53 protein-coding genes, 1 tRNA gene, 2 pseudogenes and 1 riboswitch (1 of these 57 cut by a window edge) are annotated in these 54,524 nt (G+C 64.3%); of the genes and pseudogenes, 31 read left to right on the top strand and 25 right to left on the bottom strand.

What is annotated here, in order from left to right; all coding sequences use genetic code 11:
- The 4 genes in view from ACNFCI_RS12345 to ACNFCI_RS12330 are tightly spaced (at most 27 nt apart) and all read left to right on the top strand, a layout consistent with a single transcriptional unit that may run on beyond the window.
- Nucleotides 1-938 carry the final stretch of an FUSC family protein gene (locus tag ACNFCI_RS12345; RefSeq protein WP_084858598.1) on the top strand. The gene continues 1,219 nt to the left of window position 1, outside the view, so the window shows 938 of its 2,157 coding nt (coding positions 1,220-2,157); its start codon lies beyond the left edge, outside the window; its stop codon occupies nt 936-938.
- Nucleotides 928-1,134, top strand: a complete 207-nt coding sequence (locus tag ACNFCI_RS12340) for a DUF1656 domain-containing protein (RefSeq protein ID WP_084858597.1) — start codon at nt 928-930, stop codon at nt 1,132-1,134. Before ACNFCI_RS12345 ends, ACNFCI_RS12340 begins: the two co-directional genes overlap by 11 nt.
- Before the next feature lies 1 nt (nt 1,135).
- Nucleotides 1,136-2,083: an HlyD family efflux transporter periplasmic adaptor subunit gene (locus ACNFCI_RS12335; protein WP_416768003.1), complete on the top strand. Its 948-nt coding sequence runs from the start codon at nt 1,136-1,138 to the stop codon at nt 2,081-2,083.
- A gap of 27 nt (nt 2,084-2,110) precedes the next feature.
- Complete coding sequence (locus ACNFCI_RS12330) at nt 2,111-3,019, top strand: LysR substrate-binding domain-containing protein (protein WP_084858634.1); 909 nt, start codon at nt 2,111-2,113, stop codon at nt 3,017-3,019.
- Nucleotides 3,020-3,092: 73 nt separating this feature from the next.
- On the opposite strand, the gene ychF is transcribed toward ACNFCI_RS12330, so the two are convergent.
- From ychF to ACNFCI_RS12290, 8 genes are all read right to left on the bottom strand, one after another.
- The gene (gene ychF, locus ACNFCI_RS12325; RefSeq protein ID WP_084858596.1) at nt 3,093-4,193 is read right to left on the bottom strand and encodes a redox-regulated ATPase YchF; all 1,101 of its coding nucleotides are present in this window, start codon (nt 4,191-4,193) and stop codon (nt 3,093-3,095) included.
- Nucleotides 4,194-4,215: 22 nt separating this feature from the next.
- The gene (gene pth, locus ACNFCI_RS12320) at nt 4,216-4,800 is read right to left on the bottom strand and encodes an aminoacyl-tRNA hydrolase (RefSeq protein ID WP_084858595.1); all 585 of its coding nucleotides are present in this window, start codon (nt 4,798-4,800) and stop codon (nt 4,216-4,218) included.
- Between the two features lie 79 nt (nt 4,801-4,879).
- Entirely contained in the window at nt 4,880-5,476 is a 597-nt protein-coding gene (locus ACNFCI_RS12315; RefSeq protein ID WP_084858594.1) for a 50S ribosomal protein L25/general stress protein Ctc, read from the bottom strand.
- Nucleotides 5,477-5,597: 121 nt separating this feature from the next.
- Nucleotides 5,598-6,539, bottom strand: a complete 942-nt coding sequence (locus ACNFCI_RS12310; RefSeq protein WP_016391678.1) for a ribose-phosphate pyrophosphokinase — start codon at nt 6,537-6,539, stop codon at nt 5,598-5,600.
- 47 nt (nt 6,540-6,586) lie between these two features.
- Nucleotides 6,587-6,661 (bottom strand) — tRNA-Gln (locus tag ACNFCI_RS12305).
- Between the two features lie 19 nt (nt 6,662-6,680).
- Entirely contained in the window at nt 6,681-7,541 is an 861-nt protein-coding gene (gene ispE, locus ACNFCI_RS12300; RefSeq protein WP_084858593.1) for a 4-(cytidine 5'-diphospho)-2-C-methyl-D-erythritol kinase, read from the bottom strand.
- A gap of 3 nt (nt 7,542-7,544) precedes the next feature.
- A complete protein-coding gene (gene lolB, locus ACNFCI_RS12295; protein WP_084858592.1) occupies nt 7,545-8,162 on the bottom strand; it encodes a lipoprotein insertase outer membrane protein LolB in 618 nt (205 codons plus the stop codon).
- 2 nt (nt 8,163-8,164) lie between these two features.
- Complete coding sequence (locus ACNFCI_RS12290; protein WP_084858591.1) at nt 8,165-9,892, bottom strand: tetratricopeptide repeat protein; 1,728 nt, start codon at nt 9,890-9,892, stop codon at nt 8,165-8,167.
- Nucleotides 9,893-10,131: 239 nt separating this feature from the next.
- Here ACNFCI_RS12290 and hemA point away from each other — a divergent pair, with 239 nt between their 5' ends.
- The 5 genes from hemA to murI are packed head-to-tail and all read left to right on the top strand — an operon-like array spanning nt 10,132 to nt 14,858.
- A complete protein-coding gene (gene hemA / locus ACNFCI_RS12285; protein ID WP_368829219.1) occupies nt 10,132-11,409 on the top strand; it encodes a glutamyl-tRNA reductase in 1,278 nt (425 codons plus the stop codon).
- Nucleotides 11,406-12,488 (top strand): peptide chain release factor 1, encoded by a 1,083-nt coding sequence (gene prfA, locus ACNFCI_RS12280; RefSeq protein WP_084858589.1) that lies wholly within the window; start codon nt 11,406-11,408, stop codon nt 12,486-12,488. Before hemA ends, prfA begins: the two co-directional genes overlap by 4 nt.
- The gene (gene prmC / locus ACNFCI_RS12275) at nt 12,489-13,319 is read left to right on the top strand and encodes a peptide chain release factor N(5)-glutamine methyltransferase (RefSeq protein WP_084858588.1); all 831 of its coding nucleotides are present in this window, start codon (nt 12,489-12,491) and stop codon (nt 13,317-13,319) included.
- Nucleotides 13,313-14,068: a molybdopterin-synthase adenylyltransferase MoeB gene (locus ACNFCI_RS12270; protein WP_084858587.1), complete on the top strand. Its 756-nt coding sequence runs from the start codon at nt 13,313-13,315 to the stop codon at nt 14,066-14,068. Before prmC ends, ACNFCI_RS12270 begins: the two co-directional genes overlap by 7 nt.
- On the top strand, nt 14,061-14,858 hold the full coding sequence (gene murI / locus ACNFCI_RS12265; protein ID WP_368829218.1) for a glutamate racemase: 798 nt from the start codon (nt 14,061-14,063) through the stop codon (nt 14,856-14,858). The genes ACNFCI_RS12270 and murI overlap by 8 nt, the downstream gene beginning before the upstream one ends.
- 28 nt (nt 14,859-14,886) lie before the next feature.
- On the opposite strand, the gene phrB is transcribed toward murI, so the two are convergent.
- The 3 genes and pseudogenes from phrB to ACNFCI_RS12250 all read right to left on the bottom strand — a co-directional run bounded on the left by phrB (nt 14,887) and on the right by ACNFCI_RS12250 (nt 17,967).
- A complete protein-coding gene (gene phrB / locus ACNFCI_RS12260; protein WP_368829217.1) occupies nt 14,887-16,302 on the bottom strand; it encodes a deoxyribodipyrimidine photo-lyase in 1,416 nt (471 codons plus the stop codon).
- A 19-nt stretch (nt 16,303-16,321) separates the two neighbouring features.
- Nucleotides 16,322-16,771 (bottom strand): annotated as a pseudogene (locus tag ACNFCI_RS12255) (YbgA family protein); the annotation flags it as partial.
- 209 nt (nt 16,772-16,980) lie between these two features.
- On the bottom strand, nt 16,981-17,967 hold the full coding sequence (locus ACNFCI_RS12250; protein WP_324814017.1) for an NAD(P)/FAD-dependent oxidoreductase: 987 nt from the start codon (nt 17,965-17,967) through the stop codon (nt 16,981-16,983).
- 189 nt (nt 17,968-18,156) lie between these two features.
- Here ACNFCI_RS12250 and ACNFCI_RS12245 point away from each other — a divergent pair, with 189 nt between their 5' ends.
- Nucleotides 18,157-19,062, top strand: a complete 906-nt coding sequence (locus ACNFCI_RS12245; protein ID WP_368829216.1) for a TIGR01777 family oxidoreductase — start codon at nt 18,157-18,159, stop codon at nt 19,060-19,062.
- A gap of 13 nt (nt 19,063-19,075) precedes the next feature.
- Nucleotides 19,076-20,089 (top strand): ferrochelatase, encoded by a 1,014-nt coding sequence (gene hemH / locus ACNFCI_RS12240; protein ID WP_368829215.1) that lies wholly within the window; start codon nt 19,076-19,078, stop codon nt 20,087-20,089.
- A gap of 98 nt (nt 20,090-20,187) precedes the next feature.
- Here hemH and ACNFCI_RS12235 read toward each other — a convergent pair whose 3' ends face one another.
- On the bottom strand, nt 20,188-21,453 hold the full coding sequence (locus tag ACNFCI_RS12235) for a uracil-xanthine permease family protein (protein ID WP_084858580.1): 1,266 nt from the start codon (nt 21,451-21,453) through the stop codon (nt 20,188-20,190).
- Between the two features lie 2 nt (nt 21,454-21,455).
- The gene (upp, locus tag ACNFCI_RS12230) at nt 21,456-22,094 is read right to left on the bottom strand and encodes a uracil phosphoribosyltransferase (protein WP_028691132.1); all 639 of its coding nucleotides are present in this window, start codon (nt 22,092-22,094) and stop codon (nt 21,456-21,458) included.
- Between the two features lie 165 nt (nt 22,095-22,259).
- Here upp and ACNFCI_RS12225 point away from each other — a divergent pair, with 165 nt between their 5' ends.
- The 4 genes from ACNFCI_RS12225 (at nt 22,260) to ACNFCI_RS12210 (ending at nt 24,223) form a co-directional block, all read left to right on the top strand.
- A complete protein-coding gene (locus ACNFCI_RS12225; RefSeq protein WP_084858579.1) occupies nt 22,260-22,817 on the top strand; it encodes a hypoxanthine-guanine phosphoribosyltransferase in 558 nt (185 codons plus the stop codon).
- A gap of 2 nt (nt 22,818-22,819) precedes the next feature.
- Nucleotides 22,820-23,293 carry a WbuC family cupin fold metalloprotein gene (locus ACNFCI_RS12220; RefSeq protein WP_084858578.1) on the top strand — a complete coding sequence of 158 codons (474 nt, stop codon included), beginning with the start codon at nt 22,820-22,822 and terminating at the stop codon, nt 23,291-23,293.
- 99 nt (nt 23,294-23,392) lie between these two features.
- A complete protein-coding gene (locus ACNFCI_RS12215; RefSeq protein WP_084858577.1) occupies nt 23,393-23,863 on the top strand; it encodes a hypothetical protein in 471 nt (156 codons plus the stop codon).
- A gap of 69 nt (nt 23,864-23,932) precedes the next feature.
- On the top strand, nt 23,933-24,223 hold the full coding sequence (locus ACNFCI_RS12210; protein ID WP_084858576.1) for a PA4642 family protein: 291 nt from the start codon (nt 23,933-23,935) through the stop codon (nt 24,221-24,223).
- Between the two features lie 153 nt (nt 24,224-24,376).
- Here the strand turns inward: ACNFCI_RS12210 and mqo are convergent, their stop codons facing one another.
- Both mqo and ACNFCI_RS12200 read right to left on the bottom strand, forming a co-directional pair.
- Nucleotides 24,377-25,885 carry a malate dehydrogenase (quinone) gene (mqo, locus tag ACNFCI_RS12205; RefSeq protein ID WP_084858575.1) on the bottom strand — a complete coding sequence of 503 codons (1,509 nt, stop codon included), beginning with the start codon at nt 25,883-25,885 and terminating at the stop codon, nt 24,377-24,379.
- A gap of 601 nt (nt 25,886-26,486) precedes the next feature.
- Nucleotides 26,487-26,720 carry a hypothetical protein gene (locus ACNFCI_RS12200; protein WP_084858574.1) on the bottom strand — a complete coding sequence of 78 codons (234 nt, stop codon included), beginning with the start codon at nt 26,718-26,720 and terminating at the stop codon, nt 26,487-26,489.
- Nucleotides 26,721-26,863: 143 nt separating this feature from the next.
- Here ACNFCI_RS12200 and ACNFCI_RS12195 point away from each other — a divergent pair, with 143 nt between their 5' ends.
- Nucleotides 26,864-27,448 (top strand): YajG family lipoprotein, encoded by a 585-nt coding sequence (locus tag ACNFCI_RS12195; protein ID WP_084858573.1) that lies wholly within the window; start codon nt 26,864-26,866, stop codon nt 27,446-27,448.
- A gap of 112 nt (nt 27,449-27,560) precedes the next feature.
- On the opposite strand, the gene ACNFCI_RS12190 is transcribed toward ACNFCI_RS12195, so the two are convergent.
- Nucleotides 27,561-27,767: a hypothetical protein gene (locus ACNFCI_RS12190; RefSeq protein WP_084858572.1), complete on the bottom strand. Its 207-nt coding sequence runs from the start codon at nt 27,765-27,767 to the stop codon at nt 27,561-27,563.
- Nucleotides 27,768-27,933: 166 nt separating this feature from the next.
- Here ACNFCI_RS12190 and ACNFCI_RS12185 point away from each other — a divergent pair, with 166 nt between their 5' ends.
- The gene (locus ACNFCI_RS12185; protein ID WP_084858571.1) at nt 27,934-28,194 is read left to right on the top strand and encodes a hypothetical protein; all 261 of its coding nucleotides are present in this window, start codon (nt 27,934-27,936) and stop codon (nt 28,192-28,194) included.
- Nucleotides 28,195-28,244: 50 nt separating this feature from the next.
- Here ACNFCI_RS12185 and ACNFCI_RS12180 read toward each other — a convergent pair whose 3' ends face one another.
- Entirely contained in the window at nt 28,245-29,414 is a 1,170-nt protein-coding gene (locus ACNFCI_RS12180) for a 1-acyl-sn-glycerol-3-phosphate acyltransferase (RefSeq protein ID WP_172403055.1), read from the bottom strand.
- 121 nt (nt 29,415-29,535) lie between these two features.
- Here ACNFCI_RS12180 and ACNFCI_RS12175 point away from each other — a divergent pair, with 121 nt between their 5' ends.
- Genes ACNFCI_RS12175 through ACNFCI_RS12165 form a run of 3 tightly spaced genes read left to right on the top strand, consistent with a single transcriptional unit; the run spans nt 29,536 to nt 30,614 of the window.
- Entirely contained in the window at nt 29,536-29,721 is a 186-nt protein-coding gene (locus tag ACNFCI_RS12175) for a CPXCG motif-containing cysteine-rich protein (protein ID WP_084858569.1), read from the top strand.
- The gene (locus ACNFCI_RS12170; RefSeq protein ID WP_368829213.1) at nt 29,721-29,981 is read left to right on the top strand and encodes a putative signal transducing protein; all 261 of its coding nucleotides are present in this window, start codon (nt 29,721-29,723) and stop codon (nt 29,979-29,981) included. The genes ACNFCI_RS12175 and ACNFCI_RS12170 overlap by 1 nt, the downstream gene beginning before the upstream one ends.
- A 12-nt stretch (nt 29,982-29,993) precedes the next feature.
- Nucleotides 29,994-30,614, top strand: coding sequence for an SOS response-associated peptidase (locus tag ACNFCI_RS12165; RefSeq protein ID WP_084858567.1), 621 nt, complete (start codon nt 29,994-29,996; stop codon nt 30,612-30,614).
- A gap of 54 nt (nt 30,615-30,668) precedes the next feature.
- Here ACNFCI_RS12165 and ACNFCI_RS12160 read toward each other — a convergent pair whose 3' ends face one another.
- The 3 genes and pseudogenes from ACNFCI_RS12160 to ACNFCI_RS12150 all read right to left on the bottom strand — a co-directional run.
- The gene (locus ACNFCI_RS12160) at nt 30,669-31,730 is read right to left on the bottom strand and encodes a hypothetical protein (RefSeq protein WP_368829212.1); all 1,062 of its coding nucleotides are present in this window, start codon (nt 31,728-31,730) and stop codon (nt 30,669-30,671) included.
- A 476-nt stretch (nt 31,731-32,206) separates the two neighbouring features.
- Entirely contained in the window at nt 32,207-32,950 is a 744-nt protein-coding gene (locus ACNFCI_RS12155) for a methyl-accepting chemotaxis protein (RefSeq protein WP_416768005.1), read from the bottom strand.
- Between the two features lie 111 nt (nt 32,951-33,061).
- Nucleotides 33,062-33,265 (bottom strand): annotated as a pseudogene (locus ACNFCI_RS12150) (HAMP domain-containing protein); the annotation flags it as partial.
- 1,234 nt (nt 33,266-34,499) lie between these two features.
- Here ACNFCI_RS12150 and ACNFCI_RS12145 point away from each other — a divergent pair.
- On the top strand, nt 34,500-35,315 hold the full coding sequence (locus ACNFCI_RS12145; protein WP_084858564.1) for a M48 family metallopeptidase: 816 nt from the start codon (nt 34,500-34,502) through the stop codon (nt 35,313-35,315).
- A 105-nt stretch (nt 35,316-35,420) separates the two neighbouring features.
- Here the strand turns inward: ACNFCI_RS12145 and ACNFCI_RS12140 are convergent, their stop codons facing one another.
- The 3 genes from ACNFCI_RS12140 to ACNFCI_RS12130 all read right to left on the bottom strand — a co-directional run bounded on the left by ACNFCI_RS12140 (nt 35,421) and on the right by ACNFCI_RS12130 (nt 38,282).
- Complete coding sequence (locus tag ACNFCI_RS12140) at nt 35,421-36,005, bottom strand: TMEM165/GDT1 family protein (RefSeq protein ID WP_172403059.1); 585 nt, start codon at nt 36,003-36,005, stop codon at nt 35,421-35,423.
- Nucleotides 36,006-36,012: 7 nt separating this feature from the next.
- A riboswitch (yybP-ykoY riboswitch) is annotated at nt 36,013-36,230 on the bottom strand.
- 39 nt (nt 36,231-36,269) lie between these two features.
- Nucleotides 36,270-37,268: a methyltransferase gene (locus tag ACNFCI_RS12135; RefSeq protein WP_368829211.1), complete on the bottom strand. Its 999-nt coding sequence runs from the start codon at nt 37,266-37,268 to the stop codon at nt 36,270-36,272.
- Between the two features lie 48 nt (nt 37,269-37,316).
- The gene (locus ACNFCI_RS12130) at nt 37,317-38,282 is read right to left on the bottom strand and encodes a 2-hydroxyacid dehydrogenase (RefSeq protein WP_368829210.1); all 966 of its coding nucleotides are present in this window, start codon (nt 38,280-38,282) and stop codon (nt 37,317-37,319) included.
- 225 nt (nt 38,283-38,507) lie between these two features.
- Here ACNFCI_RS12130 and ACNFCI_RS12125 point away from each other — a divergent pair, with 225 nt between their 5' ends.
- The 8 genes from ACNFCI_RS12125 (at nt 38,508) to ACNFCI_RS12090 (ending at nt 50,869) form a co-directional block, all read left to right on the top strand.
- On the top strand, nt 38,508-40,190 hold the full coding sequence (locus ACNFCI_RS12125) for a fatty acid--CoA ligase (protein ID WP_368829209.1): 1,683 nt from the start codon (nt 38,508-38,510) through the stop codon (nt 40,188-40,190).
- A 310-nt stretch (nt 40,191-40,500) separates the two neighbouring features.
- Nucleotides 40,501-42,390: a DUF1302 domain-containing protein gene (locus ACNFCI_RS12120; protein ID WP_416768002.1), complete on the top strand. Its 1,890-nt coding sequence runs from the start codon at nt 40,501-40,503 to the stop codon at nt 42,388-42,390.
- Between the two features lie 24 nt (nt 42,391-42,414).
- A complete protein-coding gene (locus ACNFCI_RS12115; RefSeq protein WP_084858558.1) occupies nt 42,415-43,779 on the top strand; it encodes a DUF1329 domain-containing protein in 1,365 nt (454 codons plus the stop codon).
- A 319-nt stretch (nt 43,780-44,098) separates the two neighbouring features.
- Nucleotides 44,099-46,813 carry a LuxR C-terminal-related transcriptional regulator gene (locus ACNFCI_RS12110; protein ID WP_368829207.1) on the top strand — a complete coding sequence of 905 codons (2,715 nt, stop codon included), beginning with the start codon at nt 44,099-44,101 and terminating at the stop codon, nt 46,811-46,813.
- Nucleotides 46,814-46,995: 182 nt separating this feature from the next.
- The gene (locus tag ACNFCI_RS12105; RefSeq protein ID WP_368829206.1) at nt 46,996-48,603 is read left to right on the top strand and encodes a tetratricopeptide repeat protein; all 1,608 of its coding nucleotides are present in this window, start codon (nt 46,996-46,998) and stop codon (nt 48,601-48,603) included.
- Nucleotides 48,600-49,292 carry a sensor histidine kinase gene (locus tag ACNFCI_RS12100; protein ID WP_084858555.1) on the top strand — a complete coding sequence of 231 codons (693 nt, stop codon included), beginning with the start codon at nt 48,600-48,602 and terminating at the stop codon, nt 49,290-49,292. Before ACNFCI_RS12105 ends, ACNFCI_RS12100 begins: the two co-directional genes overlap by 4 nt.
- Before the next feature lie 117 nt (nt 49,293-49,409).
- Entirely contained in the window at nt 49,410-50,054 is a 645-nt protein-coding gene (locus tag ACNFCI_RS12095; RefSeq protein WP_368829205.1) for an MBL fold metallo-hydrolase, read from the top strand.
- Nucleotides 50,055-50,149: 95 nt separating this feature from the next.
- Nucleotides 50,150-50,869 (top strand): OmpA family protein, encoded by a 720-nt coding sequence (locus ACNFCI_RS12090; protein WP_084858551.1) that lies wholly within the window; start codon nt 50,150-50,152, stop codon nt 50,867-50,869.
- A gap of 42 nt (nt 50,870-50,911) precedes the next feature.
- On the opposite strand, the gene pta is transcribed toward ACNFCI_RS12090, so the two are convergent.
- Nucleotides 50,912-53,002, bottom strand: coding sequence for a phosphate acetyltransferase (gene pta / locus ACNFCI_RS12085; RefSeq protein ID WP_084858550.1), 2,091 nt, complete (start codon nt 53,000-53,002; stop codon nt 50,912-50,914).
- A gap of 31 nt (nt 53,003-53,033) precedes the next feature.
- Complete coding sequence (locus ACNFCI_RS12080) at nt 53,034-53,336, bottom strand: DUF3565 domain-containing protein (RefSeq protein ID WP_084858549.1); 303 nt, start codon at nt 53,334-53,336, stop codon at nt 53,034-53,036.
- On the opposite strand from ACNFCI_RS12080, the gene ACNFCI_RS12075 reads away from it, so the two are divergent.
- Together ACNFCI_RS12075 and ACNFCI_RS12070 are read left to right on the top strand one after the other, a co-directional pair.
- The gene (locus tag ACNFCI_RS12075) at nt 53,335-53,820 is read left to right on the top strand and encodes an FKBP-type peptidyl-prolyl cis-trans isomerase (RefSeq protein WP_084858548.1); all 486 of its coding nucleotides are present in this window, start codon (nt 53,335-53,337) and stop codon (nt 53,818-53,820) included. The two genes, ACNFCI_RS12080 and ACNFCI_RS12075, sit on opposite strands and share 2 nt — an antisense overlap.
- A gap of 145 nt (nt 53,821-53,965) precedes the next feature.
- Complete coding sequence (locus ACNFCI_RS12070; RefSeq protein WP_084858547.1) at nt 53,966-54,448, top strand: glutathione peroxidase; 483 nt, start codon at nt 53,966-53,968, stop codon at nt 54,446-54,448.
- The last annotated feature ends 76 nt before the right edge of the window (nt 54,449-54,524 follow it).

Here is a 54,524-nt window from a genome sequence, read left to right as displayed (position 1 = left end):
GCGCACGCTCCGGGGTGATCCTGATCGGTGTGATGTGTTCCCTGATGGCGACCCTGCCGCGGCCCTTGCTGGCGAGCCAGAACTACAACCGTGGCCTGCTGGTGGCGTTGGTGCTGTCGGCCCTCTACCAGTTCGCACTGCTGCCGATCTTCACCGATTTCGAAATGCTCGCCCTGTGCCTGGCGCCGTTGCTCTACCTGGCGGCTGTTGGCCTGGCCAACCCGATGACCGCCGGCATCGGCATGGGCATCGGCCTGATCAGCCTGTTGATGATCGGGCCGCAGAACGTCGGCACCTACCACAACAGCGCCATCCAATGGTTCGAGTTCGCTGGCGGCTACGTGGTCGCCGGGGTGCTGGCGATGGTGGTGTTCGCCCTGGTCTTTCCATTCAATGCAGCAAAACGCATGGCCCGGCTGTTCCGCCTGACCCGTGACGATGTGTACCGGCAGGTGACCGAGGGCAACGGGCTGACCCACCAGTTCGACTTCGAAAGCCGTACGCTCGACCGTCTGTCAGCAATGATCGGCTTGCTGCCTGCCGCCACCGACCCGCGCTCGCGGGAGCTGTTCGACTGCAGCCTGGTCTGCCCGGCACTGGCCATTGCCCTGGTCCAGGCGCGTACCCAGTGCGTGACCAGCGTAGCGCTGCCGGAGGGCACGAAGGCTCGTTTAGGCCTGGTGTTGCAAGAGATGGCCGAGGTCATCGGCGGGCAACGCCAGGTAGACATCGACGGGCTGTTACGGGAGGCCGAACAGGTAGGCCTGGCCCTGGATGCGTTGCACGAGGCGCACCTGGACGCTGATCGGGAAGCGCTGCGGCGGTTGTTCATCCTGCGCGTGGCACTCTCGGTTGCCGGCCAGTTGCTGCAGCGCTATCGGTCAGTCCTGGCAGGGCCTGCGCCGTTGCCTGAAAAGGAGGGCGCCCATGCCCATTGATTTCGAATTTGGCGGTGTCTACCTGCCGCCCATTGCCCAGGCCCTGCTGCTGGGCCTGGTGTTGTTCCTGGTCGCCGATGCCGTGCTGCGGCGGCTTGGCGTGCTGGCGCGGGTCTGGCACCCGGCGCTGTTCCAGGGAGCCCTGTATGCCGCGATCTGCGCGGCCCTCGTGTTGACGATGGGAGCGAGCGTCTGAAATGCCTGCGTTGAAACCTGTTGTGGCCAAGGCCTTGACCTTGGTGGTGTTGGCGATTGCCGCCGGCCTGGTCTGGCTTGCCTGGGACTACTACACCCGTGCCCCATGGACGCGTGATGCGCGGGTGCGGGCGGACGTGGTGACGCTGTCGGCGGAAGTCGCCGGGCGCATCATCGAACTGCCCGTGCAGGACAACCAGTTCGTCCACCGTGGCGACCTGTTGCTGCAGATCGATCCGGCCCGCTACGAACTTGCTGTGCTGCACGCCGAGCGCGCAGTCGAGGTGGCCCGTGCCACCCTGGGCCAGTCGCAGGCTGCCATCGTCGCCAGCGAAGCGCTGCTCAAGCAGCGGCGCAGCGAGGAACAACGGCGCCGCAAACTGCAATCGATGTCGGCGATTTCTGCCGAGGAATGGGAGAAGTCCGGCACCGAGGTCGCCGTGGCCCAGGCCGACCTGCTGCGCGAGCAATCCAACTTGGGCCTGGCGCAGGCCAATGTGCAACTCGCCGAAGCCACCCTCAAGCAGGCGCGCCTGGACCTTGAGCGTACCCGCGTGAGTGCCCCGGTCAATGGCTATGTGACCAACCTGCTGACCCGCCAGGGCGACTTCGCCCAGTCCGGCGCGCCGCTGCTGGCCCTGGTGGACAGCGAGTCGTTCCATGTCAGCGGTTACTTCGAGGAAACCAAGCTGCCGAAGATCAAGGTCGGCAGCCGGGCACGCATCGAACTGATGAGCGGCGAGCGGCTGCAAGGCACGGTGGAAAGCATCGCCTACGCGATCACCGACCGGGAGAACCAGCCGGGCAACCGCCTGCTGGCCAACGTCAACCCGAGCTACACCTGGGTCAAGCTGGCCCAGCGCATCCCGGTGCGGTTACGTCTGGAGCGTGACGCTGATGCGCCGCCACTGCGCGCGGGCACTACCGCGACGGTCACCATCCTTGAATAGTGTTTGGGTGGGTCGTCGATGAGCATGATGTTTGACCTCAATGACCTGTACCTCTACAGCAAGGTCGTCGAGCATGGTGGTTTCGCCCCGGCGGGCAGGGTGCTGGGCCTGCCCAAGTCACGCCTGAGCCGGCGCGTGGCCAAGCTCGAGGAGCGCCTGGGCGTGCGCCTGATCCAGCGTTCGACCCGGCAGTTCGCTGTCACCGAAGTGGGCCTGGAGTACTACCACCACTGCGTGTCGATGATGGACAGGGCATTTGCCGCCGAGGATGCCATCGAGCGCAGCCGCGCCGTGCCCAGCGGCATCGTTCGCCTGGCCTGCAGCACCGCGCTGCTGGACTCGCGCCTGGCGCCGATGCTGGCACGGTTCATGGTCGAGTGCCCGGTGGTGGAGCTGCTGGTCAAGAGCTACAACCGGCGGGTGGACGTGATTGGCGAAGGCTTCGACCTGGTCCTGAGCGTGCGCCATCGTCCCCTGGAGAGCAGTGAGCTGATCATGCGCAGGCTGGCCTTGAGCCGGCAGTGCCTGGTAGTAGCGCCAAGGCTGCTGGCCGGCCTGGACCAGCCCTTGCTACCCTCGGACCTGTTCGGCCTGCCTAGCCTTGGCTGGGGTGCCAACGTGCAGGAATACACCTGGGACCTGGATGGGCCGGACGGCAGCGTGGCCTCCATTCGCTTCCGCCCTCGCCTGGTGTCGGATGACCTGGCCGTCTTGCACCAGGGCGCGTTGGGCGGTGTGGGCGTGGCGTTGTTGCCGGAGGAGCTGGTGCGCGCCGACCTGGCTGCTGGCCGCTTGGTGCACGCGTTGGAAGGCTGGACGCCGAGGCTCGGGGAAATCGTCGCACTGTTTCCTTCTCGTCGGGGCCTGATGCCCGCTGTGCGCAAGCTGATCGACTTTCTGGTCGAGGCGTTCGAGCAGGAGGCGATGAGGCTGTGACGAACCACCCAGCCATAAACGAAAAACCCCTTGAAGCGCCTGTCCTCAAGGGGTTTTTTCTACCGTGTGGTGATCACACGTTGAAGCGGAAGTGCATCACATCGCCATCCTTGACGATGTAGTCCTTGCCTTCCAGGCGCCATTTACCGGCTTCCTTGGCGCCGCTTTCACCCTTGAACTGGATGAAGTCGTCGTAGGCCACCACTTCGGCGCGGATGAAGCCTTTCTCGAAGTCGGTGTGGATAACGGCAGCGGCTTGCGGGGCGGTGGCGCCGACGCGTACGGTCCAGGCGCGGACTTCCTTCACACCGGCGGTGAAGTAGGTCTGCAGGTTGAGCAGGCTGTAGCCAGCGCGGATCACGCGGTTCAGGCCAGGCTCTTCCAGGCCCAGGGCCTCGAGGAACATGTCCTTCTCTTCACCTTCTTCCAGTTCGGCGATCTCGGCTTCGATCTTGTTGCACACCGGCACCACGACCGCGCCTTCTTCCTCGGCGATGGCCTTGACCACGTCCAGGTGCGGGTTGTTCTCGAAGCCGTCTTCGGCAACGTTGGCGATGTACATCACAGGCTTGCTGGTCAGCAGGTGGAAGCCGCGGATGACGGCCTTCTCTTCGACGCTCATGTTCTTCATCAGGCTGCGCGCCGGCTTGCCGTCGGTGAAGTGGGCGATGAGTTGCTCCAGCAGGGCCTTTTGTGCCAGGGCGTCCTTGTCGCCGCCCTTGGCGTTACGTGCGACCTTCTGCAGTTGCTTCTCGCAGCTGTCGAGGTCGGCGAAGATCAGTTCCAGGTCGATGATCTCGATGTCACGCTTGGGGTCGACGCTGTTGGAGACGTGGATCACGTTCTCGTCTTCGAAGCAGCGCACCACGTGGGCGATGGCGTCGGTCTCGCGGATGTTGGCGAGGAACTTGTTGCCCAGGCCTTCACCTTTCGACGCGCCGGCGACCAGGCCGGCGATGTCGACGAATTCCATGGTGGTAGGCAGCACGCGCTCAGGCTTGACGATGGCAGCCAGGGCGTCCAGGCGTGCGTCGGGCATCGGTACGATGCCGCTGTTCGGCTCGATGGTGCAGAAGGGGAAGTTCTCTGCCGCGATGCCGGACTTGGTCAGGGCGTTGAACAGGGTGGACTTGCCGACGTTGGGCAGGCCGACGATGCCGCAATTGAAACCCATGGGTATTCCCCTCTCTAGGAAATCAGGCCTTCTGGCTGTGCAGTTCGCGCATCGCCTTGGCGAAGTCGCCGGCGAGGACGTCCGGCATCACGCCGAGGGCAAAATCGATGCTGGCGTCGAGCTTCTCCTGCTCGGCGCGCGGTGCGCGGCCCAGGACGAAGTTGGAGACCAGTTTGGCGTCGCCCGGGTGGCCGATGCCAAGCCGCAGGCGGTGGAAGTCGTTCTGGTTGCCGAGCTGCGCGATGATGTCGCGCAGGCCGTTGTGCCCACCATGGCCGCCGCCCTTCTTGAGCTTGGCAATGCCAGGAGGCAGGTCGAGTTCGTCATGCGCCACCAGGATCGCTTCCGGCTTGATGCGGAAGAAATTGGCCAGAGCCGCCACGGACTGACCGCTGCGGTTCATGTAGGTGGTGGGAATCAGCAGGCGAACATCGTTGCCCTGATGGCTGAACTTAGCCGTCAGGCCGAAATACTTTTTGTCAGCGGACAGCGAAACGCGCTGGGCACTGGCAAGGCGTTCAACGAAAAGAGCCCCTGCGTTATGCCGGGTCTGTTCGTATTCGGGGCCGGGGTTACCCAGGCCGACGATCAACTGGATGGCGGTCACGTCAGGGGCTCTTCCTTGGAGTTGGTGGGTTACGGTGCGCGCGGCACTGTAACCCGATCAACGCCGGCGCGCGAGTGGATTACTCGGCAGCGCCTTCAGCAGCTTCAGCGGCAACGCGCGGAGCGTGGACGTTGGCAACAGCTTTGTCATCACCGTGGGCCAGAGCGACGAACTCTACGCCTTTCGGAGCTTTCAGGTCCGACAGGTGGATGATGGTGCCGATTTCAGCGTTGGCCAGGTCGACCTCGATGAACTCAGGCAGGTCCTTGGCTTCGCAGGACACTTCGATCTCGGACTCGACGTGGGAGATCTCGCCGCCTTTCTTGACCGGGGCTTCTTCGTTGATGAAGTGAACCGGTACCTTGGCGGTCAGCTTCTGGCCTGCAACGACGCGAACGAAGTCGGCGTGCATGATGAAGCCTTTGGCCGGGTGACGCTGCAGGGCCTTGACCACGACGTTCTGCTTGGCGCCGTCGACATTCAGTTCCAGAACGTGGCTGAAGGCAGCTTCGTTTTCGAACAGCTTGGCGATTTCCTTGGCCACGATGGTCAGGGACTGGGCTTCTTTATCACCGCCGTAGACAACGGCAGGGATGCTGGCGGAATGACGCAGGCGGCGGCTCGCACCTTTCCCCAGGTCAGTACGCGCTTGGGCGTTCAGGGTGAAGTTAGTCATTTTGTTTCTCCAAAATAGCCTCCCGAGGGCGTTTGCGACCAGCGCCAACGGGGATGGCAAAAAAGCCCCGCCCCGACAACCAGTGTCGGGGCGGGGCGCTTCTCGTCAGCGAGTGTTCCGCTTAGCGGAACATCGCGCTGATCGATTCTTCGTTGCTGATGCGGCGGACCGCCTCAGCGACAACCGGTGCGATATCCAGCTGGCGGATACGGTCACAGGCTTGAGCAGCGGCGGACAGCGGGACGGTGTTGGTCACCACCAGCTCGTCCAGTACCGACTTCTCGATGTTCTCGATCGCACGGCCCGACAGGACAGGGTGCGTGCAGTAGGCGTAAACCTTGGCAGCGCCATGTTCTTTCAGGGCCTTGGCCGCGTGGCACAGGGTGCCGGCGGTATCGACCATATCGTCTACCAGGATGCAGGTGCGCCCCTCGACGTCGCCGATGATGTGCATGACCTCGGAGTGGTTGGCCTTTTCGCGGCGTTTGTCGATGATCCCGAGGTCGACGCCCAGGGACTTGGCCACGGCACGCGCACGTACCACGCCACCGATGTCCGGGGAGACGATCATCAGGTTCTCGAAACGCTGGTCTTCGATGTCGTCGACCAGTACGGGCGAGCCGTAGATGTTGTCGACGGGGATATCGAAGAAGCCCTGGATCTGGTCAGCGTGCAGGTCGACGGTGAGTACACGGTCGATACCCACGACAGTGAGCATGTCAGCGACGACTTTGGCGCTGATGGCTACACGTGCCGAACGCGGACGGCGGTCCTGGCGGGCGTATCCGAAGTAGGGAATCACGGCGGTGATTCGAGACGCTGAGGAGCGGCGGAAGGCGTCGGCCATCACCACCAGTTCCATCAGATTGTCATTGGTAGGAGCACAGGTTGGCTGGATGATGAAGACGTCCTTACCACGAACATTTTCATTGATCTCAGCACTGATTTCGCCGTCGGAGAATTTACCGACAGAAACATCACCCAGTGGAATATGCAGCTGACGTACGACACGCCGAGCCAGATCGGGGTTGGCATTCCCCGTGAAGACCATCATCTTGGACACGCGCAGTACCTGAAGGCTGAGGGTAACCTGGATGAGTATAAGGAAAATGGCAGGGGCGGCTGGATTCGAACCAACGCATGGCAGGATCAAAACCTGCTGCCTTACCGCTTGGCGACGCCCCTGTATCTGTTGCTGCGAGCGCTAGGCACTCGACTTCTTGATCAGACTTTGCAGCTTGCGATGCAACATCGAAACATTGCTTCCCTTTGCCACAAACCCTGTTTGGGTCTCTGAAAGAAGGGCCAGAACTTTATCAGCTTCGGCTTTGCTTGGGAAGGCCCCAAACACGCAACTTCCAGTGCCGGTCATTCGAGCTTCCGTATATTTACCCAGTGAATTCAATGCGTTGCGAACTTCTGGATAACGTTGCTCAACTACCGGTTGGCAGTCATTTCGACTGTTTCCCTCGGGAACGGGGCGCATCTTAAGGGGGAGGGAATCACGTGTCAACTCTGGATGCGAAAAAATTTCCGCTGTGCTGACAGACACTTGCGGCACCAGCACGACGTACCAGGGCTCTTCGGGGTCGACCGGGGTCAGTTGCTCGCCCACGCCTTGGGCGAAGGCGGCATGGCCACGCACGAACACCGGCACATCGGCGCCGAGGGCAAGGCCCAGGGCGGCCAGGCGGTCTTCGTCCCAGTCCAGCTGCCACAGGTGCGCCAGCGCCAGCAGGGTGGTGGCGGCATCGGAGCTGCCGCCACCGATGCCGCCGCCCATGGGCAGGACCTTGTCGAGCCAGATGTCGGCGCCCAGCGAGGTGCCGGATTGTGCCTTGAGCATGCGGGCTGCGCGCACGATCAGGTTGCTGTCATGGGGGACTGCTTCGATCTCGGTGTGCAGGTGGATCTGGCCATCATCACGCAGGGCGAAGCTGAGCTCATCGCCGTGGTCGAGGAACTGGAACACGGTTTCCAGCTCGTGGTAGCCGTCCGGGCGTCGGCCGGTGATGTGCAGCCACAGGTTGAGCTTGGCCGGGGCGGGCAGGGTGAGCGTGGCCATGGATCAATGCCCCAGCTGGCGGGGTTGCCAGTCCTTGACCACCAGGGTGACGTCCAGGTCCTGGCCATGCAGCTTCAGGCGCTCGGGCAGCCAATAGCCGTTCTGCTGGGTGTAGCTCAGGTACTGCACCTGCCAGCCGTCCTGGCTCAGGCTGGCCAGGCGGCTGTCGCTGTCTAGGGTCAATTGGCTCTTGCTGTCCGGCGCGGGCAGGCCGCGGACCCACCATACCAGGTGCGAGACCGGTAGCTGCCAGCCCAGTTGCTCTTCGAGCAGGGCTTCGGGGCTTGGCGCTTCGTAGCGGCCCTGGTTGGCCACTTCCAGCACCACGCCGCCGGGGCGCCCGGTCAGGCGGGCGGCGCCACGGCCCAGGGGGCCGGCCAGGCGAATGTCGTAGTAGTCCTGGCGTTGCAGCCAGAACAGGGTGCCGCTGCCGGAGTCACGCGGTGCGCGGATACCGACCTTGCCGTTGATCTGCCAGCCGTCGAGGGTGCTCAACTGCGCTTTGTGGGCACGCCACTGCTGAGGGTCGCCTTGGCCTTGCAGGGCTTCGCGGCTTGTGAAGCCGGCGCAGCCGGCGAGCAGGGCGATCAGGGTGAAGGTGATGCAATGACGCAGGAACATGTCTACAGGGTCTCTGATCCGGTCAGGCGCAGGAGGGTTTTGCGCAGGATGGGGCTGTCGGGCTGGCCTTCGAAGGCTTTGGCCCAGACCTGTCGGGCTTCACGGCGCTTGCCGTTGGCCCAGAGGACTTCGCCCAGGTGGGCGGCCACTTCATGGTCGGGGAAGCGTTCCAGGGCCTGGCGCAGCAGGCGTTCGGCCTCGTCGAGGTTGCCCAGGCGGTAGTTCACCCAGCCCAGGCTGTCGAGCACTGCCGGGTCGTCCGGGGTGAGCTGGTGGGCTTTTTCGATCAGCGCCTTGGCTTCGGTGTAGCGGCTGGTACGGTCGGCCAGGGTATAGCCGAGGGCATTCAGGGCCATGGCGTTCTCCGGCTCGCGCGCGATGATGGCGCGCAGATCCTTTTCCATCTGCGGCAGGTCGTCGCGTTTTTCGGCCAGCATGGCGCGGGTGTAGAGCAGGTTCAGGTCGTCCGGGTAGCGCTTGATGGCCTGGGCCAGGACTTGCTCGGCCTGGGCGTCCTTGCTGTTGTTGCCGTAGCTCTCGGCTTCGATCAGGTACAGCTGGATGGCGTAGTCGGGCTGGGCTTCGCGAGCCTCGGCGAGCAGGCGCGAGGCCTCGGTGGCACGGCCGTTGGCGATGAGGATGTCGGCCTGGCGCAGCTGTGCCGGCAGGTAGTCGGGGCCCGGCCCGACCAGGGCGTACTCACGCAGTGCCGCCTCGGGGTCGCCGCGCTCTTCGCGGATGCGGCCCAGGTTCAGGTGTGCGGCGTCGACATTGCTGTCGCGCTCGACCAGCTCCTGCAGGTAGCCTTCGGCTTCGTCCCAGTTTTTGTTCTCCATGCTCACCAGGGCGAGCGAATAGCGTAGCTCGTCATCCTCGGGGTACTGCTGCAGCAGGCTTTCGAACTCGGCCTTGGCATCGACCATGCGATCCTGTTCGACCAGGGTACGGGCATAGGTCAGGCGCAGGCGCTTGTCGTCGGGGTTGTCGCGTATGGCCCCGCGCAGCAGCGGCAGGGCTTCCGGGCCGCGGTCAAGCGCCTGCAGCAGGCGTGCGCGCAGCAGCACCGGGGCCACTTCGCCATTTTGTGGCGGGTGCGCCTCGAGCAGGTCGAGGGCTTGCTGGGTCTTGCCGTCCTGGTTGAGCAGCAGGGCCTTGCCGAATACCAGCTGGCCATTGTCCGGGTGTTTGACCAGCAGGCGGTCGAAGCTTTGCAGCAAGCCATCGCGGGTGTTCTGGTCGGTTTCGGCGGCCGACAGGGCAAGGAAGTCGAAATGGGTGTCGCCTTTGCCCTGGAGGACTTTCTCCATGTAGGTCATGGATTCGTCGTAGCGCCCGGCGCGGGCCAGTTGGATGGCGGCGGCGCGTTGCGCGTCGAGGTTCTGTTTATCGTTACGGGCCCAGATCAGGGCGGTGTCCAGGGACGGCTCGTCGGCGCCCAGGTACTCGGCGATGCGGTAGGCGCGTTCGGAGACCGCCGGGTCCTGGGTCTTCTCGGCCTGGTCGACATAGTTGGCCAGGGCGATGTCGAAGCGGTTGCGTTGGCCGGCAAGTTCGGCCACCAGCAGGCTGTACAGGGTTTCCTGCTTGAACGATCCATACGCCACGGGCTTTTGTGGTTCGCCCTTGCCGGCCTCGGCCACGGGCGGCTCGGCCTCGTTGTTCTGCGGGGCCAGGCTTTGGCAACCCTGGAGCAGGGCAAGGGCAAGCAGCAATGCGTAGGACTTGTTCATAAAGGAGGCTTTGGATACCGGCGGTCGGAGCATGATGACACAAGCGCGAGGGCAAACCCACCAGTGCGGTGTCTGGTTAACTGCGACCTTTTGGGGGGAGGAGGGTTCCACGATAGCTGTCCTCATGCACGCAGCCCCAGGCATACACCCCTGCTATCGCGACAATAGCGAACGGTGGTTGTTCTGGAACCTGCGAAGTAGGACAATTATCGGCTTCTCGTCACAACCAGCGACCTTGCATGGCCTTTCTTGCACTTGGTATCAACCATAAGACTGCCTCGGTAGACGTACGCGAGCGCGTGGCGTTTACGCCAGAGCAGCTGGTCGATGCCCTGCAGCAGCTCTGCCGACTGACCGCCAGCCGCGAGGCCGCGATCCTGTCGACCTGCAACCGCAGTGAACTCTATATAGAGCAGGACCACCTGGCCGCCGATGCGGTGCTGCAATGGCTGGCCGAGTACCACCAGCTGAGCCTCGACGAGCTGCGCGCCAGCGCCTACATCCACGAGGAGCACGACGCCGTCAAGCACATGATGCGCGTGGCCTCCGGCCTGGATTCCCTGGTGCTCGGCGAGCCGCAGATCCTCGGCCAGATGAAGTCCGCCTACGCTGTCGCCCGCGAAGCCGGTACCATCGGCCCGCTGCTCGGGCGCCTGTTCCAGGCCACCTTCAGCGCCGCCAAGCAAGTGCGCACCGACACCGCCATCGGCGAAAACCCGGTTTCGGTGGCCTTCGCCGCTGTCAGCCTGGCCAAGCAGATCTTCAGTGACCTGGGGCGCAGCCAGGCACTGCTGATCGGTGCCGGCGAGACCATCACCCTGGTTGCCCGCCACCTGCACGAGCAGGGCGTGCGCCGGATCGTCGTGGCCAATCGCACCCTCGAACGGGCCAGCACCCTGGCCGAGCAGTTCGGTGCCCATGCGGTGCTGCTGTCCGACATCCCCCAGGAGCTTGCCAACAGCGATATCGTCATCAGTTCCACGGCCAGCCAATTGCCGATTCTGGGCAAAGGTGCAGTGGAAAGCGCCCTGAAGCAGCGCCGGCACAAGCCGATCTTCATGGTCGACATCGCCGTACCGCGGGATATCGAGCCGCAGGTCGGCGAGCTGGACGACGTCTACCTCTATACCGTCGACGACTTGCATGAAGTGGTCGCGGAAAACCTCAAGAGCCGCCAGGGCGCTGCCCAGGCAGCAGAGGAGCTGGTGTCTGTGGGCGCCGAGGACTTCATGGTGCGCCTGCGCGAGCTGGCTGCGGTGGATGTGCTCAAGGCCTACCGCCAGCAAAGCGAACGCCTGCGCGATGAAGAATTGCAAAAGGCCCAGCGCCTGCTCGCCAATGGCGGCAACCCCGAAGACGTGCTGGCCCAGCTGGCGCGGGGGCTGACCAACAAACTCCTGCATGCACCCAGCGTGCAACTGAAAAAGCTCTCCGCCGAAGGCCGCCTCGATGCGCTGGCCATGGCCCAGGAACTCTTTGCCCTCAACGAGGGCTCGACGGACAAGACCCCGCAATGAAAGCGTCGCTGCTCAATAAACTGGATACCCTCCAGGACCGCTTCGAGGAACTCACCGCCCTGCTGGGCGATGCCGAAGTCATCACCGACCAGACGCGTTTTCGCGCCTATTCGCGCGAGTACGCCGAAGTCGAGCCGGTGATCGACGCCTATAAGGAGTGGCGCAAGGTCCAGGACGACCTGGAAGGCGCCCAGGCGTTGCTCAAGGACAGCGACCCGGACCTGCGTGAGATGGCCGTCGAGGAGGTTCGCGAGGCCAAGGAACAGTTGGTCGGCCTGGAGTCGCAGCTGCAGCGCATGCTGCTGCCCAAGGACCCCAACGACGGTCGCAACGTGTTCCTGGAAATCCGGGCCGGCACCGGCGGTGACGAGGCGGCGATTTTCTCCGGCGACCTGTTCCGCATGTATTCGCGCTATGCCGAGAAGCGTGGCTGGCGCCTGGAAATTCTCTCCGAGAACGAAGGTGAGCACGGCGGCTACAAGGAAATCATCGCCCGGGTCGAGGGCGAGAACGTGTATGGCAAGCTCAAGTTCGAGTCTGGTGCGCACCGCGTGCAGCGGGTGCCAGAGACCGAATCCCAAGGCCGTATCCACACCTCCGCCTGCACCGTGGCCGTGCTGCCCGAGCCGGATGAGCAGGTCGCCATCGAGATCAACCCGGCCGACCTGCGGGTCGACACCTACCGTGCCTCCGGTGCCGGTGGCCAGCACGTCAACAAGACCGATTCGGCGATCCGCATCACCCACTTGCCCACCGGGATCGTGGTCGAGTGCCAGGAGGAACGCTCTCAACATAAAAACCGCGCCCGGGCCATGTCGTGGTTGTCGGCCAAGCTCAACGACATGCAGACCAGCGCCGCACAGAACGCCATCGCCAGCGAGCGCAAGCTGCTGGTGGGCTCGGGCGACCGCTCCGAGCGTATCCGCACCTACAATTATCCACAGGGCCGGGTGACCGATCACCGCATCAACCTGACCCTGTATTCGCTCGACGATATCCTGGCCGGCGGTGTCGATGCCGTGATCGAGCCCCTGCTGGCCGAGTACCAGGCCGACCAGCTGGCCGCCCTGGGGGATTGAATGACCATCATCGCCAGCCTGCTGCGCAACGCGCAGCTGCCGGATTCCCCGACCGCGCGCCTGGATGCCGAGCTGTTGCTCGCCGCAGCCCTGGGCAAGTCGCGCAGCTACCTGCATACCTGGCCCGAGCGTATCGTCGGCAGCGAAGCAGCCGAGACGTTCGCCGGCTACCTGGCCCGCCGCCGTGCCGGTGAGCCGGTGGCCTATATCCTCGGCCAGCAAGGGTTCTGGAAGTTGGACCTGGAAGTGGCGCCGCACACGTTGATTCCACGCCCGGAAACCGAGCTGCTGGTGGAAGCCGCCCTGGCCCGGGTGCCGCCCCGCCCTGCGCGCGTGCTCGACCTGGGGACCGGCACTGGCGCCATTGCCCTGGCCCTGGCAAGCGAATGCCCGGCCTGGCAGGTGACGGCACTGGACCGCGTCCCGGAGGCCGTGGCCCTGGCCGAGCGCAACCGTGAGCGCCTTGGCCTGGGTAATGCCCAGGTGCGCCTGAGCGACTGGTACGGCGCCGTGGCCGGCGAGCGCTTCGACCTGATCCTCAGCAACCCGCCCTATATCGCGGCAGGTGACCCGCACCTGGTGGCCGGCGATGTGCGTTTCGAGCCCAGCAGCGCATTGGTGGCCGGAGCCGATGGCCTGGACGACCTGCGCGTGATCATCGCCCAGGCGCCCGAGCACCTGCTGCCCGGTGGCTGGCTGCTGCTCGAACACGGCTACGATCAGGCCGTGGCGGTGCGCGAACTGCTGGCCAGCCACGGCTTCGTCGAGGTGGCCAGCCAGCGCGACCTGGCCGACCACGAACGTATTTCCATGGGGCGACTGCCATGCTGAGTGATCAGGAACTGTTGCGCTACAGCAGGCAGATCCTGCTGGCCCAAGTGGATATCGACGGCCAGTTGCGGCTCAAGCGCAGCAAGGCGCTGGTGGTCGGCCTGGGTGGGCTCGGCTCGCCGGTGGCCTTGTACCTTGCCGCTGCCGGGGTGGGCGAACTGCACCTGGCCGACTTCGATACCGTCGACCTGACCAACCTGCAGCGCCAGGTCATCCATGACAGCGACAGCGTGGGCATGAGCAAGGTCGACTCGGCGCTCAAGCGCCTGCAGGCGATCAACCCCGAGATCAGCCTGGTCGCCCATCGCCAGGCGCTGGACGAAGACTCCCTCGCCGCGGCCGTGGCGGCGGTCGATGTGGTGCTGGACTGCTCCGACAACTTCTCCACCCGCGAGGCGGTCAACGCCGCGTGTGTCGCGGCCGGAAAGCCGTTGGTCAGTGGTGCGGCGATTCGCCTGGAGGGGCAGTTGTCGGTGTTCGACCCACGTCGGGACTACAGCCCTTGCTACCACTGCCTCTATGGCCATGGCAGCGACGCCGAGCTGACCTGCAGCGAGGCCGGCGTGCTCGGGCCGTTGGTTGGCTTGGTCGGCAGCCTACAGGCCTTGGAGGCGATGAAGCTGCTGGCCGGTTTCGGTGACCCGCTGATCGGCCGCCTGCTGCTGATCGATGCCCTCGGCACGCGCATGCGCGAACTGCGCGTCAAGCGCGACCCGGCGTGCCCTGTGTGTGGCAGCCGGCATGGCTGAGCGTTCGGCGCCGGTCGGCGTGATGGACTCGGGGGTCGGCGGCCTGTCGGTGCTTGCCGAGATCCAGCGCCTGCTGCCCAGCGAGTCGATGCTGTATGTCGCCGACAGCGGCCATGTGCCCTATGGTGAGAAATCCCCGGACTACATCCGCCAACGCCTGCGCCACATCGCCGGGTTCTTCCGCGAGCAGGGCGCCAAGGCCATGGTGCTGGCCTGCAACACCGCTACGGTGGCGGCAGTCGCTGACCTGCGTGAGCTGTATCCGGACTGGCCCCTGGTGGGCATGGAGCCTGCGGTCAAGCCGGCGGCGTCGGCCACCCGTTCGGGCGTGGTCGGTGTCCTGGCCACTACCGGCACCTTGCAGAGTGCCAAGTTCGCGGCATTGCTCGATCGTTTCGCCAATGACGTGCAGGTGGTGACCCAGCCGTGCCCTGGGCTGGTCGAACGCATCGAGGCCGGGGACCTCGACAGCCCCGAGCTGCGCCAACTGCTTTGGGGCTATGTGCAGCCTTTGCTGGCGGCCGGGTGCGATACCGTCATCCTCGGCTGTACCCATTATCCCTTCCTGCGCCCGCTGCTGGCGCAGATGGTGCCCTCGGACGTGGCGATCATCGATACCGGCGCCGCCGTTGCGCGACAGTTGCAGCGCTTGCTGGCTGCGCGGGGCCTGCTGGCCGAGGGGCCGGCGCGCAGTACCGCATTCTGGACCAGCGCGCAGCCGCAGTCGTTGGGCTCAGTGCTGCCGCTGCTCTGGGGGCGTGCCGACCCGGTTCAGCCTTTCCCGCTGTAGCCTTCCGCTCCCAATAGGGCAGACGCCTTCATCTGCACACGCCCTGAAACGCCGCCAGGGCCCGCGCCCGGCTGCTGGCCAGATCGACGATCGGCCGAGGGTAGGGCGCCGCGAACAAGTCGCCGCTGCCCCCGGGTTCATGAACAGTCTTGTCATCGAGCCCCTGCAGCTCCGGCAGCCAATGGCGGATGAACTGCCCCTGTGGATCGAAGCGACGCGACTGGCTGACCGGGTTGAAGATCCGGAAATACGGCACCGCATCGGTCCCGGTGGAGGCGCTCCACTGCCAGCCGCCATTGTTGGCGGCCAGGTCGCCGTCGATCAGATGACGCATGAAATGGCGTTCGCCCAGTCGCCAGTCGATCAGCAGGTTCTTGCTCAGGAACATGGCGACCACCATGCGCAGGCGGTTGTGCATCCAGCCGGTATGGCGCAGCTGGCGCATGGCCGCATCGATCAGCGGAAAGCCGGTGCGCCCTGCCTTCCAGGCTTCCAGGTCCTCGGGGGCGTCGCGCCAGGGCAAGGCTTCAGTATGGGCGCGGAAGGCCCGATGCCGGGCGACCTGTGGATAACCCACCAGGATGTGCTTGTAGAACTCCCGCCAGAGCAGTTCGTTGATCCAGGTTCGTACGCCGGCGTTGCCGCTGTCCAGCTCGCCTTGGTTGCCGAGCAGGGCTGCATGCAGGCATTGGCGTGGCGAGATCACGCCGGCGGCCAGGTAAGGCGACAGCTGGCTGGTACCGGTCCTGGCGGGCAGGTCGCGCAGACGAGGATAGTCCTCGACGATTTCATCGATGAAACGGGTGAGGCGGCGCTGCGCTTCGTTTTCACCCGCTGGCCAATGCTCGCGCAGGCTTCGCGACGGTGCGGCAAAGCCGGAGAAGGCTTGGGGAATCGGATCGCTGGCGATGCCCGTCGGCGCCTGGCCCGTCACCCTCGGGGCCAGGGACGGCAGGCTCAGGCGCAGCTGTTCCAGGCACGCCTTTCGAAACTGGCCGAACACCTGGAAGTAATGACCGCTGCGGGTAAGCACCGAGCCCGGGCGCAGCAGCAGTTGGTCCAGGTGGCCCTGGGCTGCGATGCCGGCCTCGTGCAGCAACGCCTGGGTACGTGCGTCGCGCTGCTGTTCGTTGACGCCGTATTCCTCGTTCCAGTGCACGCCTTGCACCCTGTATTGCCGGCATACCTCCAGCACCGCCTGGGGCGCTTGCTGCCAGGTGTCGACCTGGCGAACCAGCAACGGTATCTCCAGGCGCTCCAGCGACTGGCGCAGGGCCTGCAGGTTACGCAGCCAGAAATCAACCTTGCAGGCGGCATCGTCATGAGCCTGCCATTGGCCGGGGCTGGCCAGCCACAGGGCGAGGGTCGGCCCGCGCGCGCAGGCGGCGCTCAAGGCGTGGTTGTCATCGACGCGCAGGTCGGTACGCAGCCAGATCAATTGCATGGTGAAGCGCCTCGTCCGGTTATGCAGCATCGGGTGAATGGAGGGCCGGTTGCAGGTAGACCTGCTGCAGCAGGTAGGGGTCAGGGTGCCCGTGCAGGTGGTGCCTGAGCAGGGCCAGGGGAGCCGTCAGCGGTACGATGCCTTGCTGGTAGTGGCTGATGGTTTCCTGCAACTGTCTGCGCTCGTGCTGCGCCAGCACGGGGCGCAGATAACCGCTCAGATGCTGCAATACATTGGTGTGGGTACCCCGGCTGGGCGTGTGCTGCAGGGCCTGCAGCAACAGGTTGAAGTAATTCGCGCCGAGCTGCTGCGGATCGTCATCGCCGGACATGCTGCCCAGCAGGCGCCCCAGTTCCCGGTAGGCCTGGGGGCTGCAGGCCATTACCAAGTACTTGTAGCGCGAATGGAAGCGCACCAGCGCGCCACGGCTCAGGCCTTCGGCAAGCAAGTGCTGCCATTGCGCGCGCGCCTGGGTTTGAAAGGGGGTGGTGGTCAGGCTGTCGGCATCCTTCATCGCTGCGTCCATAAAACTTGTACATCTATATATTTTTGTACAAGTCGATTTCAACACAGCGCCGAGGTTATGCAAGCGATTTTTAAACAGGGCGTACCGTGAAGGGCGTTCGAGCTCTAGCACCGCTGGTGCGATGCTTGGCTCAAGCCTTTACAGAGGCAGGTTCACTCCAGGTGTTCCAACAGCCGCCTGGCAGCTTCCTGGCCACTGAGCCAGGCGCCTTCGACGCGGCCGGACAAGCACCAGTCGCCACAGGCATACAGGCCCAGGTCGGCATCGGCCAGGGCGCCCCATTCGTGGTTGCCGGCCGGGCGGGCATAGAGCCAGCGGTGCGCCAGGGCAAAGGTAGGCGCCGGTACCACGCAGCCCACCAGCTCGGCGAACTCGCCCCACAACTGTTCGATCACGTCTTCCTTGGGCAGGTCGATGTGCTGTTTGCTCCAGCTGGAGGTGGCGTGCAGCACCCAGGTGTCCAGGTGCTCGTCGCGCCCGGGCTTGCTGCGGTTGCGAGCCAGCCAGTCGAGGGGGTTGTCCTGCACGAAGCAGCCTTGCATGGGGGTATCGAGGGCGGACTGGAACGCCAGGGCAACGGCCCAGGTCGGTTCCATCTGCACGCCCGCGGCCACGGCGGCGAGTTTCGGCGTTGCAGCCAGCAGGGGCGTGGCCTGCGGTGCGGGCACGGCGATCACTACGCGGCTGAACGGGCCGTGGCTGCAGCCTTCGGTGTCCTGCAGGTGCCAGTACTGCTTGCCGCGGAACACTTCGGCGATGCGGCAGCCAAAATTCACCGTCACATCCTTGAGCAATCCACGGGTGATGGCGCTCATGCGCGGCACGCCCACCCAGCGTATCTGTTCATCGGGGGAGGGCGTCAGCTCGCCGTCGCGGTAGTTGTACAGCTGCGGTTTCCATTGTTCGGCCCAGCCTGCGGTGACCCAGTGCTGCACCTGCTCGACGAAGCGCCGGTCGCGAGCGGTGAAATACTGGGCACCGAGGTCCAGCGCACCGGCCTCGCTGCGCTTGCTGGCCATGCGGCCGCCGCTGCCATGACCTTTGTCGAACAGGTGGACGGTTTGCCCGGCTTTTTGCAGGGCCTGTGCGGCGGACAGGCCGGCGATTCCGGCACCGATGATGGCAATAGGTACTGTCATGATGGCCTCTTCGAAACCTTGCTGTTAGCAGACTACGCGGTCAGGCAAACCTGTACAATGCAGTATTTCTGTATAAGGTTATTCCGCTCGATAGGGCAGGTTGGCCTATGTTTATCCGAGAGCATCCGGTCTAAAAAGTGCCTGTGTTCTTAAAAATAGACCACGGGCGCAGCTTGCGAGGACACAGCCATGCATATATTGCTGACCGGCGGTACAGGTTTGATCGGCCGTCACCTCTGCCAGTACTGGCGCGACCAGGGGCATCGCCTGACGGTCTGGAGCAGGCGCCCCCAACAGGTACCAGGTATCTGCGGTACGGGGGTGCGCGGCATCGCGCGCCTGGACGAACTGACCGCAGACGACAAAGTGGATGCGGTGATCAACCTGGCGGGCGCGCCAATCGCCGATCGCCCGTGGACGGCTGCGCGGCGGACGTTGCTGTGGGCCAGTCGCATCACCCTCACCGAGCAGTTGCTGGCTTGGCTGGAAAGCCGCGAGCAGCGCCCCGAGGTGCTGGTTTCGGGCTCGGCGGTGGGCTGGTATGGCGACGGTGGCGAACGCGAACTGACCGAGGCGTCGCCGCCAGTGAAGGAGGACTTCGCCAGCCAATTGTGTATCGCTTGGGAAGAAACCGCCCAGCGTGCGCAGCGGCTGGGTATCCGCGTGGTGCTGGTGCGCACAGGCCTGGTACTGGCCAGCAATGGCGGCTTTTTGTCGCGTCTGCGCATGCCCTTCAAGCTGGGGCTCGGCGGGCCCTTGGGCGATGGTCGACAGTGGATGCCCTGGGTTCATATAGAAGACCAGATCGCCTTGATTGATTTTCTCTTGCAGCACAAGGACTGCAGCGGTCCTTATAATGCCTGCGCGCCGGAGCCGGTGCGCAACCGCGAATTCGCCAAGCGCCTGGGTCGCACGCTGCATCGGCCCGCTGTGCTGCCGGTGCCGGCGTTGCTGCTCAAGGCTGGGTTGGGCGAGCTGTCGACGTTGTTGCTCGGTGGCCAGCGCGCTCGCCCGGTTCGCCTGCTGGCGGCAGGTTTCACGTTCCGCTTCAACGATCTGCAATCGGCCCTGGACAACCTGTCCAGCCGCCTCTGACATAGGACGCTGCATGACCGATCACGCTCTGCTGCTGGTCAACCTGGGTTCGCCGGCCTCCACCTCGGTGGCCGACGTGCGCCGTTACCTCAACCAGTTCCTCATGGACCCCTACGTGATCGACCTGCCTTGGCCCGTGCGGCGCCTGCTGGTGTCGCTGATCCTGATCAAGCGCCCGGAACAGTCGGCTCACGCCTACGCCTCGATCTGGTGGGACGAGGGCTCGCCCCTGGTGGTGCTGACCCGCCGCCTGCAGGCGGCCATGGCCGAGCATTGGCCCCATGGCCCAGTGGACATCGCCATGCGCTACGGCGAGCCAGCCTTGCCCGAGGTGCTGGAGCGCCTGGCGGCCCAAGGCGTGCGCAAGGTCACCCTGGCGCCGCTTTATCCACAGTTCGCCGACAGCACCGTGACCACGGTGGTGGAGCTGGCGAAGCAGACCCTCACTGAGCGCCAATTACCGTTGCAGATGCGCGTGCTGCAGCCGTTCTATGAACGCCCCGACTACATCGAGGCGCTGGCCGCCAGCGCCAGGCCGTACCTGGAGCAGGACTACGACCACCTGCTGCTGAGCTTCCATGGCCTGCCCGAACGCCACCTGAAGAAGCTCGACCCGACCGGCCAGCATGACTTCCAGGCCGCCGACTGCTGCAAGGAGGCCAGTGCAGAGATGCGAGCGGTCTGCTATCGCGGCCAATGCCTGGCCACCGCGCGGGCCTTTGCGCAGAAAATGGGGATCCCGGACGGCAAGTGGTCGGTGTCGTTCCAGTCGCGCTTGGGGCGTGCCAAATGGATCGAGCCCTACACCGAGACGCGCTTGGACGAGCTGGGCAAGGCGGGGGTGAGGAGGCTGCTGGTGATGTGCCCTGCATTCGTTGCCGATTGCATCGAGACGCTGGAAGAGATCGGCATGCGCGGCAGCGAGCAGTTTATCGAGGCCGGTGGCAAGGAGCTGGTACTTGTGCCTTGCCTGAATGACCACCCGCAGTGGGTGAAGGTGTTGGCAGGGATGTGCGAAAAGGCCTGATATAGCGGGGCCGCCTTGCGGCGCTCCTACAGGAGCACGCGGTCCCCTGTAGGAGCGGCCTTGTGCCGCGAAAGGGCTGCGCAGCAGCCCCCGCGATTTCAGTCATCCAGCTGCTTGTGCTTCCAGCTGTCATTGCCCGGCAGGATCAGGTTCAGCGCGATGGCCACGATGGCGCACAGGGCGATGCCCTTCAGGCCCCAGTCGTCCGGGCCGTCGCCGCTGCCGATCAGCACACCGCCGATACCGAACACCAAGGTCACCGAGACGATCACCAGGTTGCGTGCTTCGGCCAGGTCGATCTTGTGGCGGATCATGGTGTTCATGCCCACCGCGGCGATCGAGCCGAACAACAGGCACAGAATGCCGCCCATCACTGGCACCGGGATGCTTTGCAGCAGTGCGCCGAACTTGCCGATGAAGGCCAGGGTGATGGCGAAGATCGCCGCCCAGGTCATGATCTTCGGGTTGTAGTTCTTGGTCAGCATCACCGCGCCGGTCACTTCGGCATAGGTGGTGTTGGGCGGGCCGCCGAACAGGCCGGCTGCAGTGGTGGCCAGGCCGTCACCGAGCAGGGTACGGTGCAGGCCGGGCTTCTTCAGGTAGTCGCGGCCGGTCACGCTGCCCACGGCGATCACCCCGCCGATATGCTCGATGGCCGGCGCCAGCGCCACCGGAACGATGAACAGGATCGCCTGCCAGTTGAAGGCCGGGGCCGTGAACCTGGGCAGCTCCAGCCAAGGCGCGGCCGCGATCTTGGCGGTGTCGACCACGCCGAAGGCGAACGACAGGCCAAAGCCCACCAGCACGCCGGCGATGATCGGCACCAGGCGGAAGATGCCCTTGCCGAACACGGCCACGATCAGCGTGGTCAGCAACGCCGGCATGGAAATCAGCATCGCGGTCTTGTACGGCATCAATACGCTGCCGTCGCCGCCCTTGCCCATGGCCATGTTGGCGGCGATCGGCGCCATGGCGAGGCCGATGGAGATGATCACCGGGCCGATCACCACCGGCGGCAACATGCGGTCGATGAAACCGGTGCCCTTGATCTTCACCATCAGGCCCATGAAGGTGTACACGAAGCCGGCTGCCATCACGCCGCCCATGGTCTCGGCCAGGCCGAACTGGCCTTTGGCGAGAATGATCGGGGTGATGAAGGCAAAGCTCGAGGCCAGGAAGACCGGGACCTGGCGTCCGGTGACCAGTTGGAACAGCAGGGTGCCGATACCCGCGGTGAACAGGGCCACGTTGGGGTCCAGGCCGGTGATCAGCGGCATCAGCACCAGCGCGCCGAATGCCACGAAGAGCATCTGCGCGCCCGAGACGACCTGGCGCCAAAGCGGGTCGTTGAAGCCGTCCTGCATGATCAGGCGTCCTTCTGCTTGGTGCCGAAGATCTTGTCGCCGGCATCGCCCAGGCCTGGGACGATATAGCCGTGTTCGTTCAGGCGCTGGTCGATCGAGGCGGTGTAGATCTGCACGTCGGGGTGGGCTTTTTCCACCACGGCGATGCCTTCGGGGGCCGCGACCAGGACCATCGCGCGGATCTCCTTGCAGCCGGCCTTTTTCAGCAGGTCGATGGTGGCGACCATCGAACCGCCGGTGGCCAGCATCGGGTCGATGATCAGGGCCAGGCGCTGGTTGATGTCCGGCGCGAGTTTTTCCAGGTAGGTGTGCGCTTCGAGGGTTTCTTCGTTGCGGGCAACGCCCACGGCACTCACCTTGGCGCCCGGCACCAGGCTGAGCACGCCATCGAGCATGCCGATGCCGGCGCGCAGGATCGGGACCACGGTGATCTTCTTGCCGGCGATCTTCTCGACCTGCACTTTGCCGCACCAGCCGTCGATCTCGTAGGTTTCGAGCGGCAGGTCCTGGGTGGCTTCATAGGTCAGGAGGGCGCCGACTTCCTGGGCGAGTTCGCGAAAGTTCTTGGTGCTGATATCGGCACGGCGCATCAGGCCGAGCTTGTGGCGGATCAGCGGATGGCGGATCTCACGAGTAGGCATAGGGGAGGGCTCCGGGAGGCGGGCAAAAAAACCGCGCTAGATTAATCTATTCAGCCTGAGCTGTCGTCCAGTCATTCTGCACGTTAGTCCATAAATGCTTGATCTGTGACGAGCGGATGCGTACCTTTGCCCGCTTTTCCAATTCCGAGCCCCCTGGAGAGCGCCATGTCCGCCGATCTCGAGCATATCCGTCAAGTCATGCGCGAGGCTGACTGCCTGTACACCGAAGCCGAGGTCGAAGCGGCCATCGCCAAGGTCGGCCAGCAGATCTGCCAAGACCTGCACGACAAGAACCCGGTGGTCTTCTGCGTCATGAACGGCGGCCTGATCTTCGCCGGCAAGCTGCTGACCCACCTGCAGTTCCCGCTGGAAGCCTCTTACCTGCACGCTTCGCGCTACCGCAACCAGACCAGCGGCGGCGAACTGTTCTGGAAAGCCAAGCCCGAGATCTCGTTCATCGACCGCGACGTGCTGATCGTCGACGACATCCTCGACGAAGGCCACACCCTCAGCGCCATCATCGACTTCTGCAAGCATGCCGGCGCCCGCTCGGTGCACACCGCCGTGCTGATCGACAAGGACCACGACCGCAAGGCCAGCCCGGACCTGAAGGCGAACTACGTAGGCCTGCCGTGCGTCGACCGCTACATCTTCGGCTACGGGATGGACTACAAAGGCTACTGGCGCAACGCCAACGGCATCTTCGCCGTCAAGGGCCTGTGACCATGCGCCAGCCCGCATTCATCGACCACACGCTGTTTGCTGGGTTGGCGCAAAAGGCCGCCGGCAACCCGCGCGGCCGCCAGCATCACAATTTCCACCAGATGGAAGAGCCGTGCCACCGAATGGCCGTTGGCCTGCAGCCGACCACCTACATCCCGCCCCATCGTCACCTGAGCGATGACAAGGCCGAGGCGCTGATCGTGCTCAAGGGGCGCCTTGGTCTGTTGATCTTCGACGACCATGGCGTGGTGATCGACAAGCGCGTATTGGCGGCCGGGGGCGATTGCCTGGGCGTCGACCTGGCACCAGGCACCTACCATGGGCTGGTGGTGCTGGAGGCCGACAGCATTCTGTTCGAGTGCAAGGCCGGGCCGTATCGGCCGGTGGGCGAGGGCGAGCATGCCCACTGGGCGCCGCGCGAAGGCGAAGAAGGCGTGGCCGAGTACCACGCCTGGATGCGTGCGCAGTTCGAGTGATTCTGCGGCTGCGTTGCAGCCCTTTCGCGGCGCAACGCGTCCCCACGCGCTTCAGGCCAGCACCATGCTAGAGTGGTCCTCCCTGCCAAGGAGCCTCACATGCGTGCGATTCTTCCCTTCCTGCTGGCGGTGAGCCTGCCGCTGTCTGCGGCGCCGTTGCATGGCCAGTTCCTGCCGCCCGACGATCTGACCCTGCGCCAGCAAGCCCCTTCGGCCCAGCAATTGTTGCAGGTAACCGACTATTCGGTGGTGGCCGGCATCCAGCGCCAGTCCGACCAGCAACCGATCCCGATCACCTCCTCGCTGTTGCTGCGTCTGAAGGGCAAGCCGCTGAGCAAGGGGGCGACCATCAGTCAGGTGCTGGTCAATTTCGATGGGGAAGGCGGCAAGAGCCTGAAGAAGCCGGCCTATGATGAGAAAACGCGGACCTTGACGTTGAGCTACCCGATGGCCAACTACCGCATGATCATGGACCTGCTGCGCAACGAAACCCTGTACGTGCAGTTTCTCACCTACCCCAACGGCCACGTGTGGGCCGACCTGCATACCGGCACCGTTCGTACGCGTTGAGGCCCGTGGCCCACGAGGGGTACACTGCCGGCCTTTGAAATGTCCGTGATGGTCCACTTGGAGTCGGCAATGCGTAAAGACAAGAAGCAGGTGATTGGTGACGAGATCAGCGACGACTACGTCAAGACGTTCCTTCGGTTCGAGCCGGCCGATGCGCTGACCTCGCCTTCGCTGCACAAGCTGGTCAAAGCCTACCGTGGCCTGCGTGTCGACGACTTCGAGCGCTTCGTCGGCTTCTTCGTCGAGGCTGGCCTGGACCTGGACGGCAAGGACGAACATGGCAAGACCTTCGTCGAGCTGATTGCCGACCAGCGTAATGCGGCCGAGTACATCGAGATCATCAATAACGCTCGAGGCTGAGAGGCAGGCCTGTACCGGCCCTATCGCGGGGCAAGCCCGCTTCCACCAGGTACTCGTACACTTGTAGGCGCGGGCCTGTCCCGCGATAGGGCTGACACCGATACATCAGGCACAAAAAACGCCCCGAAGGGCGTTTTTTCGTTACAGGCCGACTCAGGCGTAGTGCTGCGCCGGGCTGCTGTCCTCGACCATTTCCAGCGCTTCGTCGTTCTGCGCGCTGATCTTGTGGTAGAGCGCAGCATCGGTCGCCAGGACCTTCTCGCGGGCCGGGAAGATCTCCTTGAGCTTGGCAGCCCAGGCACCCTTGGCCTGCTCGGGGAAGCAGCGCTCGATCAGCTCGAGCATGATCGACACGGTCACCGAAGCGCCTGGCGAGGCGCCGAGCAGTGCGGCGAGGCTGCCATCCTGGGCCGAAACCAGTTCGGTGCCGAACTGCAGGATACCGCCCTTCTTCGGGTCCTTCTTGATGATCTGCACGCGTTGGCCGGCGACTTCCAGACGCCAGTCCTCGGCCTTGGCTTCAGGGTAGAAGCGGCGCAGGGACTCCAGGCGCTGTTCCATCGACTGCATCACTTCGCTGACCAGGTACTTGGTCAGGTCCATGTTGTCGCGGGCCACGGCCAGCATCGGGCCGATGTTGCCCATACGTACCGACAACGGCAGGTCGAGCAGGGAGCCATGCTTGAGGAACTTGGTGGTGAAGCCTGCGTATGGGCCGAACAGCAGGGACTTCTTGCCGTCCACCACGCGGGTATCGAGGTGCGGGACCGACATGGGGGGCGCGCCGACCGCAGCCTGGCTGTAGACCTTGGCCTGGTGCTGCTTGACGATCTCCGGGTTGTCGCAGCGCAGCCACTGGCCGCTGACCGGGAAGCCACCGAAGCCCTTGCTCTCGGGGATACCGGACATCTGCAGCAGCGGCAGGGCCGCACCGCCGGCGCCGAGGAACACGAAGCGGGCATCGACCTCACGGCTGCCGCCGCTGTTGACGTCTTTGATGCTGACGGTCCAGCCGCTGCCGTTGCGACGCAGGCCGACGACTTTCTTGCTGTACTTGACCTGGGCGTCCGGGCAGTTGCCCAGTTGCTTGAGCAGCTTGTTGGTCAGGGCGCCGAAATTGACATCGGTACCTTTGATCACGCGGGTGGCGGCGATGTGCTGGTCGGCCGGGCGGCCTGGCATCATCAGTGGCATCCACTCGTTCATCACGGCCTTGTCTTCGGTGTATTCCATCTCGGCGAAGGCGTGATGCTGCTTGAGCAGCTCGAAGCGCTTCTTGAGGAATGCAACACCCTTGTCGCCTTCGACGTAGCTCAGGTGCGGCACCGGGTTGATGAAGGCGCGTGGCGAGCCGAAGCCGCCCTTGCGAATGAGATAGGCCCAGAACTGGCGGGACACCTCGAACTGGGTATTGATGTGCACGGCCTTCTTGATGTCGATGCTGCCATCGGCGGCCTGGGGCGTATAGTTCAGCTCGCACAGGCCAGCATGGCCCGTCCCTGCGTTGTTCCAGGGGTTGGAACTTTCCGCGGCACCGGAGTCCATCGCCTCGACGACCTCCAGCTTGATCGACGGGTCGAGTTCCTTGAGCAGTACGGCCAGGGTGGCACTCATGATGCCCGCGCCTACCAGTACTACATCAACCGATTCGTTCTGCGCCATTTAACGCGTCTCCACAATCTACAGCACCTAATTGACAGCATAGGATCACTGGGGTGGCCAGGATCGCCATGTCCGACTCTTCGCAGTTCTTGCCACTTCCGCGGACACTGCCAATTCAGTCTTGGTGTTCACATATTGAACGCCGTTTGCCACGGGTGCGGCAATGCGACTTATGGTCAAGGTGTCCGCCGTGCGGTATGGACCGGCCTCAGCACCCCATCGAGGATGAAGGCTGTTGTCGTCTGTTCGAGGCTGTTCGGGACGCATCTGTCGCTTTTGCACATGCCAGACTGTTCATTTTGCTCGCCACACTCTTGTGAAGTTTGAAAAACCCGTTTTTTCACGTTCTTTTGGAACGTGAACCTCAAAAGGGACTGCGCGATGGCAACCCACAGGTTCATGCAGTGCGAAGGCCGGGAACAGCAGGCACGACAGCCGATGCAAGACCTGAGTGGAAGGCTCTCTGTGGGCGAAGCGTCGAAGGTGCCGTGGTCAACGGCGATGCGGGGCCCGATCAGGAGACGTCCTTATAATCGGGGGGAGATTATAACGATGTCGCGGGCAGAAAGGTGCGCTTAATGGCTTTTTATTGCTGCGTTTGTCAGGCCGGCAGGGTGCGTTGTTGCCAGCGACGGCTTGCGCGTGCGCAAACCCGGGCGCTGGCCGGTAGTGGCTGGCCCAGCCAGCCCAGGTGCGCTTCGTTGACCTGGACCCAGCCGCTGCTGACGGGCAGCCGAGTGCAGTGCATGAACCCAAGGCATCTGCCGTCGGCGTCGAGGCGGGCGTAGGTGTTCTGGCGGGGGCGGGAGAAAAGCAGGTTCCAGAGCGAGGCCATGGCGAGCGATCCTGTTCGTTCGGTCTGGCCACAGGATAGGTGCAGGGCATGAAACCAATGTGACAGCGTGCCCGCTCCGATGACTGGTTCGCGCGCGACTGGGTATACTGTGGGCCTTTGCCGCATTTTCTGGAGAAACGCGCATGTTGCAACGACTGTTGTTCGGTTTGATCGCGGTGGCCAGCCTGAGCCTGGTCGGTTGTGCCCACAGCCCGCAACAACTCAGCCCGCAACCCAAGCTCACCGCCCAGCTCAACCCGGTCGGTCGTGGCCAGCCGGTGGTGGTCAAGGTGGTCGACGGGCGTGCTTCGCAGTCCCTGGGCACCCGCGGTGGCATGTACCCTGAAACCAGCACCATCAGCGTCAGTGGCAATGACATCGTGCCCAAGCTGCAAGCCCAGGCCGAGGCGGCGGTGCGCCTGCTCGGCTTCACCCCGACGCCCAACGCCTACAACGCGCCGCAGCTGACCGTGACCCTGGCCGAGCTCAAGTACCAGTCGCCCAAGGACAACCTGTACGTGACCGAAGCCACCATTGGCGCCACCTTCCGTGCCGACGTGTCCAACGCCAACCGCCGCTACAGCGGTCGCTACGGCGCCTCGCTGGACCAACGCTTCGGCATGGCGCCGAACCAGGAAACCAACACCAAGCTGGTGGGTGACGTGCTCAGCGATGCCCTGACCCGCCTGTTCAAAGACCCGACCATCGGTCAGGTGCTGGGCGAATAAGCGTTACGCGTCAATAAAAAGCCCGCTGCTCGGTCATCCGGTGGCGGGCTTTTTTGTGTGTTTTGGCTGGCGATTGTCGGGGCGGCGCAAGGCCGCTCCTGCAGATGTGGCGTCAGGCTGCGGCGATGTGGAAATCGATCACGCTCAGGCCTGTGCCCGGGTCGACTTCCGGCAGGTCCTGGTGGGCATGGCCGCCCAGCGCGCAATAGACCAACCACTGGTGATCCTGGACGTTGATGGCGAAGCCGTCGATCAGCGCCTGCTGTTCATCGCTCTGGGTGACGAGATAGAGGCGGTCCTGGTTTTCGGCGTGCAGCATGTCTAGCTCCGTTGTAGGAAAAGGCCGACAGAGTGGCGTCTTCTCATGACGAGCGTGTGACAGATGAAATTAACGACAGCTGGTCGCAAAACCCGGGCGTCAGAGGCGGGCTTGGGTAGAATGCCGGCCTTCGCTGTCGTTCTTTGTCTTTACCGAGGTTGTTGCGATGTCCTTGCAAGTGCTCTGGGGATTCCTGGCCGCCCATCCAGCCAAGTTGATCAACCTGCTTGCCCTGCTGATCACCTGCCCGGGCGGCATGTTGCTGCACAGTGCCCGGCGGCGAGAGGCGGTGGTGCGCGAGCGCGTGGTGAGTGACGAGGTGGCGGTCGATGCCTTCGGTCAACGCGTGCCGCGCTATTACTACATCCTCGGTTTTTCCTGCCTGGCCATGGCGCTGCTGCTGTCCTGGTTCAGCACCTGGATCTGAACACCTGATAACCCTGTGGGGCGGGCGAGCCCGCACCCACAGCACGCCTGTCAGGCGACCGGGCTTTGCGCCTTGACCTGATACTGGTTGCGCACCGGCGTCGCGTACTGCTGTACCAGGTACGGCTGCTGCTCGGTCGGGCAGGCGTCCAGGCGGCGCTGCCATTCTTCCTTGGCCTTGGCCAACTCCTCGGCTGGAAACAGCTTCTGCGCATTCGGCACCTGCAAGGCCGGGTCTGCCTCGCTCCACATCTCATACGCCAGGTAATGCACCGGGAACAGGCGATAGCCGCCGAGAATCTGCCGGTCGATTTCTTGTGCCAGCTGCTTGGTGTCCTCGTAATACTCGGTCACCGGGGGCGCGAAATTGATGTGGACCCGGCCTTTGTACCCGGTGATGCCCTGGGCGATGCTGTTGTCGTCTTCGCCGGGCGCCTTCTTGTAGGTGCCTGTGGTGGCGCGGATGTACAGCTCCCTGGCCTTGGCCAGGTCGCACGGGTCGTACTCGTAGCTGATCGACACCGGGATCAGGTTCAGGCCCTGGATCACCGCGCCGAACGGCTCGTCCTTGCGGCTCATGTGGAACATCTTGAGGATCGCCGAATCGGTACGGTCGTCGCCGTCCTTGGCTCGCCCTTCGGCCTGGGCGATCCAGATCGACACGCAATCGTTGCGTATCGAGTGGTTGATGTAGGCCGACAGCAGCTGGTAGGCGGCCAGCTTCTCCCGGCGACCGCTCAGCGAGCGATGCACGATGAAGCTCTTGTTCAGGCGCATCATGTCGCTGACGAAGGGCTTTTGCAGCAGGTTGTCGCCAATGGCGATGCGTGGCGTCGGCAAGCCGGCGTGGTACACCGCGTAGTTGACGAAGGCCGGGTCCATGACGATGTCCCGGTGGTTGGCCAGGAACAGGTAGGCGGTGCCCGACTTGAGCTGTTCGACGCCGGAATAGGTCACGCCGTCCGTGGCCCGCTCGATGGTCTGGTCGACGTAGTACTCGACCTTGTCCTGCAGGGTCGAGACGCATTTGACGCCAGCGAACTCCTTGCGCAGGCGGCGGGCGATCAGCGGCTTGAGCAGCCAGCCGAAGGCGCCGGCTGCCCGTGGGAAGCGGAAGTGGGTGAGGATATCCAGGAATGCCGGGTCGCTGAGCAGGCGTGCCAGAACAGCAGGCACCTCAGCGTCGTCGTACGGTCGGATGGCATCGAATTCGCCCATCATGCTCTCTTGTTGGAAACGGCTAGGGTAATAAGTAGGGGTGGGGCCCGAAAAACGGCTCGGACACACGCAGGCCCTGTAAACAGACCGGCAATTATACGCATAAGTCAGCGCGGAGGCCGCGATGCTGGAGATCGACTTCTATCGTTGTCCCTATTGCGGCGAAACGGTGGAGACCACTGTGGACATTTCCGGTGGCGACCAGGTCTATACCGAAGACTGCCAAGTCTGTTGCCAGCCCATCGTGTTCATCCTGCAGGTGCATGGTGACGAATGGATGCTCGAAGCACGACGCGAGGATGACGCTTGATGAAACGGATCTACGAACCGGAAAGCCTGATGGAGGCGCAGTTGCTGGTGGGCATGCTCGCCAGCGAGGGCGTCGAGGTGCACCTGGTGGGGCGCGACCTGGTCGGTGGCGTGGGTGAATTGCCGATTCAGGGATTGCTGGGCCTGGCGGTGCCTGATGAACAGGCCGGGTACGCACGGCAGTTGATCGATGCGTACAATGCCGCCCTGCCACTTGCCGGCGACGAACCGGAGAGTTTTCCCGGAACCCTGATCTGCTGAGTTTTTATCGCCATGTGTGGACGCTACGCCCTGTTTCGCTGGTCCCCGGCCTTTGCCGCCTTGCCGGGCTACCCTGCCGACCAGCAGGCGCAATGGAACATTGCCCCGGGCGCTTCGGTGCTGATTCAGCGCCAGCTCCATGGTCGGCTGGAGCTGGCCAGGGCCCGCTGGGGGCTGACCCCGGCGTGGCTCACCGACCTTTCCCGCACCCCGGCCCAGGCCCGCGCCGAAACCCTGGCCGAGCAGCCGATGTTTCGCGACGCCTTTCGCCAGCGACGCTGCCTGCTGCCGGCCAACGGCTTCTACGAATGGCGCGGCACCGTGCGCAAGCGCCCGTACTGGCTCACGCCGGGGGAGGGGGCATCACTGTTCTTCGCCGGGGTGTGGGAAGAATATCCGGTGCAGGGCCAGGTATGGCTGAGCTGCGCCGTGGTGACCCAGGCGGCGATGAGCCAGCGCCGGCCGTTGATCCTCGACGAGGCCGGGCAGGCGGCCTGGCTCGATCCGGACACGCCGTTGGCACGCTTGCATGAGCTGTTGGCCAGCCGGCCAGCGACGTTGCGCGAGCGGGCGCTGGCACATTTCGTCAACGATCCGAAGCTCGACGGGCCGCAGTGCCTGACGCCAGCTTGAGGCTTTTACGGTTTTTGAACGATCCTCCGCCAGGCTGCCCGTCTGGAATGGGGTTTAGCGCTTTTCAATGATCAAGTCCACTCGCGTGATGATGGAATATCTGAACCGTAACGGGTAGACGTTGCCATGTACGTCTGTGATATCGCCATCATGTACTTCTTTATCTTCTGCCTGGGTGAAATCGTGTTCATGGAACCGCCAGTGCTCAGGGCTCAGGAACATGATGATTACCACTTCGTCCTCTCGCGGATTGACTACCGTCTGGGGACGCAAGGCGTTAAGCGGAGGATATTTATCACCTACCTGATCAATATAATTTAGATAAGGCGGCAATCCTTCTGAGTTGATCTGGGTCTGGCCTGCATGTCCCGAGACACAGAACGAATATTCGGTCTTGTATACCTCGCCCCTGTCCCACCAGATGCCGGGCATGGAGATGTACTTGAGCTTGATTTTTTCGCCGTCTGAAGCAAGGGCCCGTATGAAGTTATTGTAGCCGCGCTCATCTTCGTAATAGCCGCTGTAAGCTCTGACTTCCTCATGCTTGAAATCGACCTTGGCAGTGTCCACCTTGACGGCTGCCAGGCGTATCCACTGTGCATGGATATCCTGCTCAGACGAGACGAAGTTCCCCAGTTTGGCAGCGAACCTCTTTGTATCGCTTTTGCTCGTGGCCACCCAGATTTGCGCGCTGTCCGTTTCTATTGCCAGGGCATCATGGCCGGCTGCTTCGGGCGCTCGTCGGTCGTCTTGAACAACGCCTTTACCGAGTTTCTTTACCAAGCGCTCATCGTATACATATTCACTCGGGCCGGCGTAAGTACTCCAGCCGGTCAAGGTTTCGGGGTCGGCTTCATGAGCAATCGCTGGGCCTGTCGGGGAGCCGTACTGGTCCACTTCAACGAGCCGTAGGGCCGCCAGGTGCCTGGGGGAAAGGTCGACTTTTCGGCCCTGGGCATCCCGGGCCAGTACTTCGATCGTGAGCGCGATCCGCTGGCGGCTGTTGCCGAACAGATAATGCGTTGCGTTGGGCTGCGCTGCGCTGTGATAGACCCGGAATATCTGGAAATAGGCGATTTCGGGAAGCGCAGGAGTCGCGGTGGGTTGAACAGTCATGCTGTGTCCTTGGCTTGTTTGGTGGAGCCTTGACTGTGCGTTTTTTCAGAAGGGCTGATAACTCCGTGTCTTGCTAGGCTGTGTAGGTGGCAATACGACAATGCACGTTCAGCCCGCCAGGCATGCGCCCGATGATGGTGTGCTGCAGGTACAGCGCCGATTTCAAAAACGGTGCTGTACCTGTGGGAGATTCTATGGTGCTGGACAAGCTCAAAGTGTGTTCGATTGGTTTAATACTGCTCAGCCGTGCCAATACGGCCCAGGCTCCGCTTGCTTCGTGGGAGCTGGCGGAGCCTGCGATGGGCCGCAAAGCGGCCCCTTGAGTCTGGATGCGCTCTACCGTTTGAGGGCTTGGGGCTGCTTTGCAGCCCATCGCAGGCTGTCGCCAGCTCCCACCGAGATTGCGCCGCTCTCGAGACTTGCGAAATCCCTGTGGGCTCGGCGGTCCGGCTTGCCCCGCGATTGGGCCCGGCCCTTCAGACGCGGAACTGATTGATCAACCGTCGCTGCTGCTCGGCCAGCTTGGTCAGTTCGGCACTGGCCTGGCTGGACTCGTCCGCACCGCCGGCCACTTCACCGGCTACCTGGCCGATATTGATGACGTTGCGGTTGATGTCCTCGGCCACTGCGCTTTGCTGCTCGGCAGCGCTGGCGATCTGGGTGTTCATGTCGTTGATCACCGATACCGCCTGGGTAATGCTTTCCAGTGCTTCGGCGGCGCGGCTGGCCTGCTGCACGCTGTCGTCGGTCTTGCCCTGGCTGTCTTCCATCACCCGGACCACTTCACGGGTTCCCTGTTGCAGCTGCTGGATCATCTGCTGGATTTCCTCGGTGGCCTGCTGGGTCTTCTGCGCCAGGTTGCGCACCTCGTCGGCGACCACCGCGAAACCTCGGCCCTGTTCGCCGGCTCGGGCGGCTTCGATGGCGGCGTTGAGCGCCAGCAGGTTGGTCTGCTCGGCGATGGCGCGGATCGCCACCAGGATCGCATTGATGTTCTCGCTGTCGCGGGCCAGGGTCTGCACCACAGTGACCGCGCGGCTGATTTCGGTGGCCAGCGCGCTGATCGAGTGGGACGTGTCGCGCACGATCAGCAGGCCTTGATTGGCGGCCTGATCGGCGTTGTTCGCGGCCTGGGCGGCATGGGTGGCGTTGCGTGCCACGTCTTGTGCAGTGGCGGTCATTTCCTGCACCGCAGTGGCCACCTGGTCGATCTCGGCCATTTGCTTGTGCACGCCCTGGTTGGTGCGGATGGCGATGTCGGCGGTGTGCTCCGACGAGTCGCTGACTTTCTGCACCGAGCCGACCACCTGGCTGATCATCGCCTGCAGCTTGGCCAGGAAGGTGTTGAAGCCTTTGGCGATGGCGCCCAGTTCGTCGGCGCGGTCGCTATGCAGGCGACGGGTCAGGTCGCCTTCGCCCTGGGCGATGTCATCGAGCATGGCGACCATCTGGCGCAGCGGGCGGGCGATGCCGTGGGCCAGCAACCAGATCACCAGCAGGCCGACGGCGGCGATGCCCAGGCCTACCAGGGTCATGCCGGTGATATCGGTACGGCGTTGCTCGGCCAGGTCCTGCTGCAGTTTGTGCACGTCCGCCATGACGGTGCTCAGCGGCAGCTCCAGCAGCAGGGACCAGCGTGCAGCCGTGTTGGCGACCCGGAACGGCAGGTACAGCTCGATGCGGTCCTTGACCTCGTCGATTTCGTAGTGCAGGTCGTCGCCGCTCAGGTTCTTCAGCGTACCGGCCTGTTCGGCGTCCAGTACGTCATCGGCCTTTTCGCCGAACTTGGACGCGTCGCGGGTGTAGGCCACCAGGCGGCCATTGCTCGATACCAGGGCCAGCTCGCCGGCGCCACCGTACAGCTGCTGGTCGGCGGCATTGAGCAGGTCCTGGATGAAGTCAACCGACAGGTCGGCACCGGCGATGCCCTGGAACTGGCCGTTGACCAGGATCGGTTCGACGAAAGAGGCGAGCATGACGGTCTTGTCGCCGACCTTGTACGGCGCCGGATCGATCACGCAGGCCTTTTTCGACTCCTTCGGGCACAGGTAGTACTCACTGGCACGCACGCCGGTGGCCAGCACCGTGTGGTCGTCGACATCGATCAGCTTGTCCTGGCCGAGGCTGCCGTCACCATTGCGGAACCACCAGGGCAGGAAGCGGCCGGTGGCGCCGTCGACGCCCACCAGGTTGCTGCCGACATAGCGCGCATCGTCGTGGTCCAGCGCGTTGGGCTCCCAGCCCAGGTAGGCGCCGAGCACCGTCGGGTTGACCTCCACGGTGCGCTTGAGCTGGTTGGCCAGGTGCTCGCGGTCGATGCGCATCAGCGGCTGGCCGTCTGCGCCTTGCATGCCGATCATTGCGTTGCTGGTGGCCAGGCTTCGGGCGATCAGAAGGGGCGCTTCGAGGCCGCGCTGGATCTCGCTGACCTGGGTGCGGGCGAGGGCGGCCAGGCGCTGCTCGATCACGTTCTCGAACTGCTGGCGGGTGCGCTCCTGCACCAGCGTCTGGGTGCGTTCGCCGGCATACACGGCGTACAGCACCAGGGCCGCGACAATGCTCAACACGATGGCGCCGGCTAGGGCTGCCACGGAAAACTGGATCGACTTGAACTTCATGGGGCACCGCGCACTCAGGAGGGTCGTTATCCCGGGTTATCGGCGGGGTAATACCAAAGCATGAGGGGGCGCGGATAAATCTTCCCTGCGGCTCTGGCGAGGCCAGGCGACTCGGCCTAGGATACGCGGCATGTAGAAAGGGAGTGTTTCCATGCGTAGATCATTCGTTGCCAGCCTGCTGGGCACCAGTATCCTGCTGGCCGGTTGCCAGGCGGTGAATACCACCAGCGGTGGCGCCGTGGGCGTCGACCGTCAGCAGTACATGTTCAGCATGCTCTCGACCGATCAGGTCAACCAGATGTATGCCCAGTCCTACCAGCAGACCCTCAGCGAGGCGTCGACCAAGGGCGAACTGGACAAGACCAGCGCCAAGGCCAAGCGCATCCAGGCCATCGCCGACCGGCTGATCGCCCAGACGCCGAAGTTCCGGCCCGATGCCGCGCAATGGAACTGGGAGGTCAACCTGATCAAGAGCGACGAGCTCAATGCCAACTGCGGCCCCGGCGGCAAGATCATCTTCTATACCGGCCTGATGGACCAACTCAAGCTCACCGACGCCGAGATCGCTGCAGTGCTGGGCCACGAAATCGCCCACGCCCTGCGTGAGCATGGCCGCGAGGCGATGTCCAAGGCCTATGGCGTGGAAATGGCCCGCCAGGGCGCCGGCGCCCTGTTCGGCCTGGGCCAGGGTGGCATGGCCCTGGCCGATACCGTGGTGAACTACGCCATGACCCTGCCCAACAGCCGTTCCAACGAGAACGAGGCCGACCTGATCGGCCTTGAGCTGGCGGCCCGCGCTGGCTACGACCCGAATGCCGCGATCACCTTGTGGAACAAGATGAACCAGGCTTCGAACGGTGCCCCGCCGGAGTTCATGAGCACGCACCCGGCATCGAGCACTCGGATCGCCTCGCTGCAGGCGGCCATTCCGAAGGTGATGCCGCTGTATGAGGCGGCCCGGAAGTAAACAAAGGGGCCTATCGCGGGACAAGCCCGCTCCCACAGGGTTGCGCAGGATTCTGTAGGAGCGGGCTTGCCCCGCGATGGGGCTGCCAGCAGCCCCCGTATAGCTTCAACCCACCCAACCGCTGGCCTTCATCGCCGAATACACCGCGACGATGGCCAGTACGAAGAACGCCGTCGCTGCCAGGCGACGAATCAGGGTCAGTGGCAGTTTCTCCGCCGCGAAATTGCCTGCCAATACCACCGGCACGTTGGCGATCAACATGCCCAGGGTGGTGCCGATGATGACCATGATCAGGTGAGGGTACTGGGCTGCCAGCATGACCGTGGCCACTTGGGTCTTGTCGCCGATCTCGGCCAGGAAAAATGCGATCAAGGTCGTGACGAACGGGCCGAAGCGGCGTGCGGCGCTGTTCTCGTCATCGTCCATCTTGTCCGGGACCAGGGTCCACAGGGCCGTGGCGGCGAAGCTTGCGGCAAGGATCCAGTGCAGCACCGTGTCGCTGAAGAAACTGCTGACCCAGGCGCCTACGGCACCGGCGGCGGCATGGTTGGCCAGGGTAGCGGCGATGATGCCGGCGATGATCGGCCAAGGCTTGCGGAAACGGGCGGCGAGGATGAGTGCGAGCAATTGCGTCTTGTCGCCGATCTCGGCGAGGGCAACGATGGCGGTGGGGACGAGCAACGATTCCAGCATCAGGATTCCTACAGGGGCGGGCCGACACGGCTATGACACGTACGACCTCCCCGCCCCGGGTAAGGTGTGCGTGTCATAGGTCTTGTCAAACCCGTGATCCGGCGGTGCGGATCGCTCTCTATGGAGCTTGGGTCGCACGCGCCATGGCCTGTGGGCCAAGTGTGTTGACGCGTGCCGGGCGAGCTGGGCGCTCGCGGGAGACTACTCCCCTAGGACGGTGCGGATTCTGCCTAGCCGAGCGGCTTTCGGCAAGCCCTGTTTTTAACCGCGCGTTGCCTGGTAGATGCGAAAACCCTCTGCCTCGGCGCAGGTCCGGCAGTTGCCCAGGGCCCCTTCGATCAGTGGCTGGTAGCGCAGGAAGCTGTTGGCGACAAGGCGCATTTCACCGCCTTTTTGCAGGTGCTCGCCTGATTTTTTCAGCAAGTTTTCCGATGCCTGGTAATTGGTGTGTACCCCGGTATGGAACGGCGGGTTGCTCAGGATCAGGGCCAGCCCGGCAGGCGCGGCATCGATACCATCGCCGCTGATCACCTCAGCCTCCAGGCCATTGGCCGCCAAGGTCAGGCGACTGCTGGCCACTGCGAAAGCGTCCACGTCGAGCAGGGTGACCTGGCTCTGTGGGTAACGGCGTTTGACCGTTGCGCCCAGCACCCCGGCGCCGCAGCCGAAGTCCAGCACGTGGCCGACCGGCAGGTTGTCCAGGTGCTGCAGCAGCAGGGCGGTGCCGCGGTCCAACCGGCCATGGCTGAACACGCCGGGCAGGCTGACCACCTGCAGCGGGCCGTCGGCGAGTGGCAACTCGAAGCGCTCGGCCAGGCTTTCCAGCGGTTTGGCCTGCGGTGCGTTGTCCACGGTCACCTGCCACAGTTGGCAATGCCGGGCGCTGTCGAGCTTGCGCAGCTTGCCGAAGGCCTGCAGCTGCTTGGCCGCGCCTTCGATGCCGCCGCGCTTCTCGCCTACCAGGTACAGCTCGCGGCCGGCCAGGCGCGAGGCCAGGGCATTGAGCAGATAGGCGGCCAGCTCGCGGGACTTGGGCAGGAACAGCACGGCGGCCTCGAACGCGACGTCCGGCACCTCGACGCCATAATGGCTGCGGCCGGCGAAACGGCTGTCGAGCAGCGCTTGGTCGCCGGCATGCCAGGACCAACCGTGGGCGCCCGGCAATTGGCCGAGCAGGTCATCGGCGGGGAGCCCGGCAAGCAGCAACGGGCCTTGGAACAGTTCGGCCTGGCGAAGCAATACTTCACTGCGCGGGTCCATGGACGGCGTCTCCTGAAAAAGTGGCGCAGTGTACCAGAGGCCCTGGCTTCAGCCGACCACACGCCGTGGTTGGCCGGCGAAGAATGCCTCGGCGTTCTCGCTCAACTGGCCGACGATGCGCTGGCGCGACTCCACCGCGCCCCAGGCACTGTGGGGCGTGACGATCAGGCGCGGTACGTCCGCCTGCAGCAGTGGGTTGCCGTTGACCGGCGGCTCGACGCTCAGCACGTCGGTGGCAGCGCCGCCCAGGTGGCCGCTGCGCAGGGCATCGGCCAGGGCCTGCTCGTCGATCAGCCCGCCGCGGGCGGTGTTGACCACCAGGGCGCCGGGCTTGAGCAGCGCCAATTCGCGGGCTCCGATCATGTGGCGGGTGTGATCGTTGAGCGGGCAGTGCAGGGTCAGCACATCGACCTGGGGCAGCAGCGTATCCAGCGGCAGGCGTTCGGCGCGGGCTGGGCGGCCGGGAATTTGCCCGCTGAGCACACGCATGCCGAAGGCCACGGCCAGGCGTGCCACCGCGCCGCCCAGTTCGCCATGGCCGAGCAGGCCGAGGGTCTTGCCTTGTAGCTCGACGATGGGAAAGTCCAGCAAACAGAACTGGCTGGCCGCGGCCCAGCGCCCGTCGGTGACGGCCTGGCGGTAGTCGCACAGGCGCGTGGCCAGTGCCAGCAGCAGGGCCAGGGTGTGCTGAGCCACCGACGGCGTGCCATAGCCTTGGCAATTGCACACCGTGACGCCACGCAGGCGCGCGGTGGCCAGGTCGACGTTGTTGGTGCCGGTGGCGGCGACCAGGATCAATTGCAACTGCGGGTTGGCTTCCATCGCTGCGGCATCGATCATCACCTTGTTGCTGATCACCGCGGTGGCGCCCTGCAGGCGTTCGGCGACCTGGTCCGGGCGGGTCGAGGGATGCAGTTGAAGCTCGTCGAACTGCGCATGCAGGGGCGAGAGGTCGAGATCGCCGAGGTCCAGGGACTGGTGGTCAAGGAATACGGCGCGGCGCGGGCTGGGCATGGCAGGCTCCGGGGCTGGTAGGTTCTGGTTTCGCATGCCCCCTTGGGCTATCTCCCACAGGGTTCATCAACCTGACGGCCGGCGGGCGATGTGTCAAGCGGCCGGCACCTGGCCACTCATACCTTGCGCCTGGCAAATCATTCCTTCGGCTGATTTGACCGATGCGTCACCGTTCTACAGTAACGGCCAGACTTGTCCGGCCCGCATTGCAGAAAAGGGATACCCATGTTGCAGACGCGTATCATCCAGCCCGCCGAGGGCGCCTATACCTTCCCCTTGCTGATCAAGCGCCTGCTGATGTCGGGCGGGCGCTACGAAAAGACCCGTGAGATCGTCTATCGTGACCAGTTGCGCCTGACCTACCCCCAGCTGGTCGAGCGCATCGCGCGCCTGGCCAACGTGTTGACCGAGGCCGGGGTCAAGGCCGGTGACACCGTGGCGGTGATGGACTGGGATAGCCATCGCTACCTCGAATGCATGTTCGCCATCCCGATGATCGGCGCGGTGGTGCATACCATCAACGTGCGCCTGTCGCCGGAGCAGATCCTCTATACCATGAACCACGCCGAGGACCGCTTCGTGCTGGTCAACAGCGACTTCGTCGGGCTCTATCAGGCCATTGCCGGCCAGCTGGCCACCGTGGACAAGACCCTGCTGCTGACCGACGGCCCCGACAAGCATGCCGACCTGCCCAACCTGGTCGGCGAGTACGAGCAGCTGCTGGCCGCTGCCAGCCCGCACTACGACTTCCCCGACTTCGACGAGCATTCGGTGGCCACCACCTTCTATACCACCGGCACCACCGGCAACCCCAAGGGCGTGTACTTCACCCACCGCCAACTGGTGCTGCACACCCTGGCCGAAGCCTCGGTGACAGGCAGTATCGACAGCGTGCGCCTGCTGGGCAGCAATGATGTGTACATGCCCATCACGCCGATGTTCCACGTGCATGCCTGGGGCATTCCCTACGCCGCCACCATGCTCGGCCTCAAGCAGGTCTACCCGGGGCGCTACGAGCCGGACATGCTGCTCAAGCTGTGGCGCGAGGAAAAGGTCACCTTCTCCCATTGCGTGCCGACCATCCTGCAGATGCTGCTCAACTGCCCAGCCGGCCAGGGCGAACACTTCGGCGGCTGGAAGATCATCATCGGCGGCAGCGCCCTGAACCGTGCGCTGTACGAGGCGGCCCTGGCCCGCGGTATCCAGCTCACCGCGGCGTATGGCATGTCCGAAACCTGCCCGCTGATCTCCTGCGCGCACCTGAACGACGAACTGCAGGCCGGCAGCGAGGATGAGCGTATCTCGTACCGGATCAAGGCCGGCGTGCCGGTCCCGTTGGTGGAGGCGGCGATCGTCGACGGCGAGGGCAACTTCCTGCCCGCCGACGGGGAAACCCAGGGCGAATTGGTGCTGCGTGCCCCGTGGCTGACCATGGGCTATTTCAAGGAAGCGCAGAAGAGCGAGGCGCTCTGGGCCGGGGGCTGGTTGCACACCGGCGACGTCGCCACCCTCGATGGCATGGGCTACATCGATATCCGTGACCGCATCAAGGATGTGATCAAGACCGGTGGTGAATGGGTTTCCTCCCTGGACCTGGAAGACCTGATCAGCCGGCACCCGGCGGTCCGCGAGGTGGCGGTGGTCGGCATCGCCGACCCGCAATGGGGCGAGCGGCCTTTCGCCTTGCTGGTACTGCGTGAAGGCCAGGCGATCGACGCCAAGGCGCTCAAGGAGCACCTCAAGCCGTTCGTCGAGCAGGGCCATATCAACAAGTGGGCGATCCCCAGCCAGATTGCCGTTGTTACCGAAGTTCCCAAGACCAGCGTCGGCAAGCTCGACAAGAAGCGCATCCGCCAGGACATCCTCCAGTGGCAGGCCAGCAACAGCACCTTCCTGTCGACTCTCTGACAGGCGTGCCGGCCGCGTGCGTTGCCATGTGACCCGCATTGCAGAGCGGCTGGCGGCTTGTAAAACGCAGGAATTGCGCCATGCTTGCCGTGGCCTGCAGGTCGCTGCCGCAACGGGTGCATTCAAATCACACTTTAGAGGGATCAAGCACCTGTGCCTGCTGGCTATAGTCGGGGCCAGGGGATTTTCAGGAATGGGGAGGCGCTGCGTGCAAGTCGCAGCGCCGTGGGCGAAAGCCTGCACACCGGTCGCCCGGGCCGTTTCTGGAAGGACTCACTGCCATAACAATAAAGTACATGGAGTAGCGTCGATGACATCTGCAAACCTGTTCTGGCGCCGGGCCAAGCTGCCCCTGGCCGTCAGCCTCGCTTCCACGCTCGCAAGTCCCGCGTTCGGTGTCAGTTTCAACATCGGTGAAATCGAAGGCCAGTTCGATTCGTCGCTCTCCATCGGTGCCAGCTGGTCCACGGCCAACCCGAACAAGAACCTGATCGGTGCCAACAACGGGGGCAAGGGCCTGTCCCAGACCTCCGACGATGGCCACCTGAACTTCAAGAAGGGCGAGACCTTCTCGAAGATTTTCAAGGGTATCCATGACCTGGAGCTCAAGTACGGCGACACCGGTGTGTTCGTACGGGGCAAGTACTGGTACGACTTCGAACTCAAGGACGAACACCGCGAGTTCAAGGACATCAGCGACTCCAACCGCAAGGAAGGCGCCAAGTCGTCCGGCGCCGAGCTGCTCGACGCGTTCGTCTACCACAACTACGCCATCGGCGATCAACCAGGCTCGGTGCGGTTGGGCAAGCAGGTGATCAGCTGGGGTGAAAGCACCTTCATCGGCGGCGGCATCAACGCGGTCAACCCGATCGACGTGGCGGCGTTTCGCCGCCCGGGCGCGGAAATCAAGGAAGGCCTGATTCCGGTCAACATGTTCTATGTGTCCCAGAGCCTGACCGACAACCTGTCGGCCGAAGCCTTCTACCAGATCGAGTGGGACCAGACCGTCGTCGACAACTGCGGCACCTTCTTCTCCCAGCCGGACATCGTGGCCGACGGCTGCACCGACAACCTGCGCGTACTGGCCAGCAGCCGGGCGATCCCCACCGCGGTACCGTTCCTCAACAGCCAGGGCGTGGACATCAACGAAGAAGGCGTGCTGGTGCGTCGTGGCGCTGACCGTGACGCCCGTGACAGCGGCCAGTTCGGTGTCGCGTTCCGCTACATGTTCGAACCGCTGGATACCGAGTTCGGCGCCTACTTCATGAACTACCACAGCCGCGCACCGATCTTCAGTGCCAGTGGCGCATCCCAGGCGACCTACGACCGCGCGCGCGGCTTGCTGGGTACCCCGTTCGCCGGCCTTGTGCCGCTGATCGTCGCCGGCAACTCGGAATACTTCATCGAATACCCCGAAGACATCCGCCTGTACGGCCTGAGCTTCTCGACCACGCTGCCGACCGGTACGGCCTGGAGTGGCGAACTGAGCTACCGGCCCAACGCTCCGGTGCAGCTGAACACCACCGATATCCTGTTCGCCGGCGTGGGCCCGATCGGGGTGCCACCGTACAGCAACGCCTCGGTGCTCACCGGCACCCCGGGCCAGGACCTGCATGGCTACCGGCGCAAGGAAATCACCCAGTTCCAGACCACCTTCACGCACTTCTTCGACCAGGTGATGGGCGCCAGCCGCCTCACCGTGGTGGGTGAAATCGGCGTCACCCATATCGGCGGCCTGGAAAGCTCGACCAAGGCCCGCTACGGTCGCGACCCGGTCTATGGGCCCGGCCCGCTGCCGGCCACGGGCCCGTTCAATACCTGTGAGCTGCTCAACGGCGGCACTCTGGGCAACTCGGGCCTGGACACCTCGACTGCCAACCTCAGCCGCAAGTGCGAGAACGACGGCTACGCCACCACCACCTCCTGGGGTTATCGCGCCCGTGCCATCTGGGACTACAACGACGTCTTCGCCGGGGTCAACCTCAAGCCCAACGTGGCCTGGTCCCATGACGTCTCGGGCTACTCGCCCGGCCCAGGCGCCAACTTCGAGGAAGGCCGCAAGGCGATCAGCCTGGGCCTGGATGCCGAGTACCAGAACACCTATACGGCGAGCCTGTCGTACACCAACTTCTTCGACGGCAAGTACACCACCGTGGACGACCGTGACTTCATCGCCCTCAGCTTTGGCGTGAACTTCTAAGAACACTGATCCAGGACGACGACAATGAACAAGACCAGAAGTCTGCTGCAAGCCGGTGTGCTGGGCCTGTCCCTGCTGGCGACCAGCGTCATGGCTGCGGTATCCGCCGACGAGGCGGCCAAGCTGGGCACGACCCTGACCCCGATGGGCGCGGAGAAGGCCGGCAACGCCGACGGCACCATCGGCCCCTGGCAGCCGCTGTCCAAGACCGCGGGCAGTGCCGATGCCAAGGGGTTCCTCTCCGATCCGTATGCGGGCGAGCAGCCGCTGTACACCATCACCGCGCAGAATGTCGACCAGTACAAGAGCAAGCTGTCCCCCGGCCAGCTGGCGATGTTCAAGCGCTATCCGGACACCTACAAGATCCCGGTGTACAAGACCCATCGCGGCGCCACCGTGCCCGATGAAGTGTTCGCCGCCATCAAGGAGAACGCCACCAAGACCACCCTGGTCGAAGGCGGCAACGGCCTGAAGGACTTCCGCACCGCGGTGCCGTTCCCGATTCCCAAGACGGGCCTGGAGGTGATCTGGAACCACATCACCCGCTACCGAGGCGGCAGCGTCACACGCCTGGTCACCCAGGCCACGCCACAGCAGAACGGGTCGTACAGCCTGGTGTACTTCCAGGACCAGTTCGTCTTCCGTGACCGCATGAAGGACTACGACCCGAACAACCCGGGCAACATCCTGTTCTACTTCAAGCAGAAGGTCACCGCCCCGGCGCGCCTGGCGGGCACCGTGCTGCTGGTTCACGAGACCCTCGACCAGGTCAAGGAGCCGCGCAAGGCGTGGATCTACAACGCCGGCCAGCGACGTGTGCGCCAGGCCCCGCAGGTTTCCTACGACGGCCCGGGCACCGCAGCCGACGGCCTGCGCACCTCCGACAACCTGGACATGTACAACGGGGCGCCGGACCGCTACGACTGGAAGCTCGAGGGCAAGAAGGAGATGTACATCGCCTCCAACGCCTACAAGCTCGACTCGCCGACGCTCAAGTATGCGGACATCCTCAAGCCCGGGCATATCAACCAGGACCTGGCCCGCTATGAACTGCGCCGCGTCTGGCATGTGGTCGCGACCTTGAAGCCGGGCCAGCGGCACATCTATGCCAAGCGTGACTTCTACATCGACGAGGACACCTGGCAGGCCGCGGTGATCGACCAGTACGACGGCCGTGGCCAGTTGTGGCGGGTATCGGAGGCCCATGCCCAGGACTACTACAACGTCCAGGTGCCGTGGTACACGCTGGAGGCCATCTACGACCTGCAATCGGGCCGCTACCTGGCGCTGGGCATGAAGAACGAGGAAAAGCGCGCCTACGACTTCGGCTTCAGTGCCAGCCGCAGCGAGTTCCAGCCTGCGGCGCTGCGCCAGGATGGCGTGCGTTGAGGTTCGTCAGGGTGTGAAGCCACGGGGCTGCTTCGCAGCCCTTTGGTGATGCAAGCGTTCGCCGTAGCCGCTTTGGTGTCTGTGGGATCGAGCGCCGCCCGCGCGGCGCTCGATCCCACAGGCGGCACCCATCTCAAGACCTGCCCTAACGTCCCATTCATGCATCCAATACCCGCCCATTTCCGCCATCGGTCTTGTTTCTTTTTGTTGTAGTCTTTTCCTCGCCCGACGCGCCCATCATCTTCAAATGCGCCGCGTTACCCGCTAGTCTCGCAACAATCCGTACTGCCATAGTCCTCCACCCCAGAACGAGCCGGCCATGACAGACCTGTCCCGTACGCATGGATTCGCCAGCCAGGCCCTGGGCCTGCTGGACGGGCGTTTCTTCCGGCCACCGCTGCCGGATGGGCACGTCCCCAGGTCGCGCCTGTGCCAGCGGCTGCACGCGGGCTTGAGTGGGCGCCTGCTGCTGGTCAATGCCCCGGCAGGTTTCGGCAAGAGCTCCCTGGCCATCGAGTTCTGCCAGGCCCTGCCGGCCCATTGGCGCAGCCTATGGCTCGGGCTGAGCCAGCGGGACGCCGACCCGGGGCGCTTCCTCGAACGCCTGCTCGAAGGGCTCCAGCAATTCTGTCCGGCACTTGGCGGCCAGGCCATGGGCCTTCTGAAGATGCGCCAGCGCCACCAGCCGTTCGCCTTCGAAGAGTGGCTCGACGGCCTGCTCGACGAGCTGGCCCTCTACCTGCAGCCTGAGTCGCCCGTGTTGCTGGTGCTGGATGACTACCACCTGGCCCAGGGGGCAGTGCTTGACCGCTGCCTGCAATTCTTCCTCAACCACCTGCCAAACGGGCTGATGCTGCTGGTCACCAGCCGTCAACGGCCTGACTGGCACCTGGCGCGGCTGCGCCTGTCGCGCCAATTGGTCGAACTCAACGAGCAGGACCTGCGCCTGACGCCCGACGAAGCCCTGGCGGTGATCGGCCGCCAACCTACTGGCTTGCGCGGCCAGGCCCTGGACAACCTGATCCAGCGCAGCGACGGTTGGGTCGCCGGGCTGCGCTTCTGGCAACTGGCGGCCAGCGAGTCGGGCGAGGACAACGCCTTGCCCCAGGCCTTGCACGGTGGCGAAGGGTTGATTCGCGACTACCTGCTCGAAGAGGTCATCGAGATCCTGCCGGCGCACGTACAGGCCTTCCTCTACGACACCGCCTGCCAGGAGCGTTTCTGCGCCGAGTTGTGCGACGCGCTGCGCGAGCGCGACGACAGCCTAGGCATCCTGCATTACCTGCAGGCCCACCAGGTATTCCTGGTGCCGCTGGACGAACATAGCCACTGGTTCCGTTACCATCATCTGTTCTCCGACCTGTTGCGCAGCCGCCAGGCCAGCGAGCCGCTGGCTGCCCTGCACCTACGGGCCTGCCGCTGGTTCCAGGCCCACGGGCTGCTGGACGAGGCGGTCGAACAGGCCTTGCGCGCCGGCCACCTGGACGTGGCCGCCGACCTGGTGCAAAGCCTTTCCGAGGAACAACTGCTGGCCGAACAGAATGTCGGCATGTTGCTGCGCTGGAAGATGGACTTGCCCGACAGCCTGCTGATCAGCACGCCGCGGCTGATCGTGCTGTACAGCTGGGCCCTGGGCCTGGCCTGCCAGCTGGACGCGGCCGAGGAGCTGGCCGCTCACCTCAGCCGCTTCCTGCCGGCGCCCTCGGCCACTGCGCAAAAATCCATGCTGGCCCAGTGGCTGGCGCTGAGCGGTGTGATCGCCCGGGGGCGGGGGGATCGCCAGCGGACCCTGGACTACTGCGGCGAAGCGCTGCAGAGCCTGCCGTACAAGCGTTACGGCCAGCGCCTGGTGTGCCTGTCGACCTTGTCCAACCTGGCGATCGCCGACGGGGACTTCTGGCGCGCACGTGGCTGGAACCGCGAGGCACTGGAGCTGGCGCAGCGGGTCGGCAACCCGTTGTTCGAGGCCTTGGCCCACTATGACCGCGCGCGGGTTCTGCATGCCCGGGGCGAGGTGCTGCGTGCCCTGGAGGAAGTCCGTCAGGGGCTGCAGCGCCTGCAGGGTTTGTCGGGCCAGCGCCTGTATGCCGTGCGGGCCAGGCTGACCTTGTATGAGGGCTACCTGCTGGTCACCCGCCTGCAACCTGCCCAGGGTCGTGCCCGATTGCGCGCCGGGCTCAGCGAGGCACGGGCCTGTCGCGACATCAGCGTGCTGATCGGCCACTGCGTGATCGCCTCGCTCGACGGTCGCGAAGGGCGTTTTGCCGAGGCTTTCGCCGAACTGGCCGAGGCCGAGCGGCTGATGCATATCTGGGATGTGCCGCCGATTTTCTACCTGGCCATGATCACCCTGGTGAAGTGTGAGCTGTGGCTTGCCCAGCGGCGCACGGACCTCGCCGAGTCCTGGCTTCTGCGCCTGGGCCAGACCTACGGCGGCGAACAACCGGCAGCGGCGCCGGAGTTCCATCCGCTGTTGCCATTGCATATCGAATTGCAGCAGGCCCTGCTCGATGGCGTGCTAGGCCGCTCGCAGGAGGCCTGCGGGCGTTTGCAGGCGCTGGTGAGCCGTGGCGAGGGCAGCGGTGGCCTGATGCTGGTGGTCTGCGCGCTGTGCCATTGGATGGCACAGTTGCTTGCCCAAGGCCAGGAGGCGCAGGCCGCAGCGCTGCTGCCCAAGGCGCTGGAGGCGGCGCGGGGTGGGGTGCTGCAGCCCTTTCAACGGTTGCTCGAGGCGCACCCGGTATGGCTGCGCGAGCAACTGGCGGCGCGCCCGGCCTGCCTCGTCCAGGTCGACCTGCTGGCGAGCCTGCCGCGTCCGGTGGCGGCCAACGAAAGTACCGAAGCGCTCAGCGGTCGCGAACTGGCGGTGCTCGAACTGATCGCCCAGGGCTGCTCGAACCAGCAGATAAGCGAGCGGCTGTTCATCTCCCTGCATACCGTCAAGACCCATGCCAGTCACATCAACAGCAAGCTCGGCGTGGAGCGGCGCACCCAGGCGGTGGCCAAGGCCAAGTCGCTCGGCTTGCTAGTCTGAGCGCCATCGCTGCCGGCGTCATCGCGCCCTCATTTTTCCTCGCCTGCTGCCGATAAGCTGTTCGGGTTACTGGATAGCCGTGCCGACGCCATCGCGGGCGGCATGCGTCGGCACTGCCAGGCCCCGATGTCGGGCATCGTCGTGTGCCACTCTACAACCCCTTGCCAATACAGGTCGTATTGATGCTGCAGTACGGGCAAAAAAGCTTTCTGATCGTCGATGACTTCACCGACTTTCGTACCTCGACCCGCTCCATGCTCCGGGAGCTGGGCGCACGCGATGTGGACACCGCCGACAGCGGTGAACAGGCCCTGCGCATGTGCGCGCAGAAGCGCTACGACTTCGTGCTTCAGGACTTTCACCTCGGCGATGGCAAGAAAAACGGCCAGCAGGTGCTCGAAGACCTGCTGCTGGACAAGCTGATCAGCCATGAATGCGTGTTCATCATGGTCACGGCCGAGAGCAGCCAGGCGATCGTGCTCAGTGCCCTCGAGCATGAGCCGGACGCCTACCTGACCAAGCCGTTCAACCGCGTGGGCCTGGCCCAGCGCCTGGAAAAGCTGGCGCAGCGCAAGACGTTGCTCAAGCCCATCCTCCAGGCCCTGGACCGTGGTCGCCCGGCCGAGGTGCTGGCGGCCTGCGCCGAGCTGTGCAAGCAGGACCCACGCTTCGCACCGCTGTGCCTGCGCTATCGGGCCGATGCTCTGCGCGACCTCAACCGCGTCGAGGAACTGGAGAAGTTCCTCAAGACCATCCTGGCCAGCCGCCCGCAACCTTGGGTCTATGCCGCCCTGGGCAACCTGTTGCACAAGCGCGGCCAGCACGGCGAAGCCCAGGGTGTCTTCGAGCAAGCGCTCAAGGCCTTCCCGATCATGCCCAGCCTGTACGACGGCTTGGCCGAGGTGTTGGTGGCCCAGGGCGAGACCAAGCGCGCCCAGCACATGCTCGAGGAGGCGGTGCGCCTGTCGCCCCTGGCCGTGCGCCGGCAGGCGGCATTGGGCAAGCTGGCCCTGGACAACGAAGATTTCGAAAGCGCCTCCAAGGCCTATCGGCATGCGGTCAACCAAGGGCAGAGTTCGCGCTACAAGGACCCGGAGAGCAACCTGGGCCTGGTCCAGGCGCTGATGAGCAAGAACGTCGGCAATGGCTTGGACGCGCGTACCCGCGTCGAAATCAACAGCGTGCTCAGCGATGTCGCCAAGGAGCATGTCGAGGACCAGGGCCTGCAAGTGCGCGCCCGCCTGATGAAAGCCGCCAGCCTGCAGCAGGCCGGCGACCCCGAAACCGCCGGCAAGCTCACCGAGCAGGCCCTGCAGCGGCTGGAGAAAATGGACCAGTTCTTCTCGGTCGAGGCCGCCTTGAGTGTGGCCAGGCAGTTGCAGGCGCTCGGCCAGCAAGCCGCGGGCACCAGCATCCTGAAAGGCTGTGTGGAAACCTATGGCGACGATCCGAAGGTCATGCAGAGCGTTGCCCAGATCACGGACGATCCGTCAGTGCTCGGGGCGGTCACCGAGGCGGTCGACCTCAACCGCCAGGGTGTACGCAGCTATCAGGCTGGCCAGCTCGGCGAGGCCCTGGACATGTTCCGTCGGGCCCTGTCGTTGCAGCCGAAGAACATCAGCATCGCCCTCAACACCGCCCAGGCGCTGCTGCGTGTAGGTGGCGAGAGCCCTACGCCAGCGATCATGCAGGAATGCCGCAACTGCCTGCAAAGCGTTGCCGGCATTCCGGCCAGCGACAGCCGCTACGACCGCTACCGCAAACTGCATATCCGGATCTTCGGCGCATGAATCGAGACGAAAAGGGGCTGGACTTCTCCACGGTGATCGCCTCCACCGTGCACGACATGAAGAATTCGCTTTCGGCCTTGATCCAGGCCCACGACCAGTGGTTGGCGCGTCTGCCCGAGGTGCTGCACGGCGGCAGCGAACAAGGCGTGATAGAACACGAGTTTCGTCATTTGAACGGCATGCTGGTGCAACTGCTGGGCCTGTACAAGCTGGGCATCAACCAGTTGCCGATCTGCCCCGACTATCATGAGCTGGACGATTTCATCGAGGCCCAGCTTGCGGCGCAGCAGGAGGTGCTCAGGCATCGCGATATCCTCGCCACCTGGCGCATCGACACCGACAACCCGCTGGGTTTCTTCGACCGCGAACTGGTCGCCTCGGTGGTGGCCAATGTCCTCACCAATGCCATCCGCCACGCCGGACATGCCTTGCTGATCAGTATCGAGGAGCAGGGCGAGCAACTGGTCATCAGCGTCAACGACGACGGCCCGGGCTATCCAGAGCGCATGCTCGAACGCCAGCAGGACTACCTCCAGGGCATCGATTCACGTACTGGCAGCACAGGCCTTGGCCTGTATTTCGCCGCGCGTATCGCGGCCCTGCACGAACGCAACGGTGTGCGCGGGCGCATCGAGATTGCCAACGGCGGGGCGCTGGGGGGTGGGTTGTTCCGGTTGTATCTGCCTTAGTGTCAGGCGCATGGCGGCCGGCGCTCGATCTGCGTCATACCGCATAGCCCAAGACAAACCACCCAAGACAGGCATCGCAGACACCGCTAACATGCCGGCAGTCCCCAGGAGCCTCCCATGAACACCGCCTCCACTCTCCTCATCCGCGAAACCTTCCCCGTAGGCCCCTTGCAGTGCAACTGCACCCTGATCGGCGACCCGATCAGCAAGAAGGCCATCGTCGTCGACCCAGGCGGTGACCCAGAGAAAATCCTGGCGCGCCTTCAGGCCCATGGTCTGACGCTGGTGAGCATCATCCACACCCACGCCCATTTCGATCATTTCCTCGCCTCGGGCAAGCTCAAGGAATTGACCGGCGCGACCTTGCACCTGCACAAGGACGACCAGCCTTTGTGGGACAACCTGGAGATGCAATGCCAGATGTTCGGGGTGCCTTATACGCCGGTGCCGTCGCCGGACCGTTGGCTGGATGATGACGAGGCGCTGGCCTGCGGTTGCGGTGTGGCCTTGCATACTCCTGGGCACACGCCTGGCTCGATGAGCTTCTGGTTCGCCGATGCCAAGCTGTTGATCGCCGGCGACACCCTGTTCCGCCGCGGCATCGGCCGTACCGATTTGTGGGGTGGCGATCAGCGGGCTATCGTTCGCTCCATCAAGTCGCGGCTGTATTGCCTGGATGAAGAGGCAGTGGTGGTAACTGGCCATGGCCCGGATACCCGCCTTGGCGACGAGATGCGCGAAAATCCTTTCGTGCGGGCCTGAGGTTTCAGGGAATTTTTCCGTTTCGCTCGGGTCCAAGGCTGGCATAGGGCCATCCATGACCTGTTGCACTCTCGAATATCTGTAGGAGCTTGTCCATGTTCACCATGCGTCGTCTGATTATCGTCGCTACCGCTGCTGCCCTGATGACTGGCTGTGCCGGCCAGAACCCCTATGACAGCCAGGGCCAGGCTCAAGGCTCCACCGGGATGAGCAAGACCGCCAAGTACGGCGGCCTGGGCGCGCTGGCCGGTGCCATCGCCGGTGCCGCCATCGATCACGACAACCGTGGCAAGGGCGCGCTGATCGGCGCCGCCGCGGTGGGCGCCGCTGCTGCAGGCTACGGCTACTACGCCGACAAACAGGAAGCCGAGCTGCGTGCGAAGATGGCCAACACCGGTGTCGAGGTGCAGCGCCAGGGTGACCAGATCAAGCTGATCATGCCGGGTAACATCACCTTCGCCACCGATTCGGCGAACATCTCCCCAAGCTTCTATTCGCCGCTGAACAATCTGGCCAACTCGTTCAAGCAGTTCAACCAGAACACCATCGAGGTGGTGGGCTTCACCGACAGCACCGGCAGCCGTCAGCACAACATGGACCTGTCCCAGCGCCGTGCCCAGGCCGTCAGCACTTACCTGACCTCCCAGGGTGTCGACCCGTCGCGCGTTTCCGTACGCGGCATGGGCCCGGACCAGCCGATCGCCAGCAACGCCGACGCCAATGGCCGTGCCCAGAACCGTCGCGTGGAAGTGAACCTCAAGCCGATCCCTGGCCAGCAGTATGACCAGCAGGGTACCGTGCAGCAGTACCCGTAAGGCAAGGAAATGAGGGGCCGCATAGCGGCCCCTTTTTGCATGTCAGCGCACGGTACTGGCCTGAATCGCAGTCAGGGCGATGGTGTGCACGATATCGTCCACCTGCGCCCCCCGCGGCAGGTCGTTCACCGGCTTGCGCAACCCCTGCAGCATCGGCCCCAGGCTTACACAATCGGCACTGCGCTGCACCGCCTTGTGGGTCGTGTTGCCAGTGTTGAGGTCCGGGAATACGAACACCGTGGCACGGCCCGCCACTGGGCTCGCCGGCGCCAGCTGGCGGGCGATCTCAGGGTTGGCCGCCGCGTCGTACTGCAACGGGCCGTCGATCAGCAGATCATGTTCGGCCTGCTGCGCCAGACGGGTGGCTTCGCGCACCTTCTCCACTTCCTCGTCGCTGGCCGCCGAGTCGCTTGAATAGCTGAGCATCGCCACCCGTGGCGCGATACCCAAGGCCTGGGCCGACTCGGCGCTCTGCCGCGCGATCTCGGCCAGCTCCGCGGCGCTGGGGTGCGGGTTCATCACGCAGTCGCCATATACCAGCACTTGCTCGGGGAACAGCATGAAGAACACCGAGGACACCAGGCTGCTGCCCGGTGCGGTCTTGATCAGCTGCAAGGCCGGGCGAATGGTGTTGGCAGTGGAATGCACCAGGCCCGAGACCAGACCGTCGACTTCATCCAGTGCCAGCATCATGGTGCCGACCACCACCGGGTCTTCCAGCTGCTGTTCGGCCATCGGCGCGTTGAGGTTGCGGCTGCGGCGCAGCTCCACCATGGGCTCGACGTAACGCCCGCGAATCGCCTCTGGATCGAGGACTTCCAGGTCAGGCGGCAGGGTGATGCCCTGGGCGCGGGCTACCGCCTCGACCTCCTCGGGCTTGGCCAGCAGCACGCAACGGGCGATGCCGCGGGCCTGGCAGATGGCCGCTGCCTGCACCAGCAGCGGCTCGGCGCCCTCCGGCAGGACAATGCGCTTGTTCGCCTGCTGGGCGCGCTGGATCAGCTGGTAGCGGAATACCGCCGGCGACAGGCGCAGCTCGCGCGGCGTGCCGCAGCGCTGGTGCAGCCAGGCCGCGTCGAGGTGGCTGGCGACGAAGTCGGTGATGAACTCGGCGCGTTCACGGTCATCCACCGGGATTTCCCGGTTGAGCGAATTGAGGCGGTTGGCGGTGTCATACGAACCGGTACCCACCGAAAGAATTGGCAGCCCGGCCTGCAGGGCGCCTCGGCACAATTCCAGGATGCGCGGGTCCGGCTTGCTGTCGCTGGTCAGCAGCAGGCCGGCCAACGGTACGCCATTGATGGCCGCCAGGCTCACGGCGAGGATGATGTCGTCGCGATCGCCTGGGGTCACCACCAGGGTGCCGGGCTTGAGCAGTGGCACGGTATTGGCCACGGTACGGGCACAGATGATGATGGTGTTCATGCGCCGTTGTTCGTAGTCCCCGGCATTGAGCACCTGGGCGCCGAGTAGCTCGGCCACGTCGCGGGTGCGCGGGGCGTTGAGCTCGGGCTGGTAGGGAATGCACCCCAGCAGGCGGAAGTCGTCGCCGCGCAGCAGCGGCGAATGCTCGCGCAGGCGGGCGGCGAAGGCGGCCATGCTTTCGTCGGTGCGCACCTTGTTGAGCACGACCCCGAGCACTTTCGGGTCGCGTGGGCCGCCGAACAGCTGAGCCTGCAACTCGACACGCCCGGAGAGCTCGCTGAGCACTTCGTTTTCCGGCGCCGACACCAGGATCACCTCGGCGTCCAGGCTCTTGGCCAAGTGCAGGTTGACCCGCGCGGCATAGCTGGCGTGGCGGGTCGGCACCATGCCCTCGACCACCACCACGTCGTTGCCGATGCAGGCCTGTTGGTACAGGCGGATGATCTCCTCGAGCAGCTCGTCCAGCTGGCCATCGCCGAGCATGCGCTCGACCTGGGCCAGGCTCAGAGGCGTTGGCGGGCGGATGCCATGGGTGCGCGCCACCAGTTCGCTGGAGCGCTCGGGGCCAGTATCGCCGGGATGATGCTGGGCGATCGGCTTGAAGAAGCCGACCTTCAGCCCGCCGCGCTCCAAGGTGCGCACCAGGCCCAGGCTGATGGAGGTCAGGCCGACACCGAAGTCGGTCGGCGCGATGAAAAATGTCTGCATGCGTGCTTCTCGAAATAAGCGGTGCAAGGGGTCAGCCGCCAAGGGTATCGCTATCGACCCCCTGGGCGCACCAGCCGCAGGCAAATACCTGGCCGATGCGGCGCTGGCGCTCGGCCGGGTCCAGCACCCAGGGCCGCGCCTGCCATGGAGGCTGGTGGCGCAAATGCTGGGTATGGCCGCACGACAGCTCGACCACCCAGTGGCCCTCTTCGTCCTGGTGAAAACCAGTGATCCGACTGACGGATTTGTCATTCCCCGACACGCGTTCGCAATCGGGCGATGCGTTGGTTACACTTGATCGCTCTACATTCTTTTGCAAAAGGTCTTGCCCCATGCTGATCGCCGCCAACAAGGCTGTCTCCATCGACTATACCCTGACCAACGACGCCGGGGAGGTCATCGACAGTTCCGCCGGTGGTGCGCCGCTGGTGTACCTGCACGGTGCCGCCAACATCATCCCGGGCCTGGAAAAAGCCCTGGAAGGCAAGCAGGCCGGTGACGAGCTGAACGTCGCCATCGAACCTGAAGAAGCCTACGGCGAGTACCTGGCCGAGCTGGTCAGCACCCTGAATCGCAGCCTGTTCGAAGGCGTCGACCAACTGGAAGTCGGCATGCAGTTCCACGCTTCGGCGCCGGACGGTCAGATGCAGATCGTCACCATCCGCGACATCGACGGCGACGACATCACCGTCGACGGCAACCACCCGCTGGCCGGCCAGCGCCTGAACTTCAAGGTCAAGGTAGTCAACGTGCGTGACGCCAGCGACGAAGAAATCGCTCACCGTCACATCCACGGTGAAGGTGGCCATCACCACTGATTTTCTGCGCTAAGCTCAGAGAGTCGCCAGGCGCTCGGGCAAGCCGTTTTGCCTTCCTTGGGGAAGGCCGACGGTTTGGCCGCGCGCCTTTTTAGTGGGCGCGATTCGCCCCTGCGACCATCGGGAACCTGAGAGGGGAGTCATCATGAGTGCATTTCACGACCTGACGTTGAAGGCGCTGAACGGCGAGGAACTGCCCCTCGCACCGTTCAAGGGCCAGGTGGTGTTGGTGGTCAATGTCGCCTCCAAGTGTGGCCTGACGCCGCAATACAAGGCCCTGGAGAACCTGTACCAGGTCTACAAGGACAAAGGCTTCAATGTCCTGGGCCTGCCGTGCAACCAGTTCGCCGGGCAAGAGCCGGGCAGCGAAAAGGACATCCAGGAATTCTGCAGCCTCAACTACGGGGTGAGTTTCCCGTTGGGCGCCAAGCTCGAGGTCAACGGGCCGCAGCGTCATTCGCTGTACCGCCTGCTGGCGGGTGAGGGCGCCGAATTTCCGGGGGATATCACCTGGAACTTCGAAAAATTCCTGGTGGGCAAGGACGGGCGCGTGCTGGCCCGTTTCGCACCGCGTACCGCACCGGATGATCCGGTGGTCGTGCAGGCGATCGAGAAGGCCTTGGGCTGAATATCCAGGGGGCTGTCGCGGGCCCCCCCCCACAGAAGAGAGCGGCGCAGTCTCGGTGGGAGCTGGCGACAGCCTG

The organism is Pseudomonas sp. NY15356 (assembly GCF_048068175.1).
GTDB classification, from domain to species: domain Bacteria; phylum Pseudomonadota; class Gammaproteobacteria; order Pseudomonadales; family Pseudomonadaceae; genus Aquipseudomonas; species Aquipseudomonas putida_K.
This window is presented reverse-complemented; position numbering and strand designations above follow the sequence as displayed.

What these genes read in the sequence shown, in the direction of transcription:
- ACNFCI_RS12340 (WP_084858597.1), top strand. Translation starts at nt 928, where the DNA reads ATGCCCATTGATTTCGAATTTGGCGGTGTCTACCTGCCGCCCATTGCC.
- ACNFCI_RS12335 (WP_416768003.1), top strand. Translation starts at nt 1,136, where the DNA reads ATGCCTGCGTTGAAACCTGTTGTGGCCAAGGCCTTGACCTTGGTGGTG.
- ACNFCI_RS12330 (WP_084858634.1), top strand. Translation starts at nt 2,111, where the DNA reads ATGTTTGACCTCAATGACCTGTACCTCTACAGCAAGGTCGTCGAGCAT.
- ychF (WP_084858596.1), bottom strand. Translation starts at nt 4,193, where the DNA reads ATGGGTTTCAATTGCGGCATCGTCGGCCTGCCCAACGTCGGCAAGTCC.
- ACNFCI_RS12315 (WP_084858594.1), bottom strand. Translation starts at nt 5,476, where the DNA reads ATGACTAACTTCACCCTGAACGCCCAAGCGCGTACTGACCTGGGGAAA.
- ispE (WP_084858593.1), bottom strand. Translation starts at nt 7,541, where the DNA reads ATGGCCACGCTCACCCTGCCCGCCCCGGCCAAGCTCAACCTGTGGCTG.
- lolB (WP_084858592.1), bottom strand. Translation starts at nt 8,162, where the DNA reads ATGTTCCTGCGTCATTGCATCACCTTCACCCTGATCGCCCTGCTCGCC.
- ACNFCI_RS12290 (WP_084858591.1), bottom strand. Translation starts at nt 9,892, where the DNA reads ATGAACAAGTCCTACGCATTGCTGCTTGCCCTTGCCCTGCTCCAGGGT.
- hemA (WP_368829219.1), top strand. Translation starts at nt 10,132, where the DNA reads ATGGCCTTTCTTGCACTTGGTATCAACCATAAGACTGCCTCGGTAGAC.
- prfA (WP_084858589.1), top strand. Translation starts at nt 11,406, where the DNA reads ATGAAAGCGTCGCTGCTCAATAAACTGGATACCCTCCAGGACCGCTTC.
- prmC (WP_084858588.1), top strand. Translation starts at nt 12,489, where the DNA reads ATGACCATCATCGCCAGCCTGCTGCGCAACGCGCAGCTGCCGGATTCC.
- ACNFCI_RS12270 (WP_084858587.1), top strand. Translation starts at nt 13,313, where the DNA reads ATGCTGAGTGATCAGGAACTGTTGCGCTACAGCAGGCAGATCCTGCTG.
- murI (WP_368829218.1), top strand. Translation starts at nt 14,061, where the DNA reads ATGGCTGAGCGTTCGGCGCCGGTCGGCGTGATGGACTCGGGGGTCGGC.
- phrB (WP_368829217.1), bottom strand. Translation starts at nt 16,302, where the DNA reads ATGCAATTGATCTGGCTGCGTACCGACCTGCGCGTCGATGACAACCAC.
- ACNFCI_RS12250 (WP_324814017.1), bottom strand. Translation starts at nt 17,967, where the DNA reads ATGACAGTACCTATTGCCATCATCGGTGCCGGAATCGCCGGCCTGTCC.
- ACNFCI_RS12245 (WP_368829216.1), top strand. Translation starts at nt 18,157, where the DNA reads ATGCATATATTGCTGACCGGCGGTACAGGTTTGATCGGCCGTCACCTC.
- hemH (WP_368829215.1), top strand. Translation starts at nt 19,076, where the DNA reads ATGACCGATCACGCTCTGCTGCTGGTCAACCTGGGTTCGCCGGCCTCC.
- ACNFCI_RS12235 (WP_084858580.1), bottom strand. Translation starts at nt 21,453, where the DNA reads ATGCAGGACGGCTTCAACGACCCGCTTTGGCGCCAGGTCGTCTCGGGC.
- upp (WP_028691132.1), bottom strand. Translation starts at nt 22,094, where the DNA reads ATGCCTACTCGTGAGATCCGCCATCCGCTGATCCGCCACAAGCTCGGC.
- ACNFCI_RS12225 (WP_084858579.1), top strand. Translation starts at nt 22,260, where the DNA reads ATGTCCGCCGATCTCGAGCATATCCGTCAAGTCATGCGCGAGGCTGAC.
- ACNFCI_RS12220 (WP_084858578.1), top strand. Translation starts at nt 22,820, where the DNA reads ATGCGCCAGCCCGCATTCATCGACCACACGCTGTTTGCTGGGTTGGCG.
- ACNFCI_RS12215 (WP_084858577.1), top strand. Translation starts at nt 23,393, where the DNA reads ATGCGTGCGATTCTTCCCTTCCTGCTGGCGGTGAGCCTGCCGCTGTCT.
- ACNFCI_RS12210 (WP_084858576.1), top strand. Translation starts at nt 23,933, where the DNA reads ATGCGTAAAGACAAGAAGCAGGTGATTGGTGACGAGATCAGCGACGAC.
- mqo (WP_084858575.1), bottom strand. Translation starts at nt 25,885, where the DNA reads ATGGCGCAGAACGAATCGGTTGATGTAGTACTGGTAGGCGCGGGCATC.
- ACNFCI_RS12200 (WP_084858574.1), bottom strand. Translation starts at nt 26,720, where the DNA reads ATGGCCTCGCTCTGGAACCTGCTTTTCTCCCGCCCCCGCCAGAACACC.
- ACNFCI_RS12195 (WP_084858573.1), top strand. Translation starts at nt 26,864, where the DNA reads ATGTTGCAACGACTGTTGTTCGGTTTGATCGCGGTGGCCAGCCTGAGC.
- ACNFCI_RS12190 (WP_084858572.1), bottom strand. Translation starts at nt 27,767, where the DNA reads ATGCTGCACGCCGAAAACCAGGACCGCCTCTATCTCGTCACCCAGAGC.
- ACNFCI_RS12185 (WP_084858571.1), top strand. Translation starts at nt 27,934, where the DNA reads ATGTCCTTGCAAGTGCTCTGGGGATTCCTGGCCGCCCATCCAGCCAAG.
- ACNFCI_RS12180 (WP_172403055.1), bottom strand. Translation starts at nt 29,414, where the DNA reads ATGATGGGCGAATTCGATGCCATCCGACCGTACGACGACGCTGAGGTG.
- ACNFCI_RS12175 (WP_084858569.1), top strand. Translation starts at nt 29,536, where the DNA reads ATGCTGGAGATCGACTTCTATCGTTGTCCCTATTGCGGCGAAACGGTG.
- ACNFCI_RS12170 (WP_368829213.1), top strand. Translation starts at nt 29,721, where the DNA reads ATGAAACGGATCTACGAACCGGAAAGCCTGATGGAGGCGCAGTTGCTG.
- ACNFCI_RS12165 (WP_084858567.1), top strand. Translation starts at nt 29,994, where the DNA reads ATGTGTGGACGCTACGCCCTGTTTCGCTGGTCCCCGGCCTTTGCCGCC.
- ACNFCI_RS12160 (WP_368829212.1), bottom strand. Translation starts at nt 31,730, where the DNA reads ATGACTGTTCAACCCACCGCGACTCCTGCGCTTCCCGAAATCGCCTAT.
- ACNFCI_RS12155 (WP_416768005.1), bottom strand. Translation starts at nt 32,950, where the DNA reads ATGGCCGAGATCGACCAGGTGGCCACTGCGGTGCAGGAAATGACCGCC.
- ACNFCI_RS12145 (WP_084858564.1), top strand. Translation starts at nt 34,500, where the DNA reads ATGCGTAGATCATTCGTTGCCAGCCTGCTGGGCACCAGTATCCTGCTG.
- ACNFCI_RS12135 (WP_368829211.1), bottom strand. Translation starts at nt 37,268, where the DNA reads ATGGACCCGCGCAGTGAAGTATTGCTTCGCCAGGCCGAACTGTTCCAA.
- ACNFCI_RS12130 (WP_368829210.1), bottom strand. Translation starts at nt 38,282, where the DNA reads ATGCCCAGCCCGCGCCGCGCCGTATTCCTTGACCACCAGTCCCTGGAC.
- ACNFCI_RS12125 (WP_368829209.1), top strand. Translation starts at nt 38,508, where the DNA reads ATGTTGCAGACGCGTATCATCCAGCCCGCCGAGGGCGCCTATACCTTC.
- ACNFCI_RS12120 (WP_416768002.1), top strand. Translation starts at nt 40,501, where the DNA reads ATGACATCTGCAAACCTGTTCTGGCGCCGGGCCAAGCTGCCCCTGGCC.
- ACNFCI_RS12115 (WP_084858558.1), top strand. Translation starts at nt 42,415, where the DNA reads ATGAACAAGACCAGAAGTCTGCTGCAAGCCGGTGTGCTGGGCCTGTCC.
- ACNFCI_RS12110 (WP_368829207.1), top strand. Translation starts at nt 44,099, where the DNA reads ATGACAGACCTGTCCCGTACGCATGGATTCGCCAGCCAGGCCCTGGGC.
- ACNFCI_RS12105 (WP_368829206.1), top strand. Translation starts at nt 46,996, where the DNA reads ATGCTGCAGTACGGGCAAAAAAGCTTTCTGATCGTCGATGACTTCACC.
- ACNFCI_RS12100 (WP_084858555.1), top strand. Translation starts at nt 48,600, where the DNA reads ATGAATCGAGACGAAAAGGGGCTGGACTTCTCCACGGTGATCGCCTCC.
- ACNFCI_RS12095 (WP_368829205.1), top strand. Translation starts at nt 49,410, where the DNA reads ATGAACACCGCCTCCACTCTCCTCATCCGCGAAACCTTCCCCGTAGGC.
- ACNFCI_RS12090 (WP_084858551.1), top strand. Translation starts at nt 50,150, where the DNA reads ATGTTCACCATGCGTCGTCTGATTATCGTCGCTACCGCTGCTGCCCTG.
- pta (WP_084858550.1), bottom strand. Translation starts at nt 53,002, where the DNA reads ATGCAGACATTTTTCATCGCGCCGACCGACTTCGGTGTCGGCCTGACC.
- ACNFCI_RS12075 (WP_084858548.1), top strand. Translation starts at nt 53,335, where the DNA reads ATGCTGATCGCCGCCAACAAGGCTGTCTCCATCGACTATACCCTGACC.
- ACNFCI_RS12080 (WP_084858549.1), bottom strand. Translation starts at nt 53,336, where the DNA reads ATGGGGCAAGACCTTTTGCAAAAGAATGTAGAGCGATCAAGTGTAACC.
- ACNFCI_RS12070 (WP_084858547.1), top strand. Translation starts at nt 53,966, where the DNA reads ATGAGTGCATTTCACGACCTGACGTTGAAGGCGCTGAACGGCGAGGAA.